We start from the raw sequence: 57671 nt of genomic DNA, 5'->3' as shown, positions 1-57671 counted from the left end.
CGACCAGCTGGCCTGCCGCATCCGTTTCCGGTCGCTGCGCTATGATGGTCGTTATACGCCACCCTCCGTGCAGGGGAGCATTGTCTACCCGGGTAATTTCGGGGTGTTCAACTGGGGCAGTATCGCGGTGGATCCGCAGCGTCAGGTGATGTTCGGTATGCCACTGTACATGGCGTTTATCTCCAGGTTGGTGCCCAGGGAAGAGGCGGACGAAATGGAGGGGCCGGTGAATCAGGGTGAGCAGGGGATAAACAGCAACACCGGTGCAGCCTATTCGGTGGAAATGAAACCGCTGATGTCACCCCTGGACATCCCGTGCCAACAGCCCCCGTGGGGGTATGTGGCCGGCGCTGACCTGCGCACCGGTGAGGTGGTCTGGAAACGCAAGAATGGCACCGTCGAGGACATGAGCCCGATTCCGGTTCCCCTGCGTCTGGGCGTGCCGGGCATTGGCGGCCCGATTATCACCGCCAGTGGTGTGGTGTTCCTGGCGGCCACCGTGGATGACTACATCCGGGCCTATGACCTGACCACCGGTGAGCAGCTATGGCGGGCGCGGTTGCCGGCGGGCGGCCAGGCAACGCCCATGACCTACCTCAACAGCAACGGGGAGCAGATGGTGGTGCAGGTGGCTGGCGGGCATGGCTCCGTGGGGACCACACTGGGGGACTCCGTGGTGGCCTACAAGCTGGCAGACCAGGAGGAGGACTGACTAGTGTCCCGTGCGGTTAATTCGCTGATCTACTGAGCCACTGAGAGCCTTGAGAGCAAGGCGCGTTGACGAAGGGTTGGCGGCCGGCGCTCCGGTGGTTCCAAATCGAGTCAGCGCAACACGGCTATCAAGGCTCTCAGTGGCTCCCGAAGGGCGCGACGCTGGGGCCTCTGGCCGGTGTTGCCAGCCCTTGATGTGGAACCACCACACCTTCGGGCTGGCGCCTTGGCCAGAGGCCCCAGCGTCACGCAGTAGGTCAGCGAATTAACCGCACGGGACACTAGCCGGTGGCCGGCCACCGGGGAGGGTACTGGGACTGACAGGCGAATCCGGTATGATGGCGGTTTACATCCGATTTTCAGCCTGTTCGGCCCAGAACAAGACCCAAGGAGGAAGCTCACCCATGTCCCATCAGGACACCGTTAACCGGCTCTACGGCGTACCCCATTCCCTGTACACGGGTATCGCCCGCTGCTACCTGCGCACCCAGGGAATCGACTATGTCGAGGTTCCCACGTCCCATCCCGATTTCGCCGACCGCATCATGCCGACCATCCAGCGCAGCATCATTCCCGTGCTGGAGACGCCGGAGGGCGAAATCGTCCAGGACAGCCTGGATATCATCGATCACTTCGAAAAACAGGGGGTGCGTTATTCCGCCTATCCGGACGGTCTGTTGCAGCGTGTGCTGGCGGTGATCATCCAGTACTACGGCACCCAGGCCATGCTGCCCCACGCCATGCACTACCGCTGGACTTACCGTGACGATCAGGAAGTGTTCCTCCGTGATCAGTTCGCCGCCGGCGTCGGTGAGGCCATGGCCGACAAGATCATGTCGCGGATGAATTCCTATCTGCCGCAGCTGGGTGTGAATGACCACACCATCCCGGAGATCGAGGCATCCTACGAGCAGCTGCTGGATACTCTTAACGCCCACTTCGCGGAGCACCCATACCTGTTTGGCGGCCGTCCGTCCATTGCTGACTATGGCCTGATCGGGCCCATGCTCGCCCACCTGGGCCGCGACCCGGTGCCTGGCAACATCATGAAAGTGCGGGCGCCGAAGGTGTTCCGCTGGGTTGAGCGGATGACCGCCCCGGGCCTGGATACGCCCGAGTTTCCCGGTTACGGCGATAAGTTCCTGGCGGACGATGCCATTCCGGAAACACTGGATCCGTTGTTCGCACAGATCGCCGACGAGATCTTCCCCATGCTGACCGACAAGCTGAAGTTCATGGACAGCCTGATTGCAGAGCACCAGCCGGAGGACGGTCAGCCGGTGTCACCCAAGCCCCACCAGCGCTATGTGGGTGCGGTAAAATCCTCCTTCCGGGGCGTGCCGGTACAGGCGGGTATCCAGCCCTACCTGCTGTATGTGCTGCGCAAAGGAGATGAGATGCTGGCGGAAGGTTCCGCCGACGACCAGGCCCGGGTGCGTGAGGCACTTTCCGCCCGGGGCCTGGCCGAAGCGCTGCCGGGTGACCGCGGCTATACCGTGGACCGACGCAACCACATCGAGGTGTGGGAGCGCCGCTAGACGGGGGCTGTTTAGCCTTCCAGTCTGGCCAGTAATGCCTGGCGGCGGTCTTCCGGTATGAAGGCTGCTTCCAGGGCATTGCGGGCGAGCTGACGGAAAGTGTCTTCGCCCCAGTCGAAAGCCTTCTGGCAGGCCCGGTAGTTGTCCAGTACGCCGCCACCGAAATAGGCCGGGTCGTCGGAATTGATGGTCAGGGTGAGGCCCCCTTCCAGCAGACGTGGCAGCGGGTGATCCGTCATTTGCTCAACCACCCTGAGGCGCACATTGGACAGCGGGCAGACCGTCAGCGGGATGCGTTCTTCCCGCAGGCGGCGGACCAGGTCCGGGTCCTCGAGACAGCGCACACCGTGATCGACCCGGATCACTTTCAGGTCATCCAGGGCGCTGCGGATGTAGTCCGGCGGGCCTTCCTCGCCGGCGTGGGCTACCCCCGGAATACCCAGCTCCCGGGCCCGGCGGAACACCTCCGCGAAGGGTTCTGGCGGGTAGCCCGCCTCGGCACTGTCCAGGCCTACCGCGCTGATATTCGACAGCCAGGGCCGCGCCTGCTCCAGCACATCAGCAGCGCTGGCTACGGGCTCATCCCGCAGGAAACTGAGGATCAACGCCGTGCTCAACCCCAGCTCATTCTCCGCCTCTTTCATGGCGCTCAGCAGTCCCTCCATCTGCACCTCGAGACTGACACCGCGCTTGAGGTGCGCCTGCGGGTCGAAGGAGAGGTCAACGTGCACCACGCCCTCTGAAGCCGCCCGGCGGAAATAGTCCATGGCCAGGTCGTGAAAATCCTCGCGGGTCAGCAGCACCGCCATGCCCTGGTAGTACAGGTTCAGGAAGGATTGCAGGTCGCTGAAATCGTAGGCGGCCCTTACTTCCTCCACCGAGCCGTAGGGCAGGGCAACGCCATTGCGCCCGGCCAGCCGGAACATCAGCTCCGGCTCCAGGGAGCCCTCGATGTGCAGGTGTAGTTCAGCCTTGGGCAGGGCCCTGAGGAAGGTATCCATGATCGTCTCCGTAAATCTGCAAGTGTGTGGCAACCGCCCCGCCTGCTGTCCTGATTGGCCGGCGAATTCAGGTGGCGTAGCGACCGGACAGAGCCCGCAGCTCCTCGGCCAGCGTGGCCTGTTCCCGGGTCACCTGACCGATTTCACGGGAGCCTGCCAGGGTCTGCAGGGAAGCGTCACGCACATTGTCCATGCCACGGGCAACGTCCTGGGTAACGGCTTCCTGCTCTTCCGCAGCGGTGGCGATCTGGCTGGCCATGCCCGAGATGCGGGCCACGTCGTCGTTTATCGCGGCGAACGTCTCGGTCAGGGCGGAGGCCTGTCGAGCGGTGTCCAGGGCCTGCTGGTGGCTGACGCCCATGGCCTTATGGGCATTCTCGGCAATGTCCCGGAAGCGGGCAATAATGTCTTCGATCTCGATGGTCGATTCGTGGGTCTGACGGGCAAGGGTTCTCACCTCATCGGCGACCACCGAGAAACCGCGACCATGCTCACCGGCCCGGGCTGCTTCAATGGCCGCGTTCAGGGCCAGCAGGTTGGTCTGGTCGGCCACCTTCTTGATCACGTCCACGACATCGGTGATTTGCAGGCTGGCGGATCGTAGCTCCTCCACCGTGCCACTGACCGACTGGATGGATTGTGCCAGTCGTTCCACCTCCTCCACGCTTTCCCTTACGACGGTCTGCCCCTGCTGGTTGCGCTCGGTGGCGTTGTCGGCGGCGGATGCAACGTCCTGGGTGTTACTGGAAATCTCGGCGGAGGTGGCTGCCATCTGCTCGATGGCGGTAGCTGCCTGTTCCACCTCCGATTGCTGGTGGCTGACCCGGTCAATGGCCTGGCCGGCGGTCGTGCTGGTCTGCTCCGTCGCGCTTGCCAGCTGCACGCTGGCCTGGTCAATGCGGGTGATAGCCTGGGCGAAGGTTTCCAGCAGACGGTTCAGGGACTGCCCGATGCGACCGATCTCATCCTGGCTGGTCACCGTGGTGCGAATGGTCAGGTTGCTGTGCTCGGTCACCGCGTTGATATCGGCAAGCAATCGGCGCACCTGTCCGCTGATGCTGCGTACCAGTAGCAGTGCGATAACAAGGAAGACCAGGATCGAAACGATGGTGATCAACACCGTTTCGGTCTGCTGGGCCCGTGCATGGGCAAGATTTTGCTGGGCCTGGTTGGCCATGGCGGCCACGACACTGTTTTTCAGAGTGTAGAACAGATCGATACGGGTGGTGGCCAGGTCAAACCACTCGATTCCCGCCAGGCCCAGGTAGCCGAATTCCGACGATACCAGTTGTTCCCGCTGCTTTACGAAAGCCCGTGCATCGTCGGAAGCGGCAAGCTCCTGCAGGCGGCTTTCCGTTTCCGGCCCCAGCAGGTCGCCAGCGGTTTCCAGCAAGGCCTGCTGACGCCCGGCCAGTTTGGATAGGCCCGCATAGGCAACGAAGTCAGCTACGCCTGAACGGATGATGGCGGCCCCGGCGGCACGCTCACGACCCGCCCACTCAGCGGCCATGGTCAGGGCATGGTAGCCGCTGAGGGTGCGACTGAGCTCTCCATCCTTGGTGAGGGCCAGGATATCCGGGGTCAGCCTGGTCATGGCCATAATCATGTCGGAGTAGCGGCCGGTAGCCTGCGGAATGCTCACGGCGGCGCTGTCCGCTTCCGTCCGCAGTGTGCCCAGTTGCCCAAGACGGGAGCGGATGTCGTCCAGGCGCTTATGGAGGACTCCGCCCGGGGGCAGGCTCCTGGTCAGCGTGGGCCACTGCTCAGTGAAGTCGGCCAGTTGCTGGTCGGTGGTGGCCCGCTGTTCCCGGAGGCGCTCGACCGCCCGGGAGTCGCTGCCGCCGGACGCCAGCATCAGGGCCGTCAGCCCCCGTTCTTTCTGAAGGTGTTCGATCAGCGGGTCCACTGCCTGGGTGACTGCGACCCGGTCCAGCAGGGCGCGGGTATCGTCCACCTGGGTCAGGCTTGACCAGAACGACGACAGGGAAAACCAGAGAATGGCTACAAGAGCCGGCAGCACGAGAACTAGTAGCTTTCCACGCATGGAAAGATGATTGAGCCAGGACAAAGATACCTCCACGATACGGTGACAACGCTCCGGAATGGAGCACAACCGAAGCCGCCGCTGTTGCCATGCCTCCTCGGGGTGCGTGGGCAGCTTCTCTCGGGCCTTCTGGAGCCTTGATCAGGAGTGCTCGGGTCCGGGGGCGAGGCTGGCGGGCGGCTCGCAAGGTAGGAGGCTAAGCAGTTACTGTGCCAGGTAGTCGTTTCAGAGGATGTCCACCTTCACCGTAAAGCGCTGATTGTCCTGACGGTTGCCACCCACCTGGTAGGTGATACCGGACTGCTGGCTTTGTTGGCTGGTTTCGGTGCTGCCCACCTCCACCCATTCACCGGGAGCGACGCGGCGCTGGGTGACCACTGCATCGGTTTCGTAGCCTTCCATACCGGAGTCGGGGACGTTCTCGAAGGCGGTAATGCTGAGCTGGATCTGCTGGTCGGATATGCGTTGCGGGGTCACAATAAAGCCGCTGCGGATATCCACCTGCTGGTAGATGGCCGCCGGGTTGCGCCCGCCACGGATGGCCACTGGCAGGGTGCGAACCTGGCCGGAACTGATATGAGCGGATTGTCCGTCCTGCACGACCAGGTTCCGTTCCTGATTGCTGCGGGTGCTGGTGGTGCGGCTCTGGCCCTGGATGGTGACCACCTTGCCATGGCCGGTGCTGACCCCGCCCCCCTGACGCTTGCCTTGCACCTGGCCACCGCTACGGATGGTGATGCGCAGCTGGACCGGGGCCACGTCCATGGTCTGGATCAGCTGGCTGATTTCATCCAGCACTTTTGGTTCAGCACGGGTAACCAGCCGGCTGCCCTGGGCCGCCATGGTCAGCTCACTTTCCGGATACAGGGACCGCAATTGGTCCGCCACTTCCCGGGCCGGGCGGTTGTCCAGGGTGAAGGTGCGGTTTTCCGGCACTGCCAGTGCAAGGGCGGGAAGGATCGTCAGAAGGAGAACAAGAACGCGAACGGGAGCACTGGCCATGAACATCTCCGCAGAAAATTTGAAGCTGCCGGTTGCAAACCGGGAAAGCCGGGGCGTATATTGAAAAGCATGAATACGACTCACGCACCCTGTCAATTGAATCTTTTGACACGCTTCGCAAACGCGGCGGCGGGTGCAGCGGTGTTTTTCTGGTGGTTTTTTGGTTATGGCTTTTATTTTAGCCACAGCCGCGGCCGCCTGTAGCACACGCAAGACAGACTCAGGAAAAGGCAGCCCGGCACCGACCCCAGGCTGCCACCGGACCAAAAGCCCCGACTGGTAGCCTCCCAGCCGGGGCTTTTTCGTTTCCAAATGGCAGAAAGAGAAGGATTGAAACACCATGAACATGCCGCTGGAGGTCCGGACTACCCAGGAGGCCAACCCCGTGGAAGCATCCGCGGATCAGCAACCGGAATCATCAGGGCTGGTTGCCACGCCACTACCCACGCCCGCGACACTGCGCCAGGACATTCCGCTACCGGATTATCTGAGAGACCAGATCGGGCATCACCGTGACCAGATCCGGGCCATTCTCGATGGCGACGACGACCGGTTATTGATGGTGGTGGGGCCCTGCTCCATCCACGATGAGGTGGCCGCCCTGGAGTACGGTGAAAAGCTCTCCGCACTGGCGGATGAGGTGAGTGATCGCATGCTGATCGTCATGCGGGCCTATCTGGAGAAGCCCCGAACCACCGTGGGCTGGAAGGGGTTGCTTTACGATCCCGAGCGCACCGGTGAGGGCAATCTGGGTCAAGGACTGGTCCGGTCCCGTCGCCTGCTGGTGAACCTCGCCCACCTGGGGCTGCCCCTGGCCACTGAAGCGCTTAGCCCCCTGGCCATGGATTATCTGGATGACCTGGTCAGCTGGACCGCGATAGGCGCCCGTACCACTGAGTCCCAGATCCATCGTGAACTGGTCAGCGGCCTGCCTATGCCCACCGGCTTCAAGAATGGCACCGACGGGTCCATTGGCGTGGCGTTGAACGCCATGAAGTCTGCGGCGCACGCTCATCACCGGTTCGGTTTCAGCGCGGAGGGGCAGCCCGCCATGATTACCACCGCCGGCAACGGGGATACCCACCTGGTACTAAGGGGTGGTCGCGGTATCACCAACTACGATGCCGGCAGTATTCGGGCGGCTGTGGAAGCCCTGGCCGGGGCCGGTGTCCGCCAGTCGGTGATGGTGGACTGCAGCCACGATAACGCCTGCAAACAACCGGAACGGCAACCGGGTATCGCCCGTGAGGTCATTGCCCAGCGTCACTCGGGCAATCAGGCTATCAAGGGGGTCATGATCGAGAGCTTCCTGCAACATGGCCGGCAGGATGACGGTAGTGAGCTGGCCTACGGGCAGTCCATTACTGACCCATGCCTGGGCTGGGATGACACCGAAGCATTGCTGAGGTCGCTCTGATCGAGGGCCGGGAGTCTGCGCGATCAGTCCTGCAGCGGCGGGCTGTCGCCGGACACGGTCGACATCAGCAACCGCCCCGCCAGTAGCAGCAACACACCGCCCATCAGCCGGTCGAGCCAGTGACCAAAACGGTCGAACACCCGGCGCACCCGGGGCAGAGTGAAGAATAGCGCCACACCGGCAAACCACAGACCGGTTGCCACTGCCATGTAGAGGCCATAGCCCGCCTGCACGGCGACCGGGGTGCCGGGGCTGATGATCACCGAAAACAGCGACACGAAGAACAGCGTCGCCTTGGGGTTCAGGGTATTGGTCAGAAAGCCGAGGCGGAAGGCGGCTGGCCCGGACTGGCGTTTGGCGCCACGGGTTTCCACGTGAATGGCCCCTGCCTTTGACTTCAGACACTGTATCGCAATCCAGGTCAGGTACAGTGCGCCCACGACCTTCAGAATGGTAAACAGGGTCAGCGATTGCTGGATCAGCAGGCCTATTCCCAGCAGTGAATAGCTGACATGCACCATGATGCCCAGGCCGATACCCGTCGCCGTCAGCAGCGCATTGCGCCGGCTCTGGCAAAGGCCCTGGCGGATCATGATGGCAAAGTCGGGCCCCGGGCTGGCAACGGCCAGCAGGTGGACAACGGCAACGGTGGCGAATTCGGCCCAGTAGGCAGACACGTGTGACCCCGCATTCGAGTTCGTGAAAAGCAGGCAGGATAGAGATTAATGCGGGCTTTCGCCACTTGAACCAGTGGACCCGCGACGGAAACTGTCTATAGTCAGGGCAACACAATCAATCCGGAAGGAGGTACCCGTGGTCAAGCGCAGCAAGGTTGACGTAGCTGTTCTGGGGGCTGGCACGGCTGGCATGGTTGCTTACACGGCCGCCCGCAAACAGACCGACAGTCTCGCCCTGATCGAGGCTTCCCGCTACGGTACGACCTGTGCCCGCGTGGGTTGCATGCCCAGCAAGTTGCTGATTGCAGCGGCTGATGCCGCCCACGATGCCCGTAATACGGACCTGTTCGGCGTGCGCACCGGCGAGGTCAGCATCGATGGCCGTGCGGTTATGAAACGGGTGCGGGACGAGCGGGATCGGTTCGTGAGTTTTGTACTGGACGCCGTTGACGGCTTCCCTGAAGAGCACCGTTTCCGGGGCCATGCCCGATTCCTGTCGCCCCACCGCTTGCGGGTGGGGGATGACCACGAGATCGAAGCCGAGCGGGTGGTAATCGCCACCGGTTCCCGGCCCAATGTCCCCGGCTTCCTGAAAGCGGCGGGAGACCGCCTGATGGTCAACGATGACCTGTTTGAGTGGGAGGACCTGCCAGACTCCGTGGCGGTCTTCGGGCCTGGCGTAATCGGCCTCGAGCTGGGTCAGGCGCTCGCTCGCCTGGGTGTGAGAGTGCGAATGTTCGGGGTCGGCGGTGCCGTAGGCCCGATTCAGGATCCGGAAATCCGCCAGTGCGCCCTGGATACCTTCAACGACGAGTTTCCCCTGGATCCGGACGCGGATACCCGCAACATCGAGCGCACTGCGGATGGCGTTGCCATAACCTTTACCGATGGGGAGCGGGGCGAGGTTACTGAAACCTTTGACTACCTGCTGGCCGCTACCGGACGACGCCCGAATGTCGATGGGCTGGATCTCCAGAACGCCGGCCTGGAGCTGGATGATCGCGGCACGCCGGTGTTCGACCATTACACCCTGCGTTGTGGTAACAGCCATGTTTTCATCGCCGGAGACGTCAACAACAGCCAGCCGCTGCTTCACGAGGCCGCCGATGAGGGGCGTATTGCCGGTGACAATGCCGGTCGCTACCCGGACGTGCGGGTCGGATTGCGCCGGGTGCCGCTGTCGGTGGTGTTCACGGAACCGCAGATTGCCACCGTGGGCAAGACCATCCAGCAGGTAGACGACGCCTGTCGCGGTTGCTTCGCGGTGGGGTCGGTGTCCTTTGAAAATCAGGGGCGCAGCCGTGTGATCGGTAAAAATCGTGGCCTGCTGCGGGTGTACGGCGAGCATGGCACCGGGCTCTTCATGGGCGCGGAAATGTTTGGCCCCGCTGCCGAGCATATTGGTCATCTGCTGGCCTGGTCGGTGCAGCAGCGTATGACGGTTTCGGCCATGCTGGACATGCCTTTCTATCATCCGGTCATGGAGGAAGGCATCAGGACCGCATTACAGGATCTGAACCACCGGCTCAGCATCGGGCCGGCGGTGGTTGATAACTGTCTTGATTGCGGTCCGGGTGGCTAACGCGCGGGCGTAATAAAGCCATTGGGAAAGTCCGGTGCCTGTTGGCGAGGAGTCCTGCGGGAAGCTCTCGTCAGCCCTTCGCCGGGTGGGGAGCCTCAGGCCGCAGTCAGGTTGCTGTGGCTGGATACAGGCGCCTCTTCCTGCTTCCGGCGGGTTCTGCTGGCCCAGATCTTTTCGTGAAAGAAGTAGGCCACGGTGTTGATGGCAGGTTCCACCATGGCAATCAGGCTGCCAATCAGCAGGTCACCGGTCAGCAGGTAGGCCACTGTGAAGGCCACGGTGAAGTGGGTGATGGCGAAGGTCACCGTCTTGGTCAGCGAGTTGTCGCCATCGCGTCCGTGATCGTGCAGGAAAAGTTTCAGAACGCTCATGTGGTCAGCTCCCGTTTGCTGATGGCCCATGAATCATATTGAAACGCAAACGAGAATTTTTGTTAAGTAAATTAAATTTTGAATTGTGATAGTTCCAGGTTATTGATAGCCGCCACAGGCCTTCTGTAAAAAATGCATAAGGTTATGGCTTATTATTATCAATGCCTATCAACGACATTGCGGAACTCTGCTTTTGCCGGGAGAACTGCCGGAGTATATTCAGCGTAATAAGTTTGATTATTACAACGGATCAAGGAGTTAAGTTTATGGGTACCAATTTTATCGGCCTGGACACCGCCAAAACTGAGAAGCTGGCGTCGTCGCTGAATGAGCTGCTGTCGAACTACCAGATTTTCTACATGAACGTGCGCGGTTACCACTGGAACATCAAGGGCGATAACTTCTTCGAACTGCACGCCAAGTTCGAGGAACTCTACGACGACCTGTTGCTGAAGATTGACGAGATTGCCGAGCGCATCCTGACACTGGGGCATCGCCCGGCTCACGCCTACAGTACCTATATCGAGCAGTCTGGCGTCCCCGAGCGCAAGGATGTATCCGATGGCAAAGAGGCGGTGGAGAATATCGTTGAAAGCTTCGCCAAGCTGATCGGCAAGCAGCGTGAGCTGTTGGCTCTGGCCGGTGAAGCCACAGACGAAGGCACCGTGGCCCTGATGAGCGACTACATCTCACAGCAGGAAAAGACCGTGTGGATGTATCGCAGCTACCTCGGTGACTGATCAGTAAGCGTTTTCAGTAATACCCCTTCACAGGCGGCCATTCGGCCGCCTTTTTTTGTGTGCGCGAATGGGTAATGGCCCGGCTCTTTTGGTGGTCGTTGCCCGGTTGACCGTGACGGGAATCGGTCACACGCCAGTCATTTCAACGTCATATCGATGCAATAGAACTGTCACTTCACTCTGTCAGGGTAATCCGCAACATGCAGCCTCACTGGGGTGATTTATTCGCCCGGTGGTTTTCAATCACGCTTGGAAAGGATAACAACATGCGCCATCTGATACGCAGTCTCGCTCTGACAGGAGCAGCTATCGCCGCTCTGGCAGCCCCCGCGGTTCAGGCCGCCGAGGACCTGAGCAGTGTATGCCCGAACCCCATCCGTATGGCGGATACCGGCATTGAAGGAATGGGCCAACTGAAAGACGCTTTCGGGCCTTTCAGTGAGGAATTCAAGGCAGTTACCGGCCTGGATCTGGCAATGTTTTCTTTGAGCAACCGCACGGCGGCTGGTAATGCGCTGCAGTTTGATGATGTTGAACTGGTTTTCGCGGGGCCTTCGGAGTTTGTGCTGTTCAATCAACGTCAGCCGATAGAGATCCTGTTTACCATTGAGCGTCCTCACTATGGCAGCAGCTTTTACGTCAAAGATGAAAGCTCAATCGAGGAGTTATCAGATCTTGAGGGGTCCCGCATTGCTTTGAAAGATGCGGGTTCTACCAGCGGTCATATCATCCCCAGCCAAATGCTCGTGAAGGCAGGCCTGGACCTGGACCGGGACCTCGATATTGTCATGGCCGGTGATGCCAGGATAGCCGCTTTGGTCAATGATGACGTTGCCGCCATGGGCGGTGGTAACCGTGATATCGAAAAAATCGAACAGTTAGATCCTGACGGCGAGTATCGTGTAATCGCCAAGAGCGACCGCCTGCCAGGTGATCCGGTTGTTATGCGAGCAAACCTTCCCGAAGCCTGCAAGACCGGCCTGCGTGACACACTTGCTTCAAACAGCGATCAGTTGTGGGAAGCCCTGATCTCCACAGAGCGCAATGAGGACAAGTTCCTCAACCGGGATTCGTACATGGCTTTCGACATTCAGCCCGGTGACTACGAGGTCGTTCGCCAAGCCTACGACGCCGCGGGTATCGATCTGAACTGATCGACACCTTCCAGAGGCATCATTTCTGGCCCGGGAAGCTGTGACTTCCCGGGTTTCTGCTTGCAGGCGGGCATAGCGGTATGAGTTCTATCACGATTCGTAATCTCAACAAATACTATGGTTCTTTGCATGTTTTGCGGGATCTGGAACTGTCTATTGAGAGCGGGGAAGGCGTTGTATTGCTCGGTGCCAACGGCTGTGGCAAATCAACTCTGATGAAATGTCTGAATGGTCTGGAGAAGCCAAAATCCGGAACCATTTCCATTGATCAGCAGGATGTAACAGGCGCCCGAGGAAAACGACTGCGAAACATTCGGCGAGGCGCAGGCGTTGTTTTTCAACAATTCAACCTGGTCGATAACCTGACCGTTTTCCAGAACGTGCTCTACGGTGCGATGGGGCAGCGCCCGGGTGGGCTGTTGACTGTGTGGCATTCCCTGGCGCCCAAAGAATTTCGCGAAAAAGCCATGCACTGCCTGGACCGGGTTCATATGGCAGAGAAGGCAAGCCACCGCTGCAGGGAACTGTCAGGCGGGCAACAACAGCGGATTGCGATTGCCAGAATGCTTATGCAGAGTCCGAAAATAATTCTTGCCGACGAACCGGTGGCGAGCCTGGATCCGAAAGCCGGAATCGAGGTAATGGATCTGCTCTGGGAAGTTGTCCGCGAGCATAAAATGACGGTCTTCTGCACCTTGCACCAGCTGGATCTTGCCAAGAGCTATGCAGACCGGATCGTGGGTATGAAAGCGGGCCGAATTGTATTGGACTCGAATCAAGACTCCGCTGATAAAGAATCACTGGCCACGATTTACCAGGGAGAAACCAGAGTCGACGGCACTTCGATGAGCGATCAGGAGTATTCACCTGCTGACGTTAGTACCACGGAGGTCGCATGAATTCTTATCGCGAAAGCCGGCCAATTCCTGCGCCGCCAAGATTCACATCCCCATCGTGGTTCGCAGGTTTCGTACTTCTCGTATTCGTCTTTTTGTTCATTCAGGGGTTCAATTCCGCGGAAATCTCTGTTGAACGGCTGCTGAAAGGTGCTCGGAATCTTTCGACGTTCCTCGGTCAGGCGATACCGCCCGACTGGTCCGACATGGACGTGATCGCCAATGCCATGTTGGAAACGCTGTATATGGCGATTGTGGGTGTTACTATCGGGGTCATCTTGAGTATTCCCTTTTCTTTGCTGGCATCCAGAAATACCGCACCTCATCCAGTAGTCCGGACGATAACCCGATTTATCATCGCTACCATGAGAACCATACCGGACCTGATCTGGGCGCTGATATTTGTCGTCGCAGTTGGGCTGGGCCCCTTGGCGGGTATTCTGGCCATCATACTGGATACGATTGGCTTTGCTGCCCGATTTTTCTCAGAGCGCATTGAAGAGGTCCAGCCAGGCCCGGCAAATGCCCTGACCGCAAGCGGAGCAGGGAGGCTTTCCGTCATTATGGGAGCTATTTTGCCGGAGACTCTGGCCTCTATGTCGGCTACCAGCCTTTATAGTGTTGAGAAAGCGATTCGCTCAGCGGTTACCCTGGGCTTGGTGGGAGCCGGCGGTATCGGGGTGGAACTGTCAACAGCCATGCGTCTGTTCCAATATGATAAAGCCTTCGCCATAATTCTCGTGGTATTGGTAGTCATTATAGGCTTTGAACAGCTCTCCTCGATGATAAGAAAGCGCGTTATCTGATGTTCCGTCCCGGTAAATCAATGATCAATTATTAATTATTAATGATACTCGGTGTTGCTCCCGCTACCGGTCCTGTAATAAATTCCGCGATTTGCTGCCGGTCGAACGGCCGGCCGGCCGGCTTTTAATCACGCCCCTGAATGTTCTAGTTAGTGCCAAGCCTGAATGTTCGTGTTCATTCAGAAACACACACCGTTAATATAAATGAAATATCGATCAGATACGCTGCTCTTTCGTGTTTGAGTTTATGCTGGTCTGAAAATGACCACCGTAACCAGGCCTGAGTCTCAGTGTTTGATTTGATCCAGTCTCGCCGGAGCTATGCTCCGGTTTTTTTAATTCTGCAAAAAATTTAATTATGCCAGTGTCAGTAACTTTCACGTAATAAAAGAGTTTTAGCATCGGGGCCAGTCAATAAAAGAGTCAGACAACAGGTGGTGCTTTAGTGAAAACAATGTCCCTGTCGATACTGGTTGCCGCGACGCTGATTTCCGCGCCTGTCATAGCAGAGGTGAATCTGCACCTTGACGAGGGTGTCCGCCTGCATGCGGTTGATGGAAAAGCCTATTCGGATCGGGGGTTGTTTTCCGCAAAGCCCATGCTGACTCTGGCTGACGGTGTTCACCAGATTGTTGTTGATTATCAGGCAGAAGTGGGTCGCAACAGGGACGACAGCGTTATCGAAGCGTCGGACGCTTTTGTCATTCTGTTTGAAGCCGAAGATGAATCCTTAACGCTTTCCGCCGAGGAAGTCTCTACTCGCAAGCAAATGGAAGACTTTAATGAGAAACCCGAATGGGTTTTTCATGATGACTCGGAAGCCGATCATCAATTCCGTCTGGATGTTCTGGAGAAGACCGGTTTTCAGTTGGTCAGGGATTATGAAAGGGAAATTGCGGAGTTTAATAAAGGACCATCGAAAGCCGCTTTGAGTAATCTGACTTCTGTCGATGCTGAAAGCAACGCTGCTGCCAGATCAATGCCGCCAGGCGAACCTGTCGATGATCAGGAAATGGTCATTGAGATGCTTCGCTACTGGTATATGAAGGCTGATGAAAAAACGAAGAGTGAAATGAAACACTGGATCAATTCTGGTGAATAAATAAACCGACGTACCAATCAATGGAGTATTAATCAATGAAAAAACTTCTTCTCGCTGTTGCTGTGTCTGCTACTGCTGGCTCTGCCAGCGCTGCTACCGTTTATGAAAACGATGGCCTTTCCTACAAGGTGAACGGTGATTTACAGGTTCAGATGCGCCAGGATATCGGCGATGATGAGAATCTGGGCGTTGATTTTGACGACCTGGAGATAAAAAACCACGTCAGCTACGATTTGAACAATGACCTGACCGCTTTTGGCCGCGTTGACTTTGGTTTCAAAGATTACGCTAACCAGGACGATGCAGGGGAGGAAGATTTGCTGGAAGAGGCCTATGTGGGCATAGCATACGGCGTCACGTCATTCTCTTTTGGTAAGCAGAACTTTGCAGGTGACGAATTCGGCGTGGAAGAGGCTATCGAATCGCCATTAGACGAAGATCAGTTCGATGCTCAGGGAACCGACGGCGACGATACCCTGCGTGTTGACGTTGATCTGGACAACGTCTATGTCGCGGCTTCCTATGAGATGGAAGCGGAGGGCACTGACAGTGAGGGCGATGAATTCATTGATCTGTTCGCGGCTACCGAGGTTGCTGGTCTGACTCTGGCCGGTGCCTATCAGCAGAGAACACCGATCAATGGTGACTCCGTTGATACCTTCGGTGTGAGCGCTGGTTACGATTTCGATATCGCCGCTGTGGCCGCCGATTACAGCGTTTCCGATGACGACGGCACGGACACAACACTGTACAACGTGGTCACAGCCTTCGATGTGACCAGCACAACGGGTGTTGCCGTCGGCATGCAGAACCAGGAAGTGGATGGCAGTGAAGACGTGACTGGTTGGTACGCCAACGTTACCTACAAGTTCCCGGCTGCCAAGAACGTTCGTCTGTTTGCAGAAATTGCAGATACTGACGAAGACCAAACTGACATGGGCTACCTCGCCGGTATGCGCGTCAAGTTCTGATCGTTGGGCTGCTCCAACCTTCTTAACTGAAAGGTAAGTTTTGAGTTAACGACCTTTGCCGGGCCCCTGAGCCCGGCTTTTTCATTTCAGGCGGGCCGCCAGTAGGCGGTTTCCCGCCCGGCTCTGCGGGTGGGGTCTGGCAGGTCCAGGGGTGGTACCTGTTGGTGCAGGAACCAGCGTTCGGCGACCACCCGGCGGGTAAACCAGTGGGATTTCATCAGGCTGGCGGCCAGGGGCATTTTTACCCAGTCCGGTACCTGTACCGGCCCATCGCCATGCAGTGAGCGGGTTCCGAAACGCCGTGCAATGGCCTCGCCATAAGGCTGCAGGCTGCGGGCAGAGAGGTCGGGCTCGGAGCGAATGACGTTGGCCGCCATCAGTGCCGACTCCACGGCCGGCCGGATACCTTCACCACTCTGGTTGAACGCGAGGCCGGCGGCGTCCCCGATGAGCATGACGCCGTCGTCCACCAGGGGCCTTTCGGCGTGATCATAGAGCAGGTAGGCGTGATCCTTGAATTCGTCGGGCAGGTCCGGGGGAATGCGCCCCTGCGACTGCATGTGGGACACGAAGCGGTCCAGGTGACGGGGCAGGCTGCGGGCATCTTCCCTGCCCAGGCCCACATTCAGATGGCTGCCCTTGCGGAAGATCCAGGCGTACCCCTTGAGATCCCCGCAGAACCAGAGCTCCGGCCGATCGCCACGGGCATTGCAGGCCCGGGCCTGCTGCGGGGTCATCTCGAACTCCATTTCCCGGGCGCTCACCACCGTTTCGTGGCTGTCCGGCCCGGCGCCGAGGTATTGCGCTACCGGACAGGCATGCCCCCCGGCCCCGATCAGCAGGGGCGTTTCCCAGCAATCATTGATCACCCAGTTGCCATGGGCCTGGTGGATAGAGTCGATGGTGGTGTCCAGTGCCTGGTCAGTATCGGCCCGGCTGAGAAGGTAGTGGTCGAATTCCGCCCGGCGTACTCCGTAACTGACATTCTCGCCGTGGTCATTCTCCACGGCGCGATGACCGATCAGGCCAATTCGGAAACCGCGGATGGGTTCCAGCAGGTGGTCCCTGCCGTAGTCGCCGGGTGTGATCTGGAGCGCATCGAAGACCGCCGGGGTTACCCAGCCTGCGCAGCTCTTGTCCCTGGGAAAGCGGGCCTTGTCGATCAGCAGAATGCGTTTGCCGGTATGCTGAAGGGCCCAGGCCAGGGTTGAGCCAGCCGGCCCGCCACCGACGATGATCAGGTCGTAGTAGTCCATCTCAGATGGATCCTGTCCACGCAGGGCGAAATGGCGGCATCGTATGCGCTCCGGTATTTGTTGTTATTGATTCGGTCGGATCATGGCCATGTTCAGGGTGATCCCTGTCAGCAATCGCTCACCTGAACAGTATAGAAAATGAACGCCATTTGTCACCTGTTCTCCGGGATGGCGTTCGTCTACCCGCCCAGATTGACGGCCCAGGCGACCGCCAGCCCGACAGCCAGCGACAGCGCCATGGGGACGCCTACCAGCAGACCCAGGTGACGGGTGCCGATTGTGGCCGCCATGGTGGACTTCACCAGGTTATTGACCGAGGCCGCAATAACGATGCCCAGCACCGCGGTGCCGGCACCAATGTCATCCACGGACATTCGGGTAAGGGACAGGGTGATGGCGTCGACGTCGGTAATGCCGGAGGTGGCGGCAAGGACATAGATCCCCAGGTCCCCCAGCCACTGTTGCAGCCACTCACCCAGTACCAGGATGACGGTCAGCAGGATGCCGAATACCAGCGCGGACTTGAGATCCAGTGGGTTCTGGCTCAGTTCGGGTTGTTCCACGCGGATGTCCCTGCGGTTGCGCAACCAGATCAGGCCGGCGCCCAGGTAAAGGACTACCGCCATGGTTGTTACCGGCCAGACCAGCGCGGGCAGCAGCGCCCGGTTGATGATGGCGCCATAGATCAGGATGCGGGGGAACATGGTGCCGCAGGCGATCAGTATGCCGGCGGCGTACATGGGCGTCAGCATTCCCGCCTGACGTGACTGCCTGGAAAAGTGCAGGGTCAGGGCTGTGGACGAACTCAGACCGGCAAACAGGCTGGTAAAGAGAATGCCCTTTTCGGCGCCACCGACACGGATGGCGAAATAGCCGACGAACGAGATCGAGGCAATCAGTACCACCATCCACCAGATCTGGTAGGGGTTGAGTACGTCCCCGGGGCCCATGCCCTGATTCGGCAATAGTGGCAACATGACCACGGTGATCAGCAGCAGTTTCAGGGCGGCGTCCAGTTCATGGGACTTGAGCCGGTTAAGAGCGCCGTGGATTTCCGCCTTGTTGTCCAGGATCAGAGCGGTGATGACGGCCGATGCGGCCGCCAGTGCCATGTCGACCGCAATCACCATGGTGCCGAAACAGAAGGTCAGCAGCAGTCCGATAATACCGGTGATGCTGTAGTTCCGGGTTTCTGCGGTTCTGGCGTGGTAGGACACCAGGGTGACGCCGATCAGCCCCAGAAACACCACCGGGAATACCCAGAAGGTCAGGGTCTGGCTCAGCAGCGCGGCAATGGCCCCGAGCAGACCTGTCAGGGCATGGGTGCGGATGCCGGCGATGCGCTCACCGGCCTCCTTGTGCCGGGCCTCCCAGCCACGCTCCAGGCCGATCAGGGCGCCGAGTAACAGTGCCACCGCCAGCTGAATGGCGACCTCATTGTTTTCCAGGAAAGAGCTTGCGATGTCATCCACGGCAGGTCAGGTCCGCTCCGGTAGAATTGAGTATCGGGGCATCCGATGGCTCATGGTACTGTGCCATAAAAGAGGCCGGTGCTCTCGACTATGGCTGATTGCCACGTGGTGCAAGCCCAAGGATAACGTAAGTGGCCGGATTTCGTGAATCAGGCTACTGTCCTGAAGGCCTGTTCGCTGACAACCCGTTGCGACGGGCTCGCGACCACCGATGTTGCCCTGACCGGAACTCTGCCTCTGCACTGCGGTCAGAGCAGGCTTGTGAGCTGCTTTTCTGCCTGTTCAAAAACCTCGAGGCGCGTATATGTCCACTCTCTCCCAGACCATCTCCCTGGGGCCCCTTGGGTTTACCCTTGCCCAGCTATTGATGGTGTTCGCACTGATGGTGGCCCTGCTGGTGGGGGCGCTTCTGGGTCGCCGGTACCGGGTGGTGGTCAGTGATGCCCTGTTCTCCCTGATTATGGTGGCTTTCGTCGCAGCCAGGGTGGTCTTTGTGCTTCGCTACAACGAGAGCTATGACAGCTTTCTCGCGATGATCGATATCCGTGATGGCGGTTTCGATGTGACCGCCGGGGTGGTCGCCGCGCTGCTCTGGTTGTGCTGGCGCAGTTGGCGAAGTAGCGCCCTGAGGCGGCCGCTATCAGCGGCGGTGTTGTCGGCGGTTCTGGTCTGGGGGGTACTCAGTGGTCTGATTCTGTTGATGGACAACGAAGCCCGGCCAGTTCCTGACCTGGAGCTGGCAGCCATGGATGAGAGTGCAATCAATCTGCGTGACTTCCAGGCAACGGGTGACGGTCCGATGGTGGTCAACCTCTGGGCCACCTGGTGCCCGCCCTGCCGGCGGGAAATGCCAGTGCTGGCGAAAGCTCAGGCCGAGCAGGACGATATACACTTTGTGTTCGTCAATGTGGGCGAGGGGCCGGGCACCATCCGCGAGTTTATTGGCTCCCAGGACCTGAACCTGGATAACATTCTGCTGGACCGGAACAACCGCCTTGGTGCCATGACCGGTGCCCACGTGCTGCCCACGACCCTGTTCTACAATGCTGACGGGCTGCTGGTGGACAGCCATACCGGTGAGCTGTCCCGGGCAACCCTGCGGCAGGGCCTGGAAAAGCTGGGGTCTGGTGTGCCATGACACCGGCCTGAAGCGCCTGTCCCCATTGCCGGAGCATGTTCCGGGTCGCTATCCTGATAGCTGGCCGGGCATGCCGTCCATCCGCTTCCATCATCATGCACGAGGGTTGCCACGCCTATGATTCCGCCGCTGGGGATAATCGAGGGATTCTATGGGCCCATGTGGCAATGGGCCGACCGGCGCGCCCTGATGGAGGTGTTGCAGCCCCATGGTTATGGCTTCTACTGGTATGCGCCCAAGGCGGACCGGTTTCTGCGCCGGGCCTGGCAGAAACCCCATCCCCCGGAAGCCGCCGCAGACATTGCCCGGTTCGCCCGCTGGTGCGACGATCGTGGTGTGGAGTTCGGCATCGGCCTCAGCCCCTGGGAGGTGTTCAACCACTTCGACGACGCCGCCCGCCGGGCATTGGCCCGGAAGCTTGATTTCTTCGAGTCGGTGGGTGTCCGCCGTCTTGCCGTGCTGTTTGACGATATGAAGTCTGACACCCCCGATCTCGCTGCCCGTCAGGGAGAAATCATCGACTGGATCCGTCAGCGTACCGGTTTCCGGCAGTTGGCGGTGTGCCCGTCCTATTACTCGGATGACCCGGTGCTGGATCGGGTATTCGGGCAGCGGCCCCCGGGCTATCTGGAGGAACTGGGCAAGGCGCTGGATCCGTCGGTGGATGTGTTCTGGACCGGTGAGGAGGTGTGCTCGCGGGAAATCTCCCCGGGGCATCTGCGCCGGGTGGCCGGCCAGCTGGGCCGCAAGCCGCTGTTATGGGACAACTACCCGGTTAACGATGGCGAGCGCATGTCGAGGCACCTGCATCTGCGGGGGTTTACCGGGCGGCCCGCCGCCAATGCCGGGCTGATCAGCGGCCATGCCATCAACCCGGCCCTGCAACCCACCCTGACCGCCATTCCGGGCCTGACCCTGGCGCAGAGTTATCAGCAGGGTGACGACTATTGCTATGGCGAGGCATTCCGGGTGGCGGCGCAGCAGGTGGCCGGTGAAGAGCTGGCCGACATGCTACAGCAGGATCTGCTGGTGCTGCAGGATACCGGACTGGGCAGGCTCAGTGACCAGCAGCAGAGCCGCCTGCGGGAGCGCTATGGTTCGTCCGGCCATCCGGCGGCACAGGAAATACTGACGTGGCTGGACGGCGGTTATCAGGTAACCGACGAAATGGTTCAGACCCAGTAAGTCGCCCTTATTGGCAGTCCGGCCCGCGAGCCTGGCTGAACTGTTTCTTCATGGCCGCATTGCGGCGGTCTTCGTCCTGGTACTGCTCCGGCAGAGGCAGGACGAAATAGAGATAATTCCCCTTCGCCGCGTGCTCACCCGGCTTCAGGTCCGCCCCGTCATCCTCCAACACCACCGGGCTGATAACGGCCACCCTCAGGTCTGGCCGCCGCTGTTCCAGTACGCCTACCAGGCCCAGTCGCTGCTCGCTGTGAAAGGTGCCGGTAATCATCAGCACCTGATGGTCCGGGTAGCGCTGCCGTGCCTGAATGATCCGGTCGGCCATGGTGCTGTCACGCAACAGCTGGGCCCGGTAGGCGTTGTCCAGGCGCTCACGGCTGGCGTCCGGCGCCTGGCCGTGGCTGTTGCCACCCATGGTGTTGAGGAACTTGCTGCGGTAACCGGGTATGTCCGGCCAGGGTTCCTCCGGCAGCAGGGTGCGTCTGGCCGGTGGCAGTGAAGCCAGGTAATCCGGGCCCTGGCGACCAACGCAGCGGACAGTGTCGGCGGGCGCGTTGGCCGCAATGACCGGCAATTGCTGGCGCCGGGCGAACTCCATCAGCGGACGATAGGAGGCCTTGTAGTTGTTCCAGGCGCCGGCATCCTCGATCAGTTCCTCTTCACCCAGTTCTTCCGCAAGGTAAGCGTCAATCACGTTCTGATGGTCCAGGTCGAAGGGCTCCAGTGCCAGTACCTGCTTCGGATGCTGGTGATGCAGGGCAGCCTGCAGGTTCGACTGCAACAGGTGCGCGGCCTGATGGCCGTGGTACTCGCCCACCACGATCACGTCTGCCCCGGTGAGCTGCTGTGCCATCGCCGGGATGGTTACCGGCTGGCCCGACTCTGCGTTGAAGGCCACCGACTCATACAGTGTGGCCGGTGCCTCGCGGGCTTCGGTCTGCAGGCCGGCGCAACCGGAGAGCAGTGCCGCGGCAAGCAGCCCCGGCAAATAAAAGTACGCGTGTGGTGAAGGCATCTGAGCAAGCTCCTTCGGGTCAGCTGTTGTCCGGGGCCCGGCCATCAAGATTTTCTTTCCAGTCAGGCCCGAGCCTGGCCTCGACATAGTCGCGGATGAACTGCCGCACCTTCTGGGAAGGGGTGACGTCCTCTTCCCGGCACAGGGCTTCGAAGGCTTTCTTCTTGTCCGGGTCGATCAGCAGGGTGAGTCGCGCGGTCCGCTGCTCCTGGGACATGGTCTTTCGCTCCGTGTGGCCAAGTATGTTAATCAGGTTAACATTGAATGTGGTAAGGGTGAGCATATAATGACCATTCCTACGGATCAATCCCAGGATGCCTGCCATGCCTCATCGTGCCCATCTGTTTTCCCTGCGAATTGGCCATGCCTTTCGCGAAGCCTGTCTGGAGGAGCGCTATACACGCGCCCGGCTGTTCAGGGACCTGATGGCAGGGGTTACGGTGGGCATCATCGCCATCCCCCTGGCTATGGCGCTGGCCATCGCCAGTGGCGTCGCCCCCCAGTATGGCCTGTATACCGCCATCATTGCCGGTTTCGTGATCGCGCTTACCGGTGGTAGCCGGTTCAGCATTTCCGGGCCTACGGCGGCCTTCGTGGTTATTCTTTACCCCATTGCACAGGAATACGGGCTCGGTGGTTTGCTGCTGGCTACGCTGATGTCCGGCCTGCTGCTGATGCTGATGGCGCTGATGCGACTTGGCCGCTTCATTGAGTATATTCCGGAATCGGTCACCCTGGGGTTTACCGGCGGTATCGCCGTAGTCATCGCCACCCTGCAGGTGAAGGATCTGCTGGGTCTGTCCATCGCCGACATGCCGGAGCACTACTGGGACAAGCTGGCGTCTCTCTGGGGGGCGCTGGGCTCCTTCCATGGTCCCAGTGCGGCAGTGGCCGGTTGCACCCTGGCGGTGATGCTGTTGTGGCCACGTTTGAGGACCCCCGTGCCGCCGCATCTGCCGGCGGTCGTGCTGGGCACGGTGCTGGCCTGGTGGCTGAACCTGGGGGGTGCCGGTATTGATACCATCGGTTCGCGTTTCAGTTATCTGTTGCCGGATGGCACTACGGGGGCGGGCATCCCGCCGTTCCTGCCCGGCTTCGAGTGGCCCTGGCTGCAGCCGGGTGCCGATGGCGCGCCACTGGGGATCAGCTGGTCCATGGTCACGGAGCTGCTGCCCGCGGCCTTTGCCATTGCCATGCTCGGCGCCATCGAGTCGCTGCTGTGTGCGGTGGTGCTGGACGGCATGACGGGCAGGCGTCACAGCGCCAATAGTGAACTGATGGGGCAGGGCATCGGCAACGTGCTGGCGCCGCTTTTCGGGGGTATCACCGCCACTGCCGCGATTGCCCGGTCGGCGGCCAACTACCGGGCCGGGGCGGAGTCGCCGGTTGCCGCGATGATCCATGCCGGCGTGGTTCTGCTGGGCCTGGTGGCGCTGGCGCCATTACTGGCGTGGTTGCCCATGGCTGCCATGGCCGCGCTGCTGATCATGGTGGCCTGGAACATGAGCGAGGCACCCAAGGCGGTTCACCTGCTGAAAACCGCCCCCAGGGGCGACATGCTGGTTTTTCTGACCTGCTTCTCCCTGACCGTGATCCTCGATATGGTGATTGCCATCACCACCGGCATCCTTCTGGCCGCCGTGTTGTTCATGCGGGACATGGCCCGCATGACGCGGGTGACGGATATCACCGACAGTACCCGGTTGCAGCAACAGGCATTGCCGGACGGGTGGCGGGTATTCAAGATCAATGGCCCGCTGTTTTTTGCCGCCGCCGACCGGGTCTTCGGGGAACTGGCCGAACTGTCCGCCCGGGCCCCCGGATTCATTCTCTATATGGATGGCGTAACCGTACTGGATGCCGGCGGACTGGCCGCGCTCAACAAGCTGGTGGAGACGTGCCGGCGCAATGGCTCCCGGGTGATCATCGCCGATCTGCAGTTCCAGCCATTGAAAACGCTGGCCCGGGCGGGGGTTCAGCCGGTGCCCGGGGTCAGCCGGTTTGCGGCGTCCCTTGATGAGGCGCTGAGCCTTGCGGACTGACAGGGCTCCTGGTGATTCTCAATCGTCGCGATACCGCGTCACAGTGGCCAGTGGAGTTGCAGGTTGCCGCCTCCGAAGGCAGCCTTGTGCAGGTAGAAGGTGGGGTTGATGGTCAGCACGGCCTGGTTGGTGTCTGGTAGCTGCACCTCGATCGGCAGCGCCAGCTTGCCGGTGAAGCCGGAGTGCCGGCGGCCATCGTCCTCCGCGAAAGATTGCCGGACCTTCGGCGCGCTGAGATAGAGGCCGGGGCTGATGGTGGTATTGCGGGCGGCTTGCAGCGAAATCTCGCCAAAGAGCGTGGGTTCCCTGCGGCGGATACGTCCCTCGTCATCCAGTGCCCGTCCGAAATAGCCGGTTTCGTCCAGATGCACATAGGCCAGGCCAATGCCCGGCTGCAGTCGATGGCTGGTGAGGGTGGCGGACACCCGGGCTTCCAGGTATTCCCGGTCGAATGGGGTGGATCCACTCTCCTCTGGTCCCCGCAATTGATAATCGCGCCGGGTCCGCTCACCTTCAAGATGCAGCCTCAGCAGCCAGTCACCGGCCCGCTGACCATGGGTGATTGCTGTCCGAAGGCTCTCGCTGTCCACGGTCAGTTGTTCCTGCCGGCTGATGAAGCGTGACTCGGGCGACAGGTTGAGGGACAGCGTGGTACCGGCCCCGGTACCTGTTCCTTGCCGGTGCCACTGGAGGAAGAAGGTTTGTGGCGCCTGCTCGACCGAGTCCCTGGTGTCGGTTTTGTCGTTGAAGTAGGCATCCGGAAGTATCCAGCTGGCGTGAATCCAGCTGTTGTCGGTCAGGTGGTGACGTGCGCTGAAGTACACGTCTGCCTGTGACTTGTCGGAGAAGACGTCACCCTGCAGCCAGATCTCCGAATCGTCCCCCAGGTTCTGCCGGAAGCCGATCAGTTGCCGGTCGTAGGCGCCGTCCAGGTCTTCAGCGCGCTGGATGTCCAGCAGGAAGCCGTTCCGGTCTTCCCGGAAACCGAAATCCCGGAGGAACCGAAAGTCGTAGTAAAGGCGGTCGCTGCCCACGCTGCCGGCCGTGCCGCGAATGCCCTCCTCCGTTGCGGCCGGGGGTGACAGCCGGTGGCGGAAGGTCAGCTCGTGCAGGAAGCGTTCGGTGTTGTAGGCCTCGTCCCGGCCCATGACGACAGCATCCTCGCGCCAGGGTTGCGGCACATGGGCGGTGTCAGCAACCACGCCTGTCGCCGGAGGGAGGCCCAGACAGATCGCAGCGAGAAGCAAGTGCCGATGCGGTACAGACATAATCCTGGTTCACCTTCCGTGTGGCCTTTGCTTTATGCTATGGGACACCATGACTTTCCGCAAACGGATGACTATAATAGGGTCTCCATGCTGCCATTCCGTATTGTTGACCGCATCAAGTTCATCGTAGAGCGCCAGCTGGTCAAGGGCGCCGGCTTCCAGTTACTGGTGGTGGCTGTATTCATAGCGGTTATCTCTCTGGTGGGCGGCATCCTGGTGGTGCCCCTTGATGGCGAATTCGATCACGTGGGCAATGCCATCTGGTGGGCGTTCCTGCGGCTGACCGATCCGGGATACCTGGGCGACGACGTTGGCGCCTGGCAACGATTCGTGTCCACGCTGCTGACCATCAGCGGCTACGTGGTGTTCATGGGTACCCTGGTGGCGATCCTGACCCGCTGGCTGATCGCACGCATGAGCGAACTGGAGCGGGGCCTGACCCCGGTTACCCTGAAGAACCACATCGTGGTTCTCGGCTGGACCAGTCAGACACCGCCACTGTTGTCCGAACTGCTCAGTTCCACCGGCCGCATGCGGCGCTTTCTGGAGAAACACGACGCCTCACGGCTGAACCTGGTCGTGCTTTCCGAGGAAGCCGGTGCCGGGCAGCTCCATGAACTGCGGACCGAGCCGGGTATCGGTTCCCGTGCACGCCAGATAATCCTTCGGTCGGGCCTTCCGATCCAGCCGGATGCCCTGCACCGGGTGGCCTGTCTGGATGCGGCGGCCGTCATCGTGCCCAGTGCCGCCCATGAAGCCGACAGCCTGTTTACCGCGGATGTGGAAACCGTCAAGGCATTGCTGTCCATCGCTGCCCAGGCCCGCCACTACCGCTCCGGGCTGCCCTTTGTTGTTGCTGAACTGCAGGATATCCGCAAGCTGCCGGTGGTGGAACGGGCCTACCCGGGCCCGGTGGAGGTGGTGGCCGGTGATGCCACCATCAGCCGGCTTATGGTTCAGAACATCCTGCATCCGGGGCTGTCGGAGGTCTACAACGAGTTGCTGGCAGGGGAAGGTGGCAACGAACTCTACATCCGCAGTGGCGACTCGGTGGCCGGGCTGTCCCTGGGGGAACTGGCCAGCCAGCGCCCCGGGGTCATTGTGCTGGGCATTCTGAAACCCCTGACGTCGGGCTGGCAGGTTCAGCTGATTGCCCCGTCGGATGCCCTGATTGATACCGGGGACCGGGTTGTGATGATGGCGCGCAGCTATAACGAAACCGGCCCGGACACCCAGGGGGAGCCGCTGCCGGCGATCGCCCGGGCCCCTGTGGCCCGGCGGGCGCGTCACCTTCCGGCACGGCATCACCGCGTACTGGTGCTTGGCTGGAACCGGCGAGTATCCAGCCTGGTGGCGGAACTGGCCAGCTATCCGGGCCAGGGCTTCGAGGTGGATGTGGTCTCGGGGGTGCCGGCTGTGGAGCGGGAGCAGGCCATCAATCGCTATTGCGGGCCGGAGCTGGCGGTGCCCTGCCGGCACCTCGAAGCCGACTACATGGTGGAAGAGGAGCTGCGGCGCATGGCTCCTGCGCAGTATGACAGCATCGTGCTGGTGAGCAGTGACCGGCTGTCCTCCGGCGAAGAGGCGGATGCCCGGGCCATGGTCGGTTACCTGCAGCTGGAAGACCTGTTGCTGGAGAGCAGCCGGCGGCCACAGCTGATCATGGAGCTGAGCGACCCCGACAACCGTCAACTGCTCTACGGCCACCAGAGCGAGATGATGATCAGCTCCATGATTCTCAGTCATGTGCTGGCCCAGGTGGCCCTGCGCCGGGAGCTTCGTGCCGTGCTGGATGAGCTGTTCACCGTCGGTGGTGCCGAAATCCAGTTCCGGGCCCGGGACGATTACCCGTTGCCGGCAAGTGCCAGCTTCCATGTTCTGGAGAAGGCGGTGGCCGCAGAGGGCGAGGTGGCATTGGGTGTGTATCGTGGCCGGGCCGATGAAAAGGGGCACCGTCTTCAGCTCAACCCGCCCCGGGACGAATACCTCGAACTGCAGCCGGGAGACCGGCTGGTGGTGCTGGCCAACACTGGCGATGAACCATTGTCCGCCCTGTAAAATCAGGCGGTTGCGGGTGCATCACCACTATTCACCAAAGAAATGCCGGAAATAGATAATATAAATTTCAATTATGCGAGAGGAGTGTCTAAAGTAGGCGCCAATCTTCGGTGATCCGCTCATTTTTTGAGCGGAGCGCTGGTTCACTGCAAGATACTCAACCCGCAACCGCAAGGACTGAGACCATGCCTTACGCAAAAGACGTTGACCAGATTGCTTCCATCCTGAAGCAGAACCCGACCTGGAATGCTATCAACCCGAAGCACGCCGCCCGCATGCGCGCCCAGAACAAGTTCAGGACTGGCCTGGATATCGCCAAGTACACCGCCAGGATCATGCGCGAAGACATGGCGAACTACGACAAGGACACCTCGCAGTACACCCAGAGCCTGGGCTGCTGGCATGGGTTCATTGGCCAGCAGAAGATGCTGTCCATCAAGAAGCACTTCGGTAGCACCAAGCGCCGTTACCTGTACCTGTCTGGCTGGATGGTTGCTGCCCTGCGTTCCGAGTTCGGTCCGCTGCCGGATCAGTCCATGCACGAGAAGACTGCCGTATCCGGCCTGATCGAAGAGCTGTATACGTTCCTGCGCCAGGCTGACGCATGGGAACTGAACCACCTGTTCCGCGCCCTGGAAGAAGCCGAGAACGCCGGCGACAATGCCAAAGCGGAAGAGCTGATCAAGCAGATTGATAACCACGAAACTCACGTTGTGCCGATCATTGCCGATATCGATGCCGGTTTTGGTAACGCCGAAGCCACCTACCTGCTGGCCAAGCAGATGATCGAAGCCGGTGCCTGCTGCATCCAGATCGAAAACCAGGTTTCCGACGAGAAGCAGTGTGGCCACCAGGATGGCAAGGTGACCGTTCCCCACGCCGACTTCCTGTCCAAGATCAACGCCGTTCGTCTGGCGTTCCTGGAACTGGGCGTTGACGATGGCGTCATCGTTGCCCGTACCGACTCCCTGGGTGCCGGTCTGACCCAGAAGCTGGCCGTAACCGAAGAGCCGGGCGACCTGGGCGACCAGTACAACGCCTTCCTCGACGGCGATTACATCGAGAAGCCGGAAGACATCAACAACGGCGACGTGGTCATCAAGTCCGACGGCAAGCTGATGAAGCCCAAGCGTCTGGCTTCCGGCCTGTTCCAGTTCAAGCCGGGCACTGGCGAAGACCGTGTGGTTCTGGACTGTATCACCAGCCTGCAGAACGGTGCCGACCTGCTGTGGATCGAAACCGAGAAGCCCCACGTTGGCCAGATCGCCAGCATGGTTAACCGTATCCGCGAAGTGGTGCCCGACGCCAAGCTGGTCTACAACAACAGCCCGTCGTTCAACTGGACCCTGAACTTCCGTCAGCAGGTATTCGATGCCTGGAAGGAAGAGGGCAAGGATGTGTCCGCCTACGAGCGTGCCGACCTGATGAACGAGAAGTATGATGACACCGAGCTGGGCAAACTGGCTGACGAGTGGACCGCCAACTTCCAGCGTGACGGCGCCCGTGAAGCCGGCATCTTCCACCACCTGATCACCCTGCCGACTTACCACACCGCGGCCCTGTCTACCGACAACCTGGCCAAGGGCTACTTCGGTGACGAAGGCATGCTGGCCTATGTTGCCGGCGTGCAGCGCAAGGAAATCCGTCAGGGTATCGCTACCGTGAAGCACCAGGACATGGCCGGTTCCAACATCGGCGATGACCACAAGGAGTTCTTCGCAGGTGACGCGGCCCTGAAGGCCGGTGGCAAGGACAACACCATGAACCAGTTCTGATCGAACGGTTCCCGGTCCGGGGTCCTTCGGGGCTCCGGCACCACCAGACACAAAAAAGCCGGCGGGAGTGATCCTGCCGGCTTTTTTGTGTCTGGAGTGGAGTGCCTTGGCCAGGTGGAATCAACCGCCAATGGATCAAGGTTATTTCAGGAAAACAGCCGTGAAGTCGAGCTGTTTTTTTGCGATGCTTGGCAGCGACAAAGCTTGTTCGAAACACTTGTGGATGGATAGCGGATTTTGACAACAGATCAGGGGATTGTTTTCGCTGTATTGCTCATCACGCTCGGCCTGTTTGTCTGGAACCGGATTCGCTTCGACCTGGTGGCGATGCTGGCACTGATTGCGGTGGCGGTGGCCGGCCTGGTGCCGACAAACGAACTGTTTGCAGGCTTTGGTCACCCGGCGGTGATCACTGTGGCCGCGGTGCTGGTGATCAGCCAGGGTCTGGTGAATGCCGGGGTGGTGGACAGCATTGCCCAGGTGCTGGGGCGTGTAGGCGACAGGCCCGCCGTGCAGGTGGCTACGCTGACGGCTGTGGTGGCCTTGTGTTCGGGTTTTATCAACAACGTGGGAGCCCTGGCCCTGTTGATGCCGGTGGCGATCTGGATGGCTCGCCAGTCCGGGCGCTCGCCGTCCTATTTGTTGATGCCCCTGGCCTTCGGCTCGCTGCTGGGCGGCACCATGACCCTGATCGGTACCCCGCCGAACATCATCATTGCTTCCTATCGGGAGGGCGGTGCCAATTTCGGCCTGCTGGACTTCTTTCCCGTTGGTTTCGCCATCACCCTGGTCGGCGTGGCGTTTATCTCGCTGATCGGCTGGCGCCTGACACCCCGTCGTGGTGAAGCCGATAACGATGAGAAGCTGTTCAGCGTCGGCGACTATGTGACCGAGTTGAGGATTCCCGAGGAGTCTGACTACGTGGGTCGCACCCTCCATGACCTGTTGTCGGATAGCCACGACGATGCCGACCTGGCGGTGCTGGGGCTGATCCGTGATGACAGCCGCAAGCTGGCACCGTCTACCTACCAGGTCCTGCAGGCCGGCGACCTGCTGCTGGTGCAGGCGGACACCGACAGCCTGCAGGCTGTGGTGGACAAGGCGGGCCTGGAGTTGGGCAGCACACCGGACGACGCGGCGCTGGATGAGGGCGACTCCCGTATTGCCGAGGCCGTGGTTACGCCCGATTCGAGCCTGATCGGTCACTCCGCCAACCGCCTGCGCCTGCGGGAACGCCATGGCCTGAACATCATTGCCGTGGCCCGGCAGGGGCACCGTATCGACAAACGGGTGGGCCAGGTGGCGTTGCGGGCAGGGGATATCCTTTTGGTGCAGGGGCATGACGAGGAACTCGAGGGCGCCCTGCGGGAGATCGGGTGCCTGCCCCTGGCCGAACGGGGGCTGAGGTTTGGTATCCAGCGTCGTATCTGGATTGCGGGTGGAATTTTCCTGGCGGCCATCGGCCTGATACTGAGTGGCCTGTTGGCGGCGCCGGTGGCCCTGGTGGCTGCGGCTGTGGCCATGGTACTGGTTAATATCCTCGACACCACCGAGGCCTACCAGGCCATCGACTGGTCGATTATCGTGCTGCTGGGGGCGATGATACCGGTGGGGGGTGCCCTGGAGTCTACCGGTGGTGCCGGCCTGATTGCCAGCGCGCTGCTGTCTGTGGGGCAGGGCTTGTCACCGGCGTTACTGCTGGCGGTGCTGATGGTCGGTACCATGCTGTTGTCGAACGTAGTCAACAACGCCGCAGCCGCCATACTGGTCGCGCCCATTGCCCTGAGCCTCTCGGGGCAACTGGGTATCGCCTCGGACGCCACCCTGATGGCGGTGGCGGTAGGTGCTTCCTGCGCCTTCCTGACCCCGATCGGTCACCAGTCCAATGCCCTGGTGATGGAGCCGGGTGGCTTCTCGTTCGGTGACTACTGGCGCCTGGGAGTGCCTCTGTCGGCGCTGGTGGTTGCGGTGGCTGTGCCGATGATCCTGCTGGTCTGGGCGTGATTAGTGTGCCCTCAGTGGCTTGGCAGGTCAGCGAATTTCCCGAACGGTACACTGCCGCTCTGTTTTATCTGCCGCGATGAATCCTCTGTGTCAGTTCTTCTACAGATCACCAGGGCGACAAAGGCGATGATGCGACCCTTGAGCATGGCGCTGACCAGATCACGTAAGCTGAGATTGCTCTGTAGAAGTTCTTTACAGTAACCGCCTGACTCCATGTGCATGAATTGTCGTCATAAATCGTTCTTCCGGGATTGACCGAAAAAACAGGCTGTTTCAGGAGTGAAACAGAATGGCGTTCGTGTCGTCCCATCTGCCCAGCCAGCCTGAAATAATATCCCCATAAAACAATCACCTGAAAATCAAGGTCAGCGCTGGCACAGGAATCGCTTTGCCTTCCTTGCGGGCCCGGTACATGAAGTACCTGTGAGCGCTCAGGTGTTGGAGGCCCCGGACAACCAAGAGCCAATAGTAGAGGGAAGCGATATTATGAATACCAAGAAAAGCTTGCTGGCAGCCGCCATTGCCATGAGTCTGGGTGTTTCCGGTTTTGCCTATGCAGACCTGGGGGGGGACGGAGATCCGAATACCAACGCGGATAATACATCCACCGCCAACAACGACCAATCCGGCAACACCGACTCCGGTAATGATAACTCCACAACCACTGATAACTCGAATAACTCGGACAATTCGGACAGCAGCACGGATGTCGCCGATTCGTTCAAGGTCGCGGACAGTGGCAATGACATGTCGGACAACTCAGACAACTCCGATAACTCAGACAGTTCGGACAACAGCACCGATGTCGCCGACTCGTTCAAGATTGCGGACAGTGCCAACGACAACTCGGACAATTCGGACAACTCCGATAACTCTGACAACTCCGACAGCAGTACCGATGTTGCCGACTCGTTCAAGATTGCGGACAGCGGGAACGACATGTCGGACAACTCGGATAATTCCGATAACTCGGACAATTCCGATAACTCCGACAATTCGGACAACAGCACCGATGTCAGTGACTCGTTCAAGGTTGCCGACAGCGGGAATGACAATTCGGACAACTCCGACAACTCCGACAATTCGGACAATTCCGATAACTCGGACAACTCGGATAACTCCGACAGTTCCGACAACAGCACCACCGTCAGCGATTCGTTCAAGGTTGCCAACAGTGGCAACAGTGACAGCTCTGACAGTTCTTCGAGCGCCACTGACTCCTACAACTCCGACAGCAGCACCAACACGCTGGACCTGAGTGTGAGTGCATTCCTGAACACTGCGGAGCTTGAAGGAACCGTGTCGGGCGTTACTGCGACTTATGGTGATGCCAATGGTGGTGGGTCCTATACCCATGTCAGCAATAACAACGAAATCTCCGGTGGTTCCGCGAACTTCACCGGTGTCGGTGCATTTGCCCAGAACGTGGGGACTGGCAGCGTGACCCAGGCCAATGTCAGCGTGATGTCCAACCTGTCCACTGGCAACTAGAGGAAACCGGGCCGCCAGCCATCGGGCGGCGGCCCGTTTTTCGGGAGAACGGCCATGGGTAACGTCATCAGAGGGATTCTGCGGGCATCCGTGTTGCTGGGTTTGCTGTGTGGACTGTCGCCGGCCATGGCGGAGCAATGGATGAATGCGCCGTCCCTGACGGATGAACAGCTGGCCGGAGCCAGCGGACGCCAGGGGTTGGCCATGCAATGGCAGGTCAATGACACCGAGCAGAATGCATCGGTTGCCGACAATGTGCTTTCGGGCAATGTGGTTACCGGCAACAATAATCTGTCTGACAATGCCTTCGGGCAGATGAATGGTATCGCCACGGTGATCCAGAATACCGGTAACCAGGTGGTCATTCAGGACAGCACCCAGATCAATATTCTCATCAATCAGTAGAGGGAGGTGGGGCATGGGCAGGTGTGCAGTGCTGGCAACGGGGCTGATGTGCAGCCTGTTCTGGCCCCAGGCTCAGGCAGGCTCCGTGACGGTGCCGGGCATCGGCGGCGACCTGTCCATCCCGGTAGAAAGTTACCGCGAGAAAACCTTCAGCGAGGTGATCCGTCAGCAGTATGACTTCAGCTGCGGTTCGGCCGCACTGGCATCCCTGTTGTCCTACCATTACGGCCACGAGGTTTCCGAGCAGGAGGTGTTCCGGTCCATGTTTGCCATGGCCGATGAGCAGAAAGTGCGCCGCGAGGGATTTTCCATGCTCGACATGAAGCGTTACCTGGCAATGGAAGGCTACCAGGCTGACGGCTTCCGTATGCCGCTGGCCGGATTGCGGGAGCAGGTGCGTTTACCGGTGATTGTGCTGATCGACATTCGCGGCTTCCGCCACTTCGTGGTGATCAAGGGCATCAGCGACCAGGAGGTTCTGGTGGGGGACCCTGCCAGGGGACTCAAGGCCTACAGTCACAGAGAGTTCGAAGAATACTGGAATGGTACGGCGTTCGTGATCCGCAGCCATCTGCGAGAGGGGCGGGCGTCTTTCATGAGCGATGGCAACTGGCCGTCGCTGGCCCGGGCTCCCCTTGGCAAGGGGCTGAGAGATCTGCCGGGCGCCCACAATTTGCCCTATTGGCCATCATCGAGGGAGTGGTGATCATGACTGTGCTGCGCAGATTAATGGTTACAGGGCTGCTGTTGCCGGTTCTCGCCCTGGCCGCCGAGTCCGGGTCGAATGGTCCGGTCCTGTTTGGCACACCACTGGCGGATGATGAGCTTGACCGGCTCCGGGGTGGGTTCCTGCAGGAGGGCCTGGAAATCTCCATCGGGCTTGATCAGATCGTTGCCGTGGATGGTCAGGAGCTGATCGTCAACCGACTGACCATTCCCAACCTGAACCAGCGGGTACAGGGCGAGGCCATCAAACACACCATGGAAACGGTGGTCCAGGTCCTGCAACCGGATCAGCCCGGCGGTACCCGTGTGATGGCCGGGCCGGGCGGAGCCGGAGGCGGCTGGACCACCATTATTCAGAACAGCCTCAACTCGACGGTGATCCAGAACATACACCAGCTCAATATCGAACTGAATAATCTGGCGGCCGTGCATCAGGTGCCCCTGCATCTTGGCGAGCACCTTAACCGGCTGCTGGGCCGTTAACGCGGGCCGGTCTACAGGTTTATGGGCAACCGCAAGGTGATCTCGGTGTTGGGGGCATTGTCGGTTACCCCGACACTGACTGCCATGCTGAGGCTGGTGTCCCGGGTCAGTCGCTGGGACAGGCCGAACGTCAGCGACCCCACATGGACCCGCTCAAACCGGGTATCGAACAGACTGTTATCCTGTTCATAATCGGTTTCGCCGATGATGGAATGGTCGTAACCCAGGCTGAATGAAGTACGTTCGTTGAAGGCGAAGCCCATGCCGAAACCGAAACGGATGACGTCGCCGGGGTCGATGGTGCCGCCATTTCGCTCACCCTCATCCTCCTCCCTGGTCCAGACATAACTCAAGTTGCCGAACAGCACGGCGGGATCCGTCGGATAGATGAACGAGAGTCCCGGTTCGACGGACCAGAAGCCGGAACCGGTGGGACGCTCCCCCAGTTCAACGCCAATCGGATTGCCATCACTGGAATAGATCACCCGCTGGTCGACATCATAGGGTCCATCGCCGGTTGGTGCCTTGATTCGCAGGCTGCCGATCAGATAGGGCCAGCCGTCAAGGCCATCGTTGAGCTGGTAGCGTGCCGATACCTCCACATCACCGAGGCCGTCACCGGATGACTCACGGATGGTGTCCACCGGCGTTCCATCAAAGATCTCCCGCTCCCGCAGGTCTTCGTTGATGCTCAGGTAGGGCACCCGAACCCCCGCTTCGAAGCGGCTGGTGAAGCCGTACTTCATGGCGAGGGCGCCAGTGAAAATGTCCCGTTGTACTTCCGAGATATTGATCAGGCCGATCAGCAAGGCCGGTATGACGGTATAGCCCTCAACGGCAACCACCGTGGAATTGCTGTGTGCGTATGACACCGAGGGCTCCAGGGTTATCCGGCCCGGGGAGGTGACGATGCCGCGGTCATAGGTGATGGAGGCCACATCCGTGGCCTGGTTCGAGGCCGCTTCCCGGGCTTCCGAGCCCACCGTTGTGTTCTCGGCCGGTTGCTGGCACAGAGCGGCGGCGGGTAGCAATCCCAGGGTCATGGACAGGGGGAGCAGGCGCTTGCAGGTTGGCATGGCGATTCCTTACCGACGATGGGGACGTTCGGGCGCATTGGGCGGATGGATAGTGTCTGACACCGACAACTGGTACTTGTCGATCAGACGGTAAAAGGACGCACGGGAAATTCGTAGCAGCCGTGCCGCTGCCGAGATATTCTGGCGGGACAGGGCCAGGCTGCAGTAGAGGGCCTGCCGTTCCGCCCGGGCGCGAAACTGGGCCAGGCTGAGATCGTGCTGGCCATGGATGTCGGCCGCGACTTCGTGGAGTGCGAGGTCCATGGGTTCAATCCGGGCATTCTCGCTGAGCAGCAGGGCCTGTCGCAGACGGTTCTGCAGTTCGCGCAGGTTGCCCGGCCATGAATGGGTCATCAGTCGCCGCATCGCCGCAGGGCTGACGGGCTTTGCGTGCAGGTGTGGTGGCAGGCGTGTCAGCAACTCAGGCACCAGCAGCAGTATGTCTTCCGGCCGTTCTTTCAAACCGGGCAACCTGACGGCCATTTCTCCCAGCCGGAAGAACACGTCGCTGCGGAACCGGCCCTGACTGACAAGTTCCGACAGGGCGGTTGACGCGGTGGCAATAATCCTGACCCGGACCTGCCTGGGGTTATTGGACCCCACCCGCTCCACAACGCCCTCCTGAAGGAACCGCAATAGTGACGATTGCTGTTGCAGAGACAACTCATCGATGCCAAGCAGCAACAGGCTGCCCCCATCCGCCGCTTCAAGGCGGCCGACGCGAAACTGGGTGGCGTTGGTGAAGGCGCCTTTCTCGTGACCAAACAGTTCACTCTGGGTCAGTGATGACGGCAGCGCGGCACAGTTGATCACCACCAGCGGTCCATGGCGCACCGCCGACTGCTCGTGCACAAAGCGGGCTGCGGCTTCCTTGCCGGTGCCACTGTCACCGTATATCAGCACCGGCTCCGACGTTCGTGCGAAGCGCCTGAGCCTTGCAGTGGTATGGCGGATGGCGTCTGACTCTCCCACCAGGGCGATTTGCTGATAGTCGTTGCGGGAGGTTCGTGCGATTTCCCGCTGCAGCTCGGCCATGCCCCAGAAATGACCGACCGCCAGGGAGAGTCGGTCCCAGTCGATGGGCAGTGTGTGATAGTCGGAACAATGAAGAGAGGTCAGGTAGGCCAGGTGTGGGTTGGCCGCCGGCGTACCTGGCAGAATGGCGATCCAGAACGAAATGCCGGACTGTTCGATCCAGCGTTCGAGAAAAAAGGCCCCGGCGTCCTGCGAATAACCGGTCAGATCAAGAATGCCGACATGACTATCGTGCCTTTCCGGCAGTCCAAACGGCGGCCTTGCCGTATAGTTCAGCTGACGCACGTGCCAACGGGAGGTCAGCGTGTCCGGTGGCACGATGCGGTCGTCACCTGTGGTCAACCAGATCAGGGCGCGTCTCGTTTCCATGATTGGTGATCTTTGATTGTTGATATCATTGATTGACCGGCCATTGTCGCTGCCGGATACCGCAAAGAGCCTGGCCCGAGCCGGAATGGATTGTTCTTCTCGGATCCCGGCGACGGGCCGATGCGTGAGACAAACAGGTTGCGTGCCACTTTTTGAGAACTGCTTCTCGCTCATGGCGTTAACAGCGTCACAAAAATGGCCTGATTTGCGGCGTGTAAAAAACACGGACACTTAGCGGACTTCTTCGCCCGCAATATGTGTTACTCCTGACGCACGACGTGCCCTGGTCACCTAAGATAAAGGCACCGATATCACTGAAAGAGAGGGAGCATGACGGAAACCGGAACGGCTCAGAAAGATGAACTCCTGGGGATGCTGGAAGAGACTCGCAACCGCACTCTGGCGCTGGTGGACACCCTGTCGGATGATCAGCTGCAGGTGCCGTATCATCCCGGCGTAAACCCGCCGCTCTGGGAAATGGGGCATTCCTCCTTTTTCTACGAGGTGTTCGTTCTCAACCTGCTGGACGGTACCCCGAGCTATGATCCGTCCATGGACGACCTGTGGGACTCGTTCCATATTGATCATCGTGACCGCTGGAGCGGGGATCTCTTTCCGGGCCGGGAGCAGACCCGGGAGTACATGCTCACCATCTACGACCGTGTTGCCCGGCGCATCCGCGAGCAGCCCCTGGACGAGTACACACGGTACCTTTACCGTTATGCTATCTATCACCAGCACATGCATATCGAGTCCATGACCTGGTGCCGGCAGACCGTGGGCTATCCGGCTCCACCGGCGGTGGTGGATCCGCTGTCCGATCGCCTGTCTTATGATCACGAGACCCTGGGAGACGCGGAGATACCCGCTGGCACCTGGCTGATCGGCATGCCCGGCGAGTCTGAAGATTACGCCCGCGAGGACTTTGCCTTTGACGGTGAAAAGCCCCGTCATGCTGTCACCCTGGATGCCTTCCGCATTTCCCGGACCCTGGTCAGCAATGGCGAGTTTCTGGACTTTGTTGAGGATGGCGGGTATCGCAGGCCCGAGCTGTGGTCTTTCGGCGGTCGCAAGTGGCTGCAGACTGAAATGGACGTGTCACTGGTATTCGACGAGCTCGAGCCGGTGCTGAGAGAGCCCCGCCACCCGCTCTACTGGCGTCTGCGCGGTGGTCAGTGGCAGCAGAAGTTTTTCGACCACTGGCGCCCCCTCGACCGGAATGCGCCGGTAGTGCAGCTCTCTTACTGGGAGGCGGAAGCCTGGTGTACCTGGGCGGGCCGGCGCCTGCCCACGGAAGCGGAATGGGAAGTGGCCGCGTTGGGCAATCGCCCCGGCGAGTCCTTCAGCCGTTTCCCCTGGGGCAACGACTCGCCCACGCCGGACCGGGCCGACATGGACGCGACCATGATGGGCAGGCAGTCGGTCAGCGCGCTGCCCGCCGGGGACAGCCCGTTTGGCTGCCGTCAGATGATCGGTACCGCCTGGGAGTGGACCAGTGACCAGTTCCTGCCCTATGACGGTTTCAGGGTGGACATGTACCCGTTTATGTCTACGCTCCAGTTTGGGGACCACAAGGTGACCAAAGGCGGTGGTTGTGCCACCTCATCAATGCTGATCCGTGGCACCTATCGGCAGGCGTACCTGCCCCAGCGCAATGATGTCTACACCGGGTTTCGCACCTGTGCGGTGTGATGGCCCGGTCAGCAAAGAAGGCCGGATCGGAGAAATAATGCATGAATGTCTATGAAACCGATGAGTTGCTGGGGCAGTACCTGGCCTTTCATTACGGCGACAGCCATTTCGGCGTCGGCAACTATCCCGCCCGCTGCGCCAGCGCCTGCCTGGAAGTCATGGCCGGCCGCGACAAGAAGCGCGCTCTGGATCTGGGGTGTGCCGTTGGCCGCACCAGTTTCGAGCTGGCCCGGGCCTTTGAGGAAGTGGTGGCCCTGGATCTGTCAGAAAGCTTTATCGGGGCTGCCAATACCCTCAAGACCCAGGGCGAGATCGGGTATGTGCTGCGGGATCAGGGAGAGCTGGGTCAGAATGCTGTTGCCTCCCTGGCAAGCCATAACCTGGCCACTCATGCCGGGCGTATTCACTTTGCTGTCGAGGACGCCTGCAATCTCGGGCCCGGTCATCGGGGCTATGATCTGGTCTTCGCCGGCAATCTGATCGATCGCCTGCAGGATCCCGGCAGGTTCCTGGCGAGTGTGCATCACCTGCTGAATGAGAATGGTGTGCTGGTGATCAGTTCGCCATACACACTGCTGGAGGAGTTCACGCCCAGATCGAAGTGGATTGGTGGTTTCCAGCGTCATGGTGAGCCCTTTACGGTGCTCGATGGCATGAAGGAAATCCTGGCGCCACACTTCGAAATGATGCGCGAGCCGATGGATGTGCCCTTTGTGATTCGTGAAACCTCGCGGAAGTATCAGCACACCATTGCCGAGCTGACCGCCTGGCAGAGAAAGGTTTAGCCACGGAAGCGCATGGAAAAAATCAGGCCTTGGGCATCGGCAGTTCCGGCAAGCCGGTTTCCTTCACCAGGCCCTGCATCAGCAGCCGCATGCTGGCTTCTTCCTCACCCATGTGAGCATTCAGCCGGCTGAGCTCTGCCAGGGTCTCCTGGCTGCGGCGCAGGTGCAGGCTGGTTTCGAAGTACTCCCGGGCCTTGCCCCATAGCTCGTTGCGCAGGCTCAGGCGCCCCAGTGCAAGCAGCAGCTCCGGGTTGTTGGGGCGATCCTGCAGCCAGCGCTCGGCGGCCAGCAGCTGTTCATCGGGTTTGGTTCCGCAGATACGCCCATAGAGGTGGATGAGCTGGTCACTCCAGTGGTTGCGCAGCACCTTGCGCAACAGGGTCTCGGCCTGGGCCTCGTCGCCGGCCCTGGCCATCAGTTCGGCGTACACGCGAATGGTGTGCTCGTCCCGGCGCATGGAGCCCGGGAGCTTGTCCCACAACCGGGTCAGCGGTGTCAGGTCCTGATTGCCCTGCCGCTGGCATTCATCAGCGGCACGTTGCAGCAGTTTGTGCCAGGCCATACGTTCCAGGCGATCCAGCTCGCCATCCTCGCCCAGCTGACGCTTACGCAGCTCGGGCAGCAGGCGGGAGAGTTCCTTCCAGTCTTCCAGCCGCAGGTAGACCGTCTTCAGCAGCTTGAGCACGAACGGGTGATGGGGCGCCTGCTTGCGCAGCCGCACCAGGGTCGCCAGCGCCTGCTCCAGGCGGTTGGCATTCAGTTGCAGCTGGGCCTGGGTGATACCCACCGCCAGGTCGGAACCGGGGGTGCTTTCGAAGGCCTTGCGTAGCAGTTCGTCCACAGCGTCGTGATCACCGGCCTCCGAGGCAGCCTGGGCGGCGGCCAGATAATTGATCAGGGGCGTGTCGGCATGGTCCGCCGAGGCTTCCAGTTTTTTCCTGGCATGGGGCCAGTTGCCTTCCGCCAGGGCCAGCAGGCCCTCGGTGGTGCGACGGCGGGCCCGTCGTTTCTGGCCCTGGGCCAGCCAGCCGGCGACAAGACCGGTCTGCCGGGTCAGCCGGCGTATCAGCCAGACCGCCGCCAGTATCAACAGCACCAGGGCGACCAGAAGCACCAGTCCGACCCAGAAATTGGTTTCAATCAGATAATTGCCCAGGCTGATGCGGATGTAGCCCAGGTCGTAGTGAATGCCCTGGCTAAGTGCCAGCCCCAGGAGCAGGGCAGTAACTAGGATGACCACGATGCGAATCATGACGCATCACCCTCGCTGCCGGATTTGTCCTGCGAATCGCCGGCATCGTCAGAGTCGCCGTTCATGGGTGCCTCATTGTTGGCATGGCGTCCGGCAATTCGGCCCTTGAGCAGGGTCAGGGATCGGCTGATGTCCGGCAGTTCCGGGTTGATGTCGCGATCCTTCAGTTCCGTCAGGGTATTATTCAGCGCGGCGATGCGGCTGTTACTGTCGTCGTACCAGGTGTCCAGGGAAGCGAGGGCCTTGTCGAGGGCCTGCTGGTAGAGGTTCTCGTGACCACGCAGCACCGCCAGCGCCGCCTGTTCCAGCATCAGCTGAAGGTTGAGCCGCGCCCAGGCGCTCTGGTCGGGAGAGAGCAGCGGTTTGACCGGTTCGTCCAGGCGGCGGATGGAAACCACGTTATCGAGGCTGGATTTGGTTCTCTCCCAGGCCCGGGAGAGGGCACTGGATTCCTCGCCAGTGTCAGCGGTACCACTGTCCTGTTCATCCCCGGTAAAATCCGGGGCTTCGGTCATAGCCTGGCCGCTCAGCTGGCTGACGGTTTCGCGAGCCGCTTCCAGCTGCAGATAGAGCCCGGTGCGATCCACGTCCGTGACACTGCGCAGGGCCAGGATTTCCTGCGCCAGTTGCTCCCGCACCGGGTAAACGCCGATGTCATCGGTTTCCCTGAGCACGTCGTCAGCCGACTTGAGTGCCGCCAGGGCACCGCGGATGTCCTTTTCAATCATCAGGCGCTGGTTGGCAATGCGCATCAGGTATTCGGCTTCCGCCAGCAGCCAGTCGGTTCGCGTGCGGTTGCCGGCGTCGAGCAGTTCACTGGCGGTGTGGTCGATCTGTCGCTGCTGTTCGCTCAGGGTCTGCTGCTGTTCCCGCAGGGTGGTTTCCAGGGATTCGAGCCGGTCGGCGCGGCTGGAGCTGCTCTGGTCCAGCCGCTGGCCCAGCTGGTTGTTCATCTGTGTGACATGGTCCAGTGATTGCCGGATCTGTTGCTGGGCTTGCCATTGCTGCCAGCTCCAGAGCCCGATGGCAATCAGGCCGGCCAGCAGGATCAGGCACGCCAGCCACAGCGGCCAGGTTCTGGGGCGGGATTCCCCGTTGGCGGAGACGGTGGCGGGAAGCTGGTGGTTCTGGTCGTTGGATTCGGTCACGGGCATCCTTACTGGCTGTCAGGGTGATCCGGGGGGCTGGTCCTGTCCTGCCTGTTCAGCAGCATAGCAGGCAACTACCCGGTTCACGATGTCCTCGTCTGCCATGCCGCTGGCGCAGATCACCCGGGTAAATCCGGCGTCCCGGGCCTGCCGGGCTACCCGTTCAGTCGGAACCAGCAACAGACTTTTCAAGCAATTATGGCTGCTATTGTTACTCAGTGCGATGAAATTGTTCAATGTTTCTCCGGACAGGGCGACGATGACGTCGGGCCTGAACCGTTCCAGGCTGTCGGTCAGTTGCTCCGCGGACGGGGTTGCCGCCTGGCGGCGATACAGTGGTAGTACCGTTACCGAGGCGCCCCGTTTTATCAGCGTCTCGCGGATCAGTTCACGACCCTGGTCGCCCCGGGCCAGGAGCACCTTTTCATGCTTCAGATGTTGCAGGGGCGGCAGGGCAAGCAGGGCTTCACTGGTGAAGCCTTCCGCCGGGTGCTCCGGAGTCAGCCCGGCATTTTCCAGCACCGCTGCGGTGCTGGCGCCGACACCGTACCAGCGGATGCCGGTGGGAAACTGGGGCCACCAGGTGTCTACCCGCTCCAGCAGTTGCCGGGCGGCATAGGGGCTGACAGCGATCACGTGCTGGTAAAGGTCCAGGTCGACCACCCGCTGGCGGTGCTCCGGTGTTTCCGGTATGGGTACTCGCTCAATAACGGGTAGCGTACGGGTGCGGGCGCCAGCTGACCGGAAAGCTCCGGCCAGCCTCGAGGCCTCCGGCTCGGGCCGGCAGACCAGCACCCGGACCCTGTCCAGTGGCGTCGACTGGTTAGCTGGGGGTATGTCCATAGATGTCCGCCAGAATCCGGTCAGCGCCCATCGTCAGCAGGTCTTCTGCCAGCTCGCGGCCCAGCGCTTCGCCGTTCGCCCGTGGGCAGCGGCCTTCAACGCGCAGGATTTCCTCGCCATTGACCTTGCCCACCAGGCCCCGCAGCCACAGGGTGTCGTCATCCTCCAGCAGGGCATAGGCGGCGATGGGTACCTGGCAGCCACCTTCCAGGCGGCGGTTGAGGGCACGCTCGGCGCAGACCCGGTCCCAGGTGTCCCGGTGGTTCAGGGGTGTAAGCAGGTCGACCAGCTCCTGATCGCTGAGGCGGCACTCGATGCCCAGGGCGCCCTGGCCAACCGCCGGCAGAGACACGCTGTCCGGCAGGGTGTAGCGGATACGGTCGTGGAAACCCAGCCGCTTGAGGCCGGAGGAAGCCAGCACGATGGCCTGGTAGTCGCCGGCATCCAGCTTGGCCAGGCGGGTGTTGACGTTGCCCCGCAGGGTGCGGATCTCCAGGTCCGGGCGATAGCTGCGCAGCTGTGCTTCCCGGCGCATGCTGGCAGTACCCACTACGGCACCGTGGGGCAGGTCGTCCACGGTGGCGTAGTCGTTGCTGATAAAGGCATCGGTCGGGTCTTCCCGCTCGCAGATGGCGACCAGGCCCAGGCCCCCGGGGAACTCCATGGGCACGTCCTTCATGGAGTGCACCGCCAGGTCGGCGCGGCCGTCCAGCATGGCTTCTTCCAGTTCCTTGACGAACAGGGCCTTGCCGCCAATCTTGGCCAGGGGCACGTCGAGAATCTTGTCGCCCTGGGTCTTGATGCCGATCAGTTCCACCTCGACGTGGTCGTGCAGGCGCTCCAGCTCGGCCTTGATGAATTCCGCCTGCCAGAGGGCGAGGGCGCTGTTACGGGTTGCGATGCGCAGAGTACGTTTTGCCATGATGTCGATGTTCTTGAGCGGTGAGAATGGGTGGTCGCCCGGGGTGCGCCCGGGGCCGTTCAGAAGATTGCGACAAGCCTAACGCGATGGCGCTGAAAAGTCCCGTGGAACGGCAGTGCCTATCACTGGTCGCGCAGCCATTGTCGGACATGGGCCACGTGGCGTCGGCTGACCGGCAGGGCCTCGTCGATGTCGGCCAGTCTGAGCTGGCAGGAACCATCCTCAAGCCGTTCCAGTGAGCGGATGAAGTGAGTGCCCACCAGCGTGTTCCGGTGAATACGCAGCAGCTGTTCCGGAAACCGGCTTTCCAGCGCCTTGAGGCTGAGGTCGGTCAGTGTCTCGCGGTTGTCATGGTGAAGGGTGACGTATTTCTGGTCCGCCTCGCAATACCTCACCCGGGTCATGTCCACCAGTTCGGTGCCGCGGGCGCTGCTGACGCTGAGGTGATGACCGTCTTCCGTCGGCTGGGCCTGCAGTGCCTGCAGCTGGACCCGGTTCAGTCGCTCGGCCCGGCCCAGGGCTTCGGTCAGAGCCTCCCGGCGGACCGGTTTGAGCAGGTAGGCAACGGCCTGCACATCAAATGCGCGGATGGCGTATTCATCGTAGGCAGTGCAGAAGATAATGGCGGGCGGATTGGGGTGAGCGGTCAGCTGCTCCGCCACCTCCAGGCCATCGGTGCCGGGCATGCGGATATCCAGTAGCACCACGTCGGGCATGTCACGGGCGACCGCGGCCAACACCTGGTCGCCGTTGGCGGCCTCGCCCGCAACCTCGTAGCCACCGAGGCCGGAAACCATGCGGCCAAGCCGCTCCCGGGCCAGGGGTTCGTCATCGGCAATGAGTACGCGTCGTTGGTTGCTCATGATGTCTTGCCTGCGGTTTGCCAGGGCAGCCTCAGGGTCACGGTATAAAGGTCACCCTGCTGGCTGTGCTTGAGTACGGCGGTTTCACCGAACAGCGTCTGGATTCGCGCCTGGGTGTTACTGAATGCCACCCGGTTACCCTGATGCTGGCCGGCGCCGTTTGCCGGTTTCGGGTTCTGCACCAGCAGGTAAACGTACTGACCACTGCGCTGGCTTTCAATCACCACCGTGCCCCCGTCAGGGCGCGGCTGGATGCCGTGGTAGATGGCGTTTTCCACCAGCGGCTGCAGCGTCAGTGGCGGAATGGCCTGGTCTTCCAGTGCCGGATCGGTGCGCCACTCCACCTTCAGCCGGTCCCCCAGTCGCAGCTGCTCCAGGGCCAGGTAACGGCGGCACAGGCCCAGTTCCTCCCGTAAGGGTACAATGCGTTCGGTGGTTTTCAGTGACGCTCTGAACAGTTCCGACAAGTCGAGCACGGCGTCTTCCGCCTGTTCCGGGCGGGTGCTGATCAGGCTGGCGATGGTGTTCATGCTGTTGAACAGGAAGTGGGGGTGGATGCGTGCCTGCAGGGCGGTCAGCCGGTAGGTCATTTCCGCCTGTTTCTGCTGCCGCCACTGGTGTTGCAGGTAGAAATAGCGCAGCACCATCAACGTGGCGATGATCGCTACCAGCAGGCTTTTGCCCACCGCTTGCCAGCGTTCCGGGGCGGACTCCGGGTACAGGAAGGTGCCGGCGAGGCTGCTGAACAGCAGCACATCCAGCGCTACCAGTGCCACCATGGCGATAGTCGCCTGGGATGTGGTGAGCCCGGAAAGCCAGGGTCGCGCCAGGCAGATCAGCGCCGCACTGGTCAGCACGGTCCACTGCACCAGCAGGGAGACCAGGCCGAAATAGTGCCAGTCGAGCCACTGGCCGCGGGCATGGGCCATGGCCAGCAGCATGACCATCAGTTCGCTACTGATCACCAGCATGAACACCGAGCGCACCCGGCACAGGTCCGGCACGAAGAAGCCGCCTGATACGGCGCCGGGATCATCCTGCTGGCGGTTTCTGGTACTGCCGGTGGTCATGCGGGTGAGAGTCCTCTCCGGGGTGCGGGGGTGTTATAATCCGCACACATTTTTCGCACCCGGATCATTCTGCCGGGCCGTCAGCAGGAAAGATACACCATGACCGACCAGAACAAGAGCTCTGAAAAACCCTGGGGAGGCCGTTTCAGCGAGCCAACCGACGCGTTTGTGGAAAGGTTCACGGCCTCCGTGGATTTCGATCGCCGGCTGTACCATCACGATATCCGTGGCTCCGTTGCCCACGCCACCATGCTGGCCGAGGTCGGGGTACTGACGGCTGACGAGAAGGACCAGATCATCCGGGGGCTGGAGGAGGTCCGTGCCGATATCGAGCAGGGCAGGTTCGAATGGTCGGTGAGCCTGGAAGATGTGCACATGAACATCGAGGCGAAACTCACCGAGCGCATCGGCATCACCGGCAAGAAGCTCCATACCGGGCGCAGCCGCAACGATCAGGTGGCAACGGATATCCGCCTGTACCTGCGGGACGAGATTGACGCCATTGCCGCTGAGCTGGCCCGCCTGCGCGGTGGCCTTCTGGACCTGGCCGAACGTGAGGCGGATACCATCATGCCCGGATTTACCCACCTGCAGACCGCCCAGCCGGTGACCTTTGGTCACCACCTGCTGGCCTGGGCGGAGATGCTGGAGCGGGACGCCGAGCGCCTGCAGGACTGCCGCAAGCGTGTCAACGTGATGCCCCTGGGAGCCGCCGCCCTGGCCGGCACCACCTATCCCATCGATCGCACCATCACTGCCCGCCTGCTGGGTTTTGACCGGCCGACAGAGAACAGCCTGGATTCGGTCAGTGACCGCGACTTTGCCATCGAGTTCTGCAGTTTTGCCGCACTGTTGATGACCCATATGTCCCGCTTCAGCGAGGAGCTGGTGCTGTGGACCTCCGCCCAGTTCGATTTCATTGACCTGCCGGACCGCTTCTGCACCGGCTCCTCCATCATGCCCCAGAAGAAGAACCCGGACGTGCCTGAGCTGGTGCGTGGCAAGGTCGGTCGTGTCAACGGCCACCTGATCAGCCTGCTGACCCTGATGAAGAGCCAGCCGCTGGCCTATAACAAGGACAACCAGGAAGACAAGGAGCCGCTGTTCGATACCGTGGACACGGTCAAGGGCAGCCTGCGGGCTTACGCGGATATGATTCCGGCCATTACTGCCAGGGCGGACAACATGCGCGAGGCGGCCCGCCGCGGTTTCTCCACCGCCACCGACCTGGCCGATTACCTGGTCAAGAAGGGCGTCGCGTTCCGGGACGCCCATGAGATCGTGGGCAAGGCTGTCGCGCTGGGTATTGCCGAAAAGAAAGATCTGTCGGAAATGACCCTGGAGGAGCTTCAGCAGTTCTCCGATACCATCGGCGAAGACGTGTTTGATGTGCTGACCCTGGAAGGTTCGGTGCAGGCGCGGGATCATCTCGGCGGCACGGCGCCGGATCAGGTCAGGGCGGCGGTTGCCCGCGCCCGGTCACGGCTGGGGTGAGCAGCTGCTGATGATGCCGGCGGCTCGCCGATTCAGGCGATAGCGCCGGCTTGCCATGTACCCCGGTCGGAGCTGCCCAGCTCCTTCAGGGGTCGGGGTGCACTGACCAGTTTGCCCTGAATCAGGTGAATGCCCAGATTCTGCACACGCTGGCGGGCAATATGGTTCTCCACGCTGGTGGCAATGCTGACCTTGTCGGTAGCCTTGGCGATCCTCTGCAGGGCTTCCATCATCACCAGGTGGGTGGGTTCATTCTGCAGCCCCTCGAGCAGTTCCGGCGCCAGCTTGATGTAATCCACCGGCAGGCGGCCCGCCAGGCGGTAACTGTCCATGCTCTGGCCGGCCCCGTCCAGGGCCGTCTTGCAGCCCAGGCGCCGCAGCATGCGGCAGGTCTGGCGGCAATCGGCGGTGTAGGTGACGGCGTGATGGGCGGGTATCTCGAAGCACAGGGCCCCGGGGTTCAGGCCGGTCTTTTCCAGGGCACGGGCAATAAAGCCCGGGAAGGTCCGGTCCTGCAGGGAGCCAAGGGACAGGTTGAAACCGCAGTAGCCCAGGGTGGCGGACAGCTCCGGATGGCGGTGCAGGTGACAGAGCGTCTGCTTGATCACCTGCCGGTCAAGGCGCCGGGACAGTTCGAACTGCTCGATCAGGGGCAGGAAGTCCGCGGGCGTCATGGCGACACTGGAGCCGTTGGCGCCACGCAGTCGTGCCAGCACTTCGAAAGCCAGTCCATCCGCCTTGATGTTCAGGGATTCAATAAGCTGGAATTCCAGGGGCAGGCCGCCACTGGACAGGCATTCGCGAATATGGGCCAGCATGGCTTTGGTTCTGGCGATGTTTGCCCGATCGTGACTCCGGTCCGTCGGCCTGGCGGCTATTTTTTCAGGAGCCTTGGGCGTTGCTGGCGCGCGGGAGGGGGCTTTTTCTGCCCGTGCCTTGCGAACGATAACTCGCGCCGCCATGAAATAGCCGCGACCATGGCGCAGGGTGACCGTCAGTGGGCGACCGGTTTCGTGATAAGAGGCATAATCCGGACTCAGCGGATTGTCTTCGGCAGAGGCAATCAACTGTTTGAGGGGGTGACCTTCAAGTTCACCACTGCTGTAGCCCAGCACCAGCGAGATATTCGGATCTGTGTGGGTCACCGTGCCGTCCTGGCCAATGGTCAGAACGGTCGTCACAGTCTCGCCGGCCCCTGAGCGGTGGCGGCAAATGACGAGCTCATTCACGTCAGAGTACTCCTGTCTCAGTCCCTGTTAGCGTCCCGCAGCAAATCAGCGTCATGAATACGGCGGCACACTGGACTGCGTTATTATTCTCTGGCGTCCAGTGCCAATTGCCTGAGGCGGCGATGGTTGGTAACCCGCTCAGGTTCTTCTTCTGGTAGGCTATCCAAATGCCAACCCGGTCACATTGTACAGGTAAAACGCCGAAAGAAAACGTCTCGATTCTGGAGTGATGTTGGAAAGTGCATAGCCGTCCTTTATTGGTAGACTTTTCCGAAGGTGTTGACCGCAAGGTTCTGAAACGGATAACAGACCGTTTCCGCACCCTTAACCAGTCACGCCTCGACCGTGCCCGGTCGGCACTGACCTGGCGGCAGCAGATCGTGCTGGATCTGCTGCCGCTGGTGTTTCACCTGAATCACCCCGCACTCCCCGGCTACCATGCCGTCGATTGTCCCCATGGACTGGACCGCTACCAGCCCTCCGATCTGGCGATCCATGCCGCGCAGCGACTGGCCCGATCCTTCCGTGTCGGCTCCGGGCGCAGAACACCGGCGGAGCTGACCGGCCTCTATCTGATGGGCAGCCCCGGATCCCTGGGGCATTCCGTGGCCAGTGATCTGGACGTCTGGGTGTGCCACCACGGTGACCTTGCCCCGGAGCGGCTGGCGATCCTGCAGGAAAAGGCGAGCCGCCTGTCCCGGTGGGCGGCGGAGTACGGTCTGGAGCTTAACCTGTTCGTGTTCAGTGCCGAGGACTTTCGGCAGGGGCGTCAACAGGCGGAAGTGACCGGGGAGAACTGCGGCAGCGCCCAGCACTATCTGCTGCTGGATGAGTTCTATCGCACCGCCATACACCTGGGAGGGCGCTATCCTCTCTGGTGGCTGATCCCGGTGGACGAGGAGAGCCGTTACGGCGAGCTGACCCGCTTCCTGCTGGACAACCGCTTTGTCCGGTCGGATGAGTATCTCGATTTCGGCGCGCTGCCATCGATACCGGTCGCCGAGTTTCTCGGTGCCGGTATCTGGCAGCTGTACAAGGGCATCGAATCCCCCTGGAAGTCACTGCTCAAGCTGCTGCTGATCGAGTGTTACGCTCGCGACCGCCGCAATGGCCTGCTGTCCGGTGACTTCAAGAAGGCGGTCTACAGTGGCGATGCATCGGTCGATTCGGTGGACCCCTACGTCATGCTCTATCGGCGCCTGGAGCGCTGGCTGCAGTCCCAGGAGGCGCCGGGGCGACTGGACCTGGTTCGCCGTGCGCTTTACCTGAAAACCGGGCTTCCGCTGACCCGCGCCACCGAGACCGCCGGTCGCTGGCAGGGCAGGATCCTGCAGCAGCTGGTGTCCGAGTGGGCCTGGGACCGGCAGACCCTGTCCGAGCTGGATGCCCGTCACCAGTGGCGGGTAGAGACAGTGGCAGATTTACGTCGGCGGGTGGTGTCGGAGCTGACCCATAGCTACCGTCTGCTCTCGCGCATGGCCCGCAGCGACAACGTCCGTTCCAGCATCAGTACCGCTGACCTGAACCTTCTTGGTCGCAAGCTGTATGCGGCCTTCCAGCGCAAGGCCGGCAAGATCGAGATCGTCAACCCGGGAATCGCGCCGTCACTGGCCGAGGAGAACCTGTCGTTCTGCCAGCGGACGCCGGCGACGAGTCATCCCGGGCCGGAGGGCTGGTTGCTGTTCCGTAACCTGGACCGTCCGGCTGACACTGCCTGGCAATCTCCCATCCGCCGCGCTGGCAGTCTGGTGGAGCTGGTGGTCTGGTGCCAGTGCAACGGCCTGCTGTCGCCGGTGACGCGCCTGAATCTGCGTCAGGAAATCGCGGATACGGAGGCCGCCACCGCGGTGCTCACCGTGAAAGACCTACGGGCCATGGTCGGCTTTATCAGCCAGCACCTGGGTATACCCCGGCCTCCTTCCCGGGAAGCCTTGATGTCGCCGGTACGCCCGGAAACCCACCTGTTGCTGGTCAATGTCGGCATAGACCCCCAGGCCAGCCTCACCGAGCGGGGGCTGCACAAGCTCAGTGATCAGCACGATTCCCTGGGCTTCAGCGGTGGTCGTGACAATCTGGTGGCAACCATCGAGCAGGTCACCCTCAACAGCTGGCGTGAGGTGAGTCTGCAGCGCTATGTGACCGGCGATGCCCTGGTGCAGTGCCTCAAGAACCTGCTGGCATTGGTGGCCAGGGACCCGGCCAGTGCCCCTGTTGTCGAGGTGTGGTGTGCCGGCGGCAGTCACTCCCGGGCGATCTCCCACCGTATCCGGGAGCTGGTGGAAGACATGACCCGGCAGTTCTTCGCCGGTGGTACCGGTCCCCATTCACTGCGCTATCTGCTGAAGGTTGACAGGCGCTGGTTCGTGCTGCGCTTCGAGGGCCTCGAGCCGGGGTTTGTCGGGCTGGCGTCAGACGATGACCTGATGGATTACCTCGCTCATCCGCAGGAGGAGTATACGCCGGTGGTGCCCGACCGTTACGCCATGCAGCAGGATCCGGCGTTCCGGGCTGTCTGCGGCGCCTGCCAGCCGGAGGTTATCCAGATGTTCTGGCAACCCGGTGGTCGCCGCATGCGATTCTGGGTGACCGACGAGACCGGCTCCCTGTATGGCTGGAGCCAACCCTGGTCCGGCAGCCGTCGGCAGGCACTGCTGCCGCTCATGCGCTTCCTCGAGAGCCTGGCGGAGCGCCGACAGTTGCGCCAGATGGCCGGAGCCGAGACACCGGTGGCGGAGCTGGTCTGTAACGAAGTGATTGTTGAGGATGGCGAGGCCCGCCTGGAGCGCACTCCGCTGGCTCCGGAATCCCTGTCCCTTGATGGTATGGAGTTGCAGGCGGTCGGGGTCCAGCAGGGCGATGGCAGCCTGCGTTTCGACCTGTTCTGTGATGAGCAGGAGTTTTCTTTCCAGGAGTATGGCGACCGGCAGATGGCAGCCGTTGCCCACTATGTCCGCCAGGGCCGCCGCCGGGGCGAGGATTACCCCATCTACCTCACGGACCTGCATCTGCCCCACGACCTGGACCCGCAGATGTGGCAGCAGGAGCTGCAGACCTGCCAGTACGTGTGGTACCGCCAGCAGCTTCAGCTGGCCCTGAACCGGGAGCTGGGGCTGGTCTGACTGGCCCGTCGACCCCGCTCCGTGGCTCGCCCTGGCCGGGCTCCCTCAGGTATACTGCGCAATTGATTTTATTGAGGTGCAGCCAGATGAGGCAGCAAGGTCTGATCATGAGAACTGCAATTTGCCTGGCCGTTCTGGTACTGATGACCGGATGTGGCCAGAAAGGACCGCTGGAGCGTCCGCAGGAAGTTGCCACGGCTGTTTCCTCTGCGGCGGATGACCGCGCCGAAAACCGTTAACAGGACTCTTTCATGGATCAGTTCAGCTATCGCGACGGTCAGCTGTTCGCGGAACAGGTAGCCGTGGCCGACATTGCCCGTGACCACGGCACGCCGGCTTATGTCTATTCCCGGGCGGCGTTCGAGAATCATTACCGGGCCTACGACAGTGCCCTGGCGGGTCGTCCGCACCTGATCTGTTACGCCGTCAAGGCCAACAGTAATCTGGCGGTGCTGAACGTGCTGGCCCGCCTGGGCGCCGGTTTCGATATTGTTTCCGCCGGTGAGCTCGAGCGGGTGCTGCGCGCCGGCGGCGAGCCCGGGCGGGTAGTGTTTTCGGGCGTGGGCAAGCAGCCCTGGGAAATGCGCCGTGCCCTGGAGGTGGGGGTACGCTGTTTCAACGTTGAGTCGGACACCGAGCTGGACCGTCTCAACGAGATTGCCGGGGAGCTGGGCGTCAAGGCACCGGTATCCCTGCGGGTCAATCCGGATGTGGATGCCGGCACCCACCCCTATATTTCCACCGGCCTCAAGCAGAACAAGTTCGGCATCGACATCGCCGACGCGCCCAGGGTGTATGCCCGCGCTGCCGCCATGCCCCATCTGGACGTGCAGGGTGTGGACTGCCACATCGGCTCGCAGCTGACCACAACCGCCCCGTTCCTGGATGCCATGGACCGGGTGCTGGCGCTGGTGGACCGGTTGGCGGACGACGGTATCATCCTGCGACACCTGGATATGGGGGGCGGTCTCGGGGTGGCCTACGAGGACGAGCAGCCCCCCTCTCCGCAAGACTATATCGGTGCCATGATCGAGCGCCTGGGGGACCTACAGCTGGAGCTGGTGCTGGAACCCGGTCGTTCGATTGCCGCCAATGCCGGCATCATGCTGACCCGGGTGGAGTTTCTCAAGTGCACGGATCAGCACAACTTCGCCATTGTCGATGCGGCCATGAACGATATGATCCGCCCGGCCCTGTACAGCGCCTGGCAGGCCATTGTGCCGGTTGCCCCACGCTCCGGCGGGGAGGAGAAGACCTGGGATATCGTCGGCCCGGTCTGCGAAACCGGCGATTTCCTGGGCAAGGACCGGCCACTGGCCCTGGCCGCGGGCGACCTGCTGGCCGTCCGCTCGGCAGGGGCCTATGGTTTTGTGATGAGTTCCAACTACAACACCCGTAACCGTCCTCCGGAACTGATGGTGGACGGTGGCCGTGTTCATGTGATTCGCGAGCGGGAAACAATCGACGACCAGCTCCGTCACGAACACTGCCTGCCGCAATGAGTGAGTACGCGATGAGTGGATCAGGACGCAGCCAGGGCCCGACGCTGTCGTTCACCAAGATGCACGGCCTGGGCAACGATTTCATGGTGGTGGATGCCATCAGCCAGCCGTTCCGCCTGCGCCCGGAGATGATCCGCAAGCTGGCGGACCGCCACTTCGGTGTGGGTTTCGATCAGCTGCTGGTGGTGGAGCCGCCGGGCCTGCCGGATGTGGACTTTCGCTACCGTATCTTCAATGCCGATGGTTCCGAGGTGGAGCAGTGCGGCAACGGCGCCCGCTGTTTCGCACGCTTCGTGCGCGATCAGCGCCTGACCAATCGCCGTGTCATCCGTGTGCAGACGGCCGCCGGTGTGATCGAACTGCGGGTTGGCCGGGAAGGCTGGGTAACCGTGAACATGGGCGTGCCGGAGCTGAATCCGGCGGCGATTCCGTTTGCGGCGGAGTCGCGCCAGCTGGTGTACCCGGTTGAGGTGAACGGCCAGACTCTGGAGCTTTCGGCGGTGTCCATGGGTAACCCTCACGGGGTGCTGTTGGTAGACGACGTGGATACGGCGCCGGTGGAGACCCAGGGGGCGGTGCTGGAGCGTCACCCCCGGTTTCCCTCCAGGGCCAATATCGGTTTTCTGCAGGTGATTGACCGTGGTCGCGCCCGGCTGCGGGTGTTCGAGCGGGGTGCCGGCGAAACCCTGGCCTGTGGCACCGGTGCCTGCGCGGCCGTGGTTGTGGGCCAGTTGCGGGGGCTATTGGATAACCGGGTGCGGATCACAGTACCGGGGGGTGACCTGGTGATTGAATGGCAGGGTGAGGGGGCCCCTGTTATGATGGAAGGGCCGACCGCCCGTGTCTTTGATGGCCAGATCCGCCTGCCCGGTGATCACCGCCGCCGGGGTCGCCGCCAATCGGGGCGCCACACGCCAGCGGATCGCTGAGCCGGGTGGGCATCAACGCTACACAACCCGGAACATGAAACATCGGCCCGGCAGAAGGCCGAGGCAACAACAGGGGAACCTTCAGTGGATGCAACCTTGACCGCCGAGCAGGTGGCGGAGTACCTGCAGAATAATCCGGATTTCTTTGTCGGTCGGGATGAGCTGCTGCGCTCTCTGACACTGCCCCATGACAGTGGCCGGGCGATTTCCCTGGTGGAACGCCAGGTCCACCTGTACCGCGAACAACGGGATACCCTGCGCCACGAGCTGGTGGAGCTGGTCTCCATTGCCCGCCATAACGACCGGCTGTTCGAGAAGAGCAAGCGCCTGCTGATGCAGGTCATTGAAGCCCGCAATCTCACGGAAATGGCCTCTGCCATTGACGACAGTATTCGCGGTGATTTCGGGCTGGACGCCGCCTCTCTGATGCTGGTGGGTGACTCCCTGCCCGCGGGCAGCACCACGGGCGCATTGCATGTGGTCACCGAGGAAGAGGCGGACAGGCAGCTGGGTTCCCTGTTGGGGGGTGAGCGGGCGGTCTGCGGTCAGTTTCGCGAGACCGACCGCGACTTCCTGTTCCCCGGCCGCGACGAGCCGGTGGCCTCGGTGGCACTGGTGCCGCTGCGCACGGATCGCCTGGTTGGCGTATTCGCCGTGGGAAGCTGCCAGCCGGGCTATTTCGATCAAAGCATGGGGTCGCTTTTCCTGAGCTACATCAGCGATACCCTGAGCCGCCTGCTGCCGCCGCTGCTGCAGCGCCATCGTCAGGTGGAGCCTTTACTGGATGCGGTGGCCGAGTCCCGCTGATGTCTGCCCGGGCCTTTGCGACACTCCCGGCCCCTTGCTGGTCGGGGGTGCCGCAGCCTGGTTCCGCATCTGGATGTCCTGCATCCGGAGGAGCCGATGAGCCGCAATGAATCCGGCAACGAAGCCCTGCCCGACAGCCTGACCGGCGCGTTATCGGACTTTCTGCACTATCTGTCTGCCGAACGCCGTCATTCCCCTCATACCAGCCAGGGCTACCAGCGGGACCTGATCCGGTTGATGCACTGGGCCATGCGCCAGTCGCCGCCGGTAGATCAGTGGGAGAAGCTCACCGTTGCGGATGTACGCCGCTATGCAGCCACCCTGAACCGAGACGGCCTGTCCGGCCGCAGCATCGCACGGGCGCTGTCGGCCATCCGCCGGTTCTACGATTACCTGATACGGGAATACCGTGTCAGAACTAATCCGGCGCTGGATGTGCGCGCGCCGAAAAGTGGTCGGCGATTGCCGGTGGCGGCGGATGCCGATCAGCTTGGCCACCTGCTGGACGCCCGGCCGGAAGACCCCCTGGAAGTACGGGATCTGGCCATATTCGAGCTTTTCTACTCCTCGGGGCTCCGCCTTTCCGAAATGACCGGGCTGGATCTCCGCCATCTGGATCTTGCTGGTGGCGAGGTGCGGGTTTTGGGCAAGGGCAACCGGGAGCGGGTGTTGCCAGTGGGCCGCAAGGCAGCCGGGGCGCTACGGCAGTGGCTGGCCCTGCGGCCCGCGCTGGCTGGGGCCGGAGAAACCGCCCTGTTCGTCAGCCAGCGCGGGCAACGCCTGAGCGCCCGTAGCGTGCAGCAAAGGCTGAGCCGGTGGGGGCAGCACCGTGGTGCCGACCAGCATCTGCATCCGCACCTGTTGCGGCATTCCTTTGCCAGTCACCTGCTCGAGTCCAGTGGCGACCTGAGGGCGGTACAGGAACTGCTGGGGCATGCCGACATTGCCACTACCCAGGTTTACACCCACCTTGACTTCCAGCACCTGGCCCGGGTCTATGACGCCGCCCATCCGAGGGCGAAGCGCAGGAAAGCAATGGTGTCGGGTCAAGGTCATGTTGACGGGGATTCGCTATAGTGTTGTCGCAGTCTCCTGTTATCGGTGCGGACAGGACCGGTGGCACCGGGGGACGAAACCCAATCAGAACGGAACAGGACATGGCATCGAAAAAGAGCGGCGCGGAGTTGACCGCCAGCGATGAAACCGAACTTCGCTACCTGGTCGAGCGACTGCTGGCTCGAGCCTGCCTGGCCTCGGAGGGGCAGGACGAGCGCCTCGACGCGCTGCTGTCCGGCCTGCGCCAGTATCTGCGTGAGCAGGAGCGGGACCCCGCCAGCCTGCGGGATTTCCAGGAGCGCCTTGATAACGAACTCGAGCGTCTGGATGACCAGGTTGCCGGCGATGACCGGGAGGCTGGCCGGATTCTGTCGCAACTGCTGTCTTCCATGGAATACGGCGACCTGCCTCGCAACACGTCCTCTGAACTGAAGCGTCTGCGCCGGGATCTGGGCCCCCGGGGGCTGCCCCGCCAGCAGTTGCTGCCCTGGCTGGAAACCTTCTCGCAGGTGGCGGATCAGGCCCTGGCCCACCGGGACCGGGGAGCGGGTCGTGAACGCGGACTACTGGGTCGGTTGTTCAATCGCGGCGGTGAGAGCGAGACGGCGACAGACCAGGATACCGCTACCGTCGCGCCAGACCACTCCCCTGAACTCGATCTGGGCTTCCGCCCGGCCGCCATTGTCCCCGCGGGCCCGGCTGACGACGAACAGCGCCTGCGGATTGCCCGACGTGTCGGTGAGCTGATGGACCGGATCATGCAGCAGGTGGAGTTACCGCCGGACAGCCACAAACAGGCCATCCTGCTCAAGTCGCGCCTGTCCGATCAGCAGGACTGGTCGTTGCTGCGCCAGAGTCTGGACGAAACCGCTGACCTGGTGATCGCCGTGGTGACCCATAGCCAGCGGGAATTCGAAAGTTTCCTGCAACGGCTGGATGAGCGCCTGTCCTCGCTGCACGGTCACTTCAGCGAGCATGCGGATGTCATGGCAGGCCGTCGCACCTCGGCGGCGAAGCTGGAAGAATCTGTGCAGGCGGAGCTGTCGGAGCTGGGCGGAAGTCTTCAGAGCAGCTCTGACGTGTCGGAACTGCGCACGTCGGTGTCACACCATATCGAGCGTATCGCCCGTACGGTGGAAGTCTTCAGCCGGCAGGAAGAACAGCGCGAGCAGCAGATGACCAGCCAGATGGACGCCATGCGGGAAAAACTGGTGGCGATGGAAACCCACGCTGAACAGGTCCGCCAGCAACTGGAAGAGGAGCGCGCCCGGGCCCTGACGGATATCCTTACCCAGTTGCCGAACCGGGAAGCCTGGGATGAGCGCCTGCGCTTTGAATATGACCGCTGGCGGCGCTATGGGCGCCCGGTGGCGCTGGCGGTTATCGACATCGATCATTTCAAGCGGGTTAACGACTCCTTCGGGCACAGGGCCGGTGACCGGGTGATCCAGCTGGTGGCGAAAGCATTACGGGAACGTCTGCGCACCACGGATTTTGTGGCCCGCTACGGCGGTGAGGAATTCGTCGCAGTACTGCCGGAAACCTCGCTGGAGCAAGCGACACGGGTACTGGATGAGCTTCGTGGTGACGTGGCGGACATGCCGTTCCACTTTCAGGGGCAGCCGGTCAGGGTGAGTGTGTCCGCGGGCCTGTCCTGTTTCCGCGAAGGCATCGAGCCCGACGCCGTGTTCGATGAGGCCGACAAGGCTCTGTATATCGCCAAGAACAATGGCCGTAACCGTGTGGAAATGGCCACGGAGCTCAAGCCCCGGTGAGACAGGTTCTTTCCCTTGTTCTGTTGCTGGCCCTGTTCCTGCCACCGGCCTGGGCCGATCCGGAGACCCCGCTGCCCTGGCCGGTACTGGGCGCTGATGAACTGGAGCTGCTGGAGGGCATCGAGGAGCTCGAAGTCGGTGTGCGCGCCGGTCAGCCGCCGCTGGCGTTTGTTACCGCCGAGGGCTGGCTGGCCGGCACCTACGTTGATTACCTGACGCTGATTGCCGCCAAGCTCAGGGTCGGGCTTGATGTCCGGTCCATAGGCGACAGCAGCGGGGATCTCGAGAAAAAAACCGGGCCCGATGTGCGGGTCAGCACCCGGCAGCCGGAACAGGCCAGGGACCAGGGCTGGCTGCGCTCCCGACCGATCATGC

At 61.4% G+C, this 57671-nt stretch carries 50 protein-coding genes (2 of these 50 only partly in view); 31 read left to right on the top strand and 19 right to left on the bottom strand.

Annotation, left to right across the window (positions count from 1 at the left end; genetic code table 11):
• Together IE079_RS17360 and IE079_RS17355 are read left to right on the top strand one after the other, a co-directional pair.
• Positions 1–712 carry the final stretch of a glucose/quinate/shikimate family membrane-bound PQQ-dependent dehydrogenase gene (locus IE079_RS17360; RefSeq protein ID WP_189578121.1) on the top strand. Its footprint begins 1646 nt before the window's first position, so only the last 712 of its 2358 coding nucleotides appear in the window; its start codon lies beyond the left edge, outside the window; it ends in the stop codon at positions 710–712.
• Positions 713–1115: 403 nt separating this feature from the next.
• The gene (locus tag IE079_RS17355) at positions 1116–2249 is read left to right on the top strand and encodes a glutathione S-transferase family protein (protein ID WP_189578120.1); all 1134 of its coding nucleotides are present in this window, start codon (positions 1116–1118) and stop codon (positions 2247–2249) included.
• Between the two features lie 11 nt (positions 2250–2260).
• On the opposite strand, the gene IE079_RS17350 is transcribed toward IE079_RS17355, so the two are convergent.
• The 3 genes from IE079_RS17350 to IE079_RS17340 form a co-directional block, all read right to left on the bottom strand.
• Positions 2261–3250 (bottom strand): adenosine deaminase, encoded by a 990-nt coding sequence (locus IE079_RS17350; protein ID WP_189578119.1) that lies wholly within the window; start codon positions 3248–3250, stop codon positions 2261–2263.
• Between the two features lie 67 nt (positions 3251–3317).
• Positions 3318–5318 (bottom strand): methyl-accepting chemotaxis protein, encoded by a 2001-nt coding sequence (locus IE079_RS17345; RefSeq protein ID WP_189578118.1) that lies wholly within the window; start codon positions 5316–5318, stop codon positions 3318–3320.
• Positions 5319–5519: 201 nt separating this feature from the next.
• A complete protein-coding gene (locus IE079_RS17340; protein ID WP_227712578.1) occupies positions 5520–6296 on the bottom strand; it encodes a type II and III secretion system protein in 777 nt (258 codons plus the stop codon).
• A gap of 340 nt (positions 6297–6636) precedes the next feature.
• On the opposite strand from IE079_RS17340, the gene IE079_RS17335 reads away from it, so the two are divergent.
• Positions 6637–7713 (top strand): 3-deoxy-7-phosphoheptulonate synthase, encoded by a 1077-nt coding sequence (locus IE079_RS17335; RefSeq protein ID WP_189578116.1) that lies wholly within the window; start codon positions 6637–6639, stop codon positions 7711–7713.
• Positions 7714–7736: 23 nt separating this feature from the next.
• Here the strand turns inward: IE079_RS17335 and IE079_RS17330 are convergent, their stop codons facing one another.
• The gene (locus tag IE079_RS17330; protein WP_189578115.1) at positions 7737–8390 is read right to left on the bottom strand and encodes a LysE family translocator; all 654 of its coding nucleotides are present in this window, start codon (positions 8388–8390) and stop codon (positions 7737–7739) included.
• 136 nt (positions 8391–8526) lie between these two features.
• Between IE079_RS17330 and IE079_RS17325 the strand changes: the two genes are divergently transcribed.
• Positions 8527–9972: a dihydrolipoyl dehydrogenase gene (locus IE079_RS17325; protein WP_189578114.1), complete on the top strand. Its 1446-nt coding sequence runs from the start codon at positions 8527–8529 to the stop codon at positions 9970–9972.
• 95 nt (positions 9973–10067) lie between these two features.
• Here IE079_RS17325 and IE079_RS17320 read toward each other — a convergent pair whose 3' ends face one another.
• Positions 10068–10343 (bottom strand): DUF2061 domain-containing protein, encoded by a 276-nt coding sequence (locus tag IE079_RS17320; RefSeq protein ID WP_189578113.1) that lies wholly within the window; start codon positions 10341–10343, stop codon positions 10068–10070.
• Positions 10344–10609: 266 nt separating this feature from the next.
• Here IE079_RS17320 and IE079_RS17315 point away from each other — a divergent pair, with 266 nt between their 5' ends.
• The 6 genes from IE079_RS17315 to IE079_RS17290 all read left to right on the top strand — a co-directional run bounded on the left by IE079_RS17315 (position 10610) and on the right by IE079_RS17290 (position 16012).
• Positions 10610–11083 (top strand): Dps family protein, encoded by a 474-nt coding sequence (locus IE079_RS17315; protein ID WP_189578112.1) that lies wholly within the window; start codon positions 10610–10612, stop codon positions 11081–11083.
• 266 nt (positions 11084–11349) lie between these two features.
• Positions 11350–12237, top strand: a complete 888-nt coding sequence (phnD, locus tag IE079_RS17310) for a phosphate/phosphite/phosphonate ABC transporter substrate-binding protein (RefSeq protein WP_227712577.1) — start codon at positions 11350–11352, stop codon at positions 12235–12237.
• 80 nt (positions 12238–12317) lie between these two features.
• Positions 12318–13136 (top strand): phosphonate ABC transporter ATP-binding protein, encoded by an 819-nt coding sequence (phnC, locus tag IE079_RS17305; RefSeq protein WP_189578110.1) that lies wholly within the window; start codon positions 12318–12320, stop codon positions 13134–13136.
• Positions 13133–13939: a phosphonate ABC transporter, permease protein PhnE gene (gene phnE, locus IE079_RS17300; RefSeq protein ID WP_189578109.1), complete on the top strand. Its 807-nt coding sequence runs from the start codon at positions 13133–13135 to the stop codon at positions 13937–13939. Before phnC ends, phnE begins: the two co-directional genes overlap by 4 nt.
• Before the next feature lie 454 nt (positions 13940–14393).
• Positions 14394–15041 carry a YccT family protein gene (locus IE079_RS17295; RefSeq protein WP_227712582.1) on the top strand — a complete coding sequence of 216 codons (648 nt, stop codon included), beginning with the start codon at positions 14394–14396 and terminating at the stop codon, positions 15039–15041.
• A gap of 35 nt (positions 15042–15076) precedes the next feature.
• Positions 15077–16012, top strand: a complete 936-nt coding sequence (locus tag IE079_RS17290; RefSeq protein WP_189578107.1) for a porin — start codon at positions 15077–15079, stop codon at positions 16010–16012.
• Between the two features lie 86 nt (positions 16013–16098).
• Here the strand turns inward: IE079_RS17290 and IE079_RS17285 are convergent, their stop codons facing one another.
• The gene (locus tag IE079_RS17285) at positions 16099–17268 is read right to left on the bottom strand and encodes an NAD(P)/FAD-dependent oxidoreductase (protein WP_189578106.1); all 1170 of its coding nucleotides are present in this window, start codon (positions 17266–17268) and stop codon (positions 16099–16101) included.
• A 179-nt stretch (positions 17269–17447) separates the two neighbouring features.
• Positions 17448–18740 carry an MgtC/SapB family protein gene (locus IE079_RS17280; RefSeq protein WP_189578105.1) on the bottom strand — a complete coding sequence of 431 codons (1293 nt, stop codon included), beginning with the start codon at positions 18738–18740 and terminating at the stop codon, positions 17448–17450.
• A gap of 304 nt (positions 18741–19044) precedes the next feature.
• Between IE079_RS17280 and IE079_RS17275 the strand changes: the two genes are divergently transcribed.
• Both IE079_RS17275 and IE079_RS17270 read left to right on the top strand, forming a co-directional pair.
• The gene (locus IE079_RS17275; protein WP_189578104.1) at positions 19045–19878 is read left to right on the top strand and encodes a TlpA family protein disulfide reductase; all 834 of its coding nucleotides are present in this window, start codon (positions 19045–19047) and stop codon (positions 19876–19878) included.
• Between the two features lie 117 nt (positions 19879–19995).
• Positions 19996–21063, top strand: a complete 1068-nt coding sequence (locus IE079_RS17270) for a beta-N-acetylglucosaminidase domain-containing protein (protein ID WP_189578103.1) — start codon at positions 19996–19998, stop codon at positions 21061–21063.
• Positions 21064–21070: 7 nt separating this feature from the next.
• On the opposite strand, the gene IE079_RS17265 is transcribed toward IE079_RS17270, so the two are convergent.
• Together IE079_RS17265 and IE079_RS17260 are read right to left on the bottom strand one after the other, a co-directional pair.
• Positions 21071–22078: a ChaN family lipoprotein gene (locus IE079_RS17265; RefSeq protein ID WP_189578102.1), complete on the bottom strand. Its 1008-nt coding sequence runs from the start codon at positions 22076–22078 to the stop codon at positions 21071–21073.
• Between the two features lie 19 nt (positions 22079–22097).
• A complete protein-coding gene (locus IE079_RS17260; RefSeq protein WP_189578101.1) occupies positions 22098–22295 on the bottom strand; it encodes a ribbon-helix-helix protein in 198 nt (65 codons plus the stop codon).
• A gap of 106 nt (positions 22296–22401) precedes the next feature.
• Here IE079_RS17260 and dauA point away from each other — a divergent pair, with 106 nt between their 5' ends.
• A complete protein-coding gene (gene dauA / locus IE079_RS17255) occupies positions 22402–24120 on the top strand; it encodes a C4-dicarboxylic acid transporter DauA (protein ID WP_189578100.1) in 1719 nt (572 codons plus the stop codon).
• Positions 24121–24158: 38 nt separating this feature from the next.
• Here dauA and IE079_RS17250 read toward each other — a convergent pair whose 3' ends face one another.
• Positions 24159–25322 carry a hypothetical protein gene (locus IE079_RS17250; RefSeq protein ID WP_227712576.1) on the bottom strand — a complete coding sequence of 388 codons (1164 nt, stop codon included), beginning with the start codon at positions 25320–25322 and terminating at the stop codon, positions 24159–24161.
• Between the two features lie 153 nt (positions 25323–25475).
• Between IE079_RS17250 and IE079_RS17245 the strand changes: the two genes are divergently transcribed.
• The 7 genes from IE079_RS17245 (at position 25476) to IE079_RS17215 (ending at position 34330) form a co-directional block, all read left to right on the top strand.
• Entirely contained in the window at positions 25476–27446 is a 1971-nt protein-coding gene (locus IE079_RS17245) for a CASTOR/POLLUX-related putative ion channel (RefSeq protein WP_189578098.1), read from the top strand.
• A gap of 185 nt (positions 27447–27631) precedes the next feature.
• Positions 27632–29221: an isocitrate lyase gene (locus tag IE079_RS17240; protein ID WP_189578097.1), complete on the top strand. Its 1590-nt coding sequence runs from the start codon at positions 27632–27634 to the stop codon at positions 29219–29221.
• Positions 29222–29458: 237 nt separating this feature from the next.
• Entirely contained in the window at positions 29459–31225 is a 1767-nt protein-coding gene (locus IE079_RS17235; RefSeq protein WP_189578096.1) for an SLC13 family permease, read from the top strand.
• Positions 31226–31711: 486 nt separating this feature from the next.
• Positions 31712–32716 carry a hypothetical protein gene (locus IE079_RS17230; protein WP_189578095.1) on the top strand — a complete coding sequence of 335 codons (1005 nt, stop codon included), beginning with the start codon at positions 31712–31714 and terminating at the stop codon, positions 32714–32716.
• 54 nt (positions 32717–32770) lie between these two features.
• Complete coding sequence (locus IE079_RS17225) at positions 32771–33121, top strand: hypothetical protein (RefSeq protein ID WP_189578094.1); 351 nt, start codon at positions 32771–32773, stop codon at positions 33119–33121.
• 13 nt (positions 33122–33134) lie between these two features.
• A complete protein-coding gene (locus IE079_RS17220) occupies positions 33135–33827 on the top strand; it encodes a C39 family peptidase (RefSeq protein ID WP_189578093.1) in 693 nt (230 codons plus the stop codon).
• Between the two features lie 2 nt (positions 33828–33829).
• Positions 33830–34330, top strand: a complete 501-nt coding sequence (locus IE079_RS17215) for a hypothetical protein (RefSeq protein ID WP_189578092.1) — start codon at positions 33830–33832, stop codon at positions 34328–34330.
• Between the two features lie 11 nt (positions 34331–34341).
• On the opposite strand, the gene IE079_RS17210 is transcribed toward IE079_RS17215, so the two are convergent.
• Positions 34342–35406, bottom strand: coding sequence for a transporter (locus IE079_RS17210; protein ID WP_189578091.1), 1065 nt, complete (start codon positions 35404–35406; stop codon positions 34342–34344).
• Positions 35407–35415: 9 nt separating this feature from the next.
• Positions 35416–36810 carry a sigma 54-interacting transcriptional regulator gene (locus IE079_RS17205; protein ID WP_189578090.1) on the bottom strand — a complete coding sequence of 465 codons (1395 nt, stop codon included), beginning with the start codon at positions 36808–36810 and terminating at the stop codon, positions 35416–35418.
• Positions 36811–37140: 330 nt separating this feature from the next.
• Between IE079_RS17205 and senA the strand changes: the two genes are divergently transcribed.
• Together senA and IE079_RS17195 are read left to right on the top strand one after the other, a co-directional pair.
• Positions 37141–38502: a selenoneine synthase SenA gene (gene senA / locus IE079_RS17200; RefSeq protein WP_189578089.1), complete on the top strand. Its 1362-nt coding sequence runs from the start codon at positions 37141–37143 to the stop codon at positions 38500–38502.
• Positions 38503–38543: 41 nt separating this feature from the next.
• The gene (locus IE079_RS17195; protein ID WP_189578088.1) at positions 38544–39287 is read left to right on the top strand and encodes a putative 4-mercaptohistidine N1-methyltransferase; all 744 of its coding nucleotides are present in this window, start codon (positions 38544–38546) and stop codon (positions 39285–39287) included.
• 22 nt (positions 39288–39309) lie between these two features.
• Here IE079_RS17195 and IE079_RS17190 read toward each other — a convergent pair whose 3' ends face one another.
• The 6 genes from IE079_RS17190 to IE079_RS17165 form a co-directional block, all read right to left on the bottom strand.
• Complete coding sequence (locus IE079_RS17190; RefSeq protein WP_189578087.1) at positions 39310–40539, bottom strand: heme biosynthesis HemY N-terminal domain-containing protein; 1230 nt, start codon at positions 40537–40539, stop codon at positions 39310–39312.
• Positions 40536–41693, bottom strand: a complete 1158-nt coding sequence (locus tag IE079_RS17185) for a uroporphyrinogen-III C-methyltransferase (protein WP_189578086.1) — start codon at positions 41691–41693, stop codon at positions 40536–40538. The genes IE079_RS17190 and IE079_RS17185 overlap by 4 nt, the downstream gene beginning before the upstream one ends.
• 12 nt (positions 41694–41705) lie before the next feature.
• The gene (locus tag IE079_RS17180) at positions 41706–42530 is read right to left on the bottom strand and encodes a uroporphyrinogen-III synthase (RefSeq protein ID WP_189578085.1); all 825 of its coding nucleotides are present in this window, start codon (positions 42528–42530) and stop codon (positions 41706–41708) included.
• Complete coding sequence (gene hemC / locus IE079_RS17175) at positions 42511–43452, bottom strand: hydroxymethylbilane synthase (RefSeq protein WP_189578084.1); 942 nt, start codon at positions 43450–43452, stop codon at positions 42511–42513. Before hemC ends, IE079_RS17180 begins: the two co-directional genes overlap by 20 nt.
• A 122-nt stretch (positions 43453–43574) precedes the next feature.
• Positions 43575–44315: a LytR/AlgR family response regulator transcription factor gene (locus IE079_RS17170; RefSeq protein ID WP_189578083.1), complete on the bottom strand. Its 741-nt coding sequence runs from the start codon at positions 44313–44315 to the stop codon at positions 43575–43577.
• Entirely contained in the window at positions 44312–45385 is a 1074-nt protein-coding gene (locus IE079_RS17165) for a sensor histidine kinase (RefSeq protein ID WP_189578082.1), read from the bottom strand. Before IE079_RS17165 ends, IE079_RS17170 begins: the two co-directional genes overlap by 4 nt.
• Before the next feature lie 99 nt (positions 45386–45484).
• On the opposite strand from IE079_RS17165, the gene argH reads away from it, so the two are divergent.
• Positions 45485–46879, top strand: a complete 1395-nt coding sequence (argH, locus tag IE079_RS17160; RefSeq protein WP_189578081.1) for an argininosuccinate lyase — start codon at positions 45485–45487, stop codon at positions 46877–46879.
• Between the two features lie 32 nt (positions 46880–46911).
• Here the strand turns inward: argH and IE079_RS17155 are convergent, their stop codons facing one another.
• Positions 46912–48060 (bottom strand): sensor domain-containing phosphodiesterase, encoded by a 1149-nt coding sequence (locus IE079_RS17155; RefSeq protein ID WP_189578080.1) that lies wholly within the window; start codon positions 48058–48060, stop codon positions 46912–46914.
• Positions 48061–48347: 287 nt separating this feature from the next.
• Here IE079_RS17155 and IE079_RS17150 point away from each other — a divergent pair, with 287 nt between their 5' ends.
• The 8 genes from IE079_RS17150 to IE079_RS17115 form a co-directional block, all read left to right on the top strand.
• Entirely contained in the window at positions 48348–51227 is a 2880-nt protein-coding gene (locus tag IE079_RS17150; RefSeq protein WP_189578079.1) for a class I adenylate cyclase, read from the top strand.
• Between the two features lie 107 nt (positions 51228–51334).
• Positions 51335–51466, top strand: a complete 132-nt coding sequence (lptM, locus tag IE079_RS17145) for an LPS translocon maturation chaperone LptM (protein ID WP_189578078.1) — start codon at positions 51335–51337, stop codon at positions 51464–51466.
• A 12-nt stretch (positions 51467–51478) separates the two neighbouring features.
• The gene (gene lysA / locus IE079_RS17140) at positions 51479–52729 is read left to right on the top strand and encodes a diaminopimelate decarboxylase (protein WP_189578077.1); all 1251 of its coding nucleotides are present in this window, start codon (positions 51479–51481) and stop codon (positions 52727–52729) included.
• An 11-nt stretch (positions 52730–52740) separates the two neighbouring features.
• Positions 52741–53658, top strand: coding sequence for a diaminopimelate epimerase (gene dapF, locus IE079_RS17135; RefSeq protein ID WP_189578076.1), 918 nt, complete (start codon positions 52741–52743; stop codon positions 53656–53658).
• An 84-nt stretch (positions 53659–53742) separates the two neighbouring features.
• Positions 53743–54465: a DUF484 family protein gene (locus tag IE079_RS17130; protein WP_189578075.1), complete on the top strand. Its 723-nt coding sequence runs from the start codon at positions 53743–53745 to the stop codon at positions 54463–54465.
• 96 nt (positions 54466–54561) lie between these two features.
• The gene (gene xerC / locus IE079_RS17125) at positions 54562–55542 is read left to right on the top strand and encodes a tyrosine recombinase XerC (protein ID WP_189578074.1); all 981 of its coding nucleotides are present in this window, start codon (positions 54562–54564) and stop codon (positions 55540–55542) included.
• 80 nt (positions 55543–55622) lie between these two features.
• On the top strand, positions 55623–57296 hold the full coding sequence (locus IE079_RS17120; RefSeq protein WP_189578073.1) for a GGDEF domain-containing protein: 1674 nt from the start codon (positions 55623–55625) through the stop codon (positions 57294–57296).
• Positions 57293–57671, top strand: the 5' end (the start) of a protein-coding gene (locus tag IE079_RS17115; RefSeq protein ID WP_189578072.1) for an ATP-binding protein. 2402 nt of this gene lie beyond the right edge of the window; the window shows 379 of its 2781 coding nt (coding positions 1–379); the start codon lies at positions 57293–57295; its stop codon lies off the right edge, out of view. The genes IE079_RS17120 and IE079_RS17115 overlap by 4 nt, the downstream gene beginning before the upstream one ends.

It is taken from the genome of Marinobacter zhanjiangensis (assembly GCF_014651935.1).
Lineage (GTDB): Bacteria > Pseudomonadota > Gammaproteobacteria > Pseudomonadales > Oleiphilaceae > Marinobacter > Marinobacter zhanjiangensis.
This window is presented reverse-complemented; position numbering and strand designations above follow the sequence as displayed.

Coding starts and splice junctions, on each gene's coding strand:
- IE079_RS17195 (WP_189578088.1), top strand. CDS start 38,544: ATGAATGTCTATGAAACCGATGAGTTGCTGGGGCAGTACCTGGCCTTT.
- xerC (WP_189578074.1), top strand. CDS start 54,562: ATGAGCCGCAATGAATCCGGCAACGAAGCCCTGCCCGACAGCCTGACC.
- IE079_RS17230 (WP_189578095.1), top strand. CDS start 31,712: ATGAATACCAAGAAAAGCTTGCTGGCAGCCGCCATTGCCATGAGTCTG.
- IE079_RS17165 (WP_189578082.1), bottom strand. CDS start 45,385: ATGACCACCGGCAGTACCAGAAACCGCCAGCAGGATGATCCCGGCGCC.
- lptM (WP_189578078.1), top strand. CDS start 51,335: ATGAGAACTGCAATTTGCCTGGCCGTTCTGGTACTGATGACCGGATGT.
- IE079_RS17240 (WP_189578097.1), top strand. CDS start 27,632: ATGCCTTACGCAAAAGACGTTGACCAGATTGCTTCCATCCTGAAGCAG.
- IE079_RS17335 (WP_189578116.1), top strand. CDS start 6,637: ATGAACATGCCGCTGGAGGTCCGGACTACCCAGGAGGCCAACCCCGTG.
- IE079_RS17270 (WP_189578103.1), top strand. CDS start 19,996: ATGATTCCGCCGCTGGGGATAATCGAGGGATTCTATGGGCCCATGTGG.
- IE079_RS17295 (WP_227712582.1), top strand. CDS start 14,394: ATGTCCCTGTCGATACTGGTTGCCGCGACGCTGATTTCCGCGCCTGTC.
- senA (WP_189578089.1), top strand. CDS start 37,141: ATGACGGAAACCGGAACGGCTCAGAAAGATGAACTCCTGGGGATGCTG.
- IE079_RS17185 (WP_189578086.1), bottom strand. CDS start 41,693: ATGCCCGTGACCGAATCCAACGACCAGAACCACCAGCTTCCCGCCACC.
- argH (WP_189578081.1), top strand. CDS start 45,485: ATGACCGACCAGAACAAGAGCTCTGAAAAACCCTGGGGAGGCCGTTTC.
- phnD (WP_227712577.1), top strand. CDS start 11,350: ATGCGCCATCTGATACGCAGTCTCGCTCTGACAGGAGCAGCTATCGCC.
- hemC (WP_189578084.1), bottom strand. CDS start 43,452: ATGGCAAAACGTACTCTGCGCATCGCAACCCGTAACAGCGCCCTCGCC.
- IE079_RS17290 (WP_189578107.1), top strand. CDS start 15,077: ATGAAAAAACTTCTTCTCGCTGTTGCTGTGTCTGCTACTGCTGGCTCT.
- IE079_RS17285 (WP_189578106.1), bottom strand. CDS start 17,268: ATGGACTACTACGACCTGATCATCGTCGGTGGCGGGCCGGCTGGCTCA.
- dauA (WP_189578100.1), top strand. CDS start 22,402: ATGCCTCATCGTGCCCATCTGTTTTCCCTGCGAATTGGCCATGCCTTT.
- IE079_RS17120 (WP_189578073.1), top strand. CDS start 55,623: ATGGCATCGAAAAAGAGCGGCGCGGAGTTGACCGCCAGCGATGAAACC.
- IE079_RS17320 (WP_189578113.1), bottom strand. CDS start 10,343: ATGAGCGTTCTGAAACTTTTCCTGCACGATCACGGACGCGATGGCGAC.
- lysA (WP_189578077.1), top strand. CDS start 51,479: ATGGATCAGTTCAGCTATCGCGACGGTCAGCTGTTCGCGGAACAGGTA.
- IE079_RS17260 (WP_189578101.1), bottom strand. CDS start 22,295: ATGTCCCAGGAGCAGCGGACCGCGCGACTCACCCTGCTGATCGACCCG.
- IE079_RS17190 (WP_189578087.1), bottom strand. CDS start 40,539: ATGATTCGCATCGTGGTCATCCTAGTTACTGCCCTGCTCCTGGGGCTG.
- IE079_RS17265 (WP_189578102.1), bottom strand. CDS start 22,078: ATGCCTTCACCACACGCGTACTTTTATTTGCCGGGGCTGCTTGCCGCG.
- IE079_RS17275 (WP_189578104.1), top strand. CDS start 19,045: ATGTCCACTCTCTCCCAGACCATCTCCCTGGGGCCCCTTGGGTTTACC.
- IE079_RS17225 (WP_189578094.1), top strand. CDS start 32,771: ATGGGTAACGTCATCAGAGGGATTCTGCGGGCATCCGTGTTGCTGGGT.
- IE079_RS17350 (WP_189578119.1), bottom strand. CDS start 3,250: ATGGATACCTTCCTCAGGGCCCTGCCCAAGGCTGAACTACACCTGCAC.
- IE079_RS17210 (WP_189578091.1), bottom strand. CDS start 35,406: ATGCCAACCTGCAAGCGCCTGCTCCCCCTGTCCATGACCCTGGGATTG.
- IE079_RS17180 (WP_189578085.1), bottom strand. CDS start 42,530: ATGGACATACCCCCAGCTAACCAGTCGACGCCACTGGACAGGGTCCGG.
- IE079_RS17315 (WP_189578112.1), top strand. CDS start 10,610: ATGGGTACCAATTTTATCGGCCTGGACACCGCCAAAACTGAGAAGCTG.
- IE079_RS17215 (WP_189578092.1), top strand. CDS start 33,830: ATGACTGTGCTGCGCAGATTAATGGTTACAGGGCTGCTGTTGCCGGTT.
- IE079_RS17205 (WP_189578090.1), bottom strand. CDS start 36,810: ATGGAAACGAGACGCGCCCTGATCTGGTTGACCACAGGTGACGACCGC.
- IE079_RS17170 (WP_189578083.1), bottom strand. CDS start 44,315: ATGAGCAACCAACGACGCGTACTCATTGCCGATGACGAACCCCTGGCC.
- phnE (WP_189578109.1), top strand. CDS start 13,133: ATGAATTCTTATCGCGAAAGCCGGCCAATTCCTGCGCCGCCAAGATTC.
- IE079_RS17355 (WP_189578120.1), top strand. CDS start 1,116: ATGTCCCATCAGGACACCGTTAACCGGCTCTACGGCGTACCCCATTCC.
- IE079_RS17220 (WP_189578093.1), top strand. CDS start 33,135: ATGGGCAGGTGTGCAGTGCTGGCAACGGGGCTGATGTGCAGCCTGTTC.
- IE079_RS17340 (WP_227712578.1), bottom strand. CDS start 6,296: ATGGCCAGTGCTCCCGTTCGCGTTCTTGTTCTCCTTCTGACGATCCTT.
- phnC (WP_189578110.1), top strand. CDS start 12,318: ATGAGTTCTATCACGATTCGTAATCTCAACAAATACTATGGTTCTTTG.
- IE079_RS17245 (WP_189578098.1), top strand. CDS start 25,476: ATGCTGCCATTCCGTATTGTTGACCGCATCAAGTTCATCGTAGAGCGC.
- dapF (WP_189578076.1), top strand. CDS start 52,741: ATGAGTGGATCAGGACGCAGCCAGGGCCCGACGCTGTCGTTCACCAAG.